At 72.2% G+C, this 57,671-nt stretch carries 53 protein-coding genes (2 of these 53 running past the window's edge); 49 read left to right on the forward strand and 4 right to left on the reverse strand.

All coding sequences use genetic code 11. The annotated features are described in order from the left end of the window. Positions 1 to 1,723, forward strand: the 3' portion of a protein-coding gene (locus tag JUB10_RS11150) for a RelA/SpoT family protein (protein ID WP_207456726.1). It extends 575 nt beyond the left edge of the window; 1,723 of the gene's 2,298 nt are visible here — the last part of the coding sequence; its start codon lies beyond the left edge, outside the window; the stop codon is at positions 1,721 to 1,723. Between the two features lie 21 nt (positions 1,724 to 1,744). Here the strand turns inward: JUB10_RS11150 and JUB10_RS11155 are convergent, their stop codons facing one another. The 3 genes from JUB10_RS11155 to JUB10_RS11165 all read right to left on the reverse strand — a co-directional run bounded on the left by JUB10_RS11155 (position 1,745) and on the right by JUB10_RS11165 (position 4,519). Next, positions 1,745 to 2,323 carry a hypothetical protein gene (locus JUB10_RS11155; protein WP_207456728.1) on the reverse strand — a complete coding sequence of 193 codons (579 nt, stop codon included), beginning with the start codon at positions 2,321 to 2,323 and terminating at the stop codon, positions 1,745 to 1,747. A gap of 78 nt (positions 2,324 to 2,401) precedes the next feature. After that, complete coding sequence (locus tag JUB10_RS11160) at positions 2,402 to 3,631, reverse strand: DUF349 domain-containing protein (protein WP_207456729.1); 1,230 nt, start codon at positions 3,629 to 3,631, stop codon at positions 2,402 to 2,404. A gap of 87 nt (positions 3,632 to 3,718) precedes the next feature. Further along, positions 3,719 to 4,519 (reverse strand): peptidylprolyl isomerase, encoded by an 801-nt coding sequence (locus JUB10_RS11165; RefSeq protein ID WP_207456731.1) that lies wholly within the window; start codon positions 4,517 to 4,519, stop codon positions 3,719 to 3,721. A gap of 77 nt (positions 4,520 to 4,596) precedes the next feature. Here JUB10_RS11165 and JUB10_RS11170 point away from each other — a divergent pair, with 77 nt between their 5' ends. The 21 genes from JUB10_RS11170 to pyrR all read left to right on the forward strand — a co-directional run bounded on the left by JUB10_RS11170 (position 4,597) and on the right by pyrR (position 26,276). Further along, positions 4,597 to 5,934, forward strand: coding sequence for a replication-associated recombination protein A (locus JUB10_RS11170; protein ID WP_207456733.1), 1,338 nt, complete (start codon positions 4,597 to 4,599; stop codon positions 5,932 to 5,934). Positions 5,935 to 6,148: 214 nt separating this feature from the next. Continuing rightward, positions 6,149 to 6,778, forward strand: coding sequence for a 30S ribosomal protein S4 (gene rpsD / locus JUB10_RS11175; RefSeq protein WP_207456734.1), 630 nt, complete (start codon positions 6,149 to 6,151; stop codon positions 6,776 to 6,778). Between the two features lie 155 nt (positions 6,779 to 6,933). Continuing rightward, positions 6,934 to 7,329 (forward strand): DUF948 domain-containing protein, encoded by a 396-nt coding sequence (locus JUB10_RS11180; RefSeq protein WP_207456736.1) that lies wholly within the window; start codon positions 6,934 to 6,936, stop codon positions 7,327 to 7,329. Between the two features lie 43 nt (positions 7,330 to 7,372). After that, entirely contained in the window at positions 7,373 to 7,573 is a 201-nt protein-coding gene (locus JUB10_RS11185; protein ID WP_207456738.1) for a hypothetical protein, read from the forward strand. Between the two features lie 75 nt (positions 7,574 to 7,648). Further along, positions 7,649 to 10,306 (forward strand): alanine--tRNA ligase, encoded by a 2,658-nt coding sequence (gene alaS / locus JUB10_RS11190; protein ID WP_207456739.1) that lies wholly within the window; start codon positions 7,649 to 7,651, stop codon positions 10,304 to 10,306. Further along, on the forward strand, positions 10,306 to 10,752 hold the full coding sequence (gene ruvX / locus JUB10_RS11195; protein ID WP_207456740.1) for a Holliday junction resolvase RuvX: 447 nt from the start codon (positions 10,306 to 10,308) through the stop codon (positions 10,750 to 10,752). The genes alaS and ruvX overlap by 1 nt, the downstream gene beginning before the upstream one ends. 30 nt (positions 10,753 to 10,782) lie before the next feature. After that, on the forward strand, positions 10,783 to 12,012 hold the full coding sequence (gene mltG / locus JUB10_RS11200; protein WP_207456741.1) for an endolytic transglycosylase MltG: 1,230 nt from the start codon (positions 10,783 to 10,785) through the stop codon (positions 12,010 to 12,012). After that, positions 12,002 to 12,844, forward strand: a complete 843-nt coding sequence (locus tag JUB10_RS11205) for a shikimate dehydrogenase (protein ID WP_207456742.1) — start codon at positions 12,002 to 12,004, stop codon at positions 12,842 to 12,844. The genes mltG and JUB10_RS11205 overlap by 11 nt, the downstream gene beginning before the upstream one ends. A 22-nt stretch (positions 12,845 to 12,866) precedes the next feature. Continuing rightward, positions 12,867 to 14,081: a chorismate synthase gene (aroC, locus tag JUB10_RS11210; RefSeq protein WP_207456743.1), complete on the forward strand. Its 1,215-nt coding sequence runs from the start codon at positions 12,867 to 12,869 to the stop codon at positions 14,079 to 14,081. Between the two features lies 1 nt (position 14,082). Next, positions 14,083 to 14,580, forward strand: a complete 498-nt coding sequence (locus tag JUB10_RS11215) for a shikimate kinase (RefSeq protein WP_207456744.1) — start codon at positions 14,083 to 14,085, stop codon at positions 14,578 to 14,580. Further along, a complete protein-coding gene (gene aroB, locus JUB10_RS11220) occupies positions 14,562 to 15,650 on the forward strand; it encodes a 3-dehydroquinate synthase (RefSeq protein ID WP_307859200.1) in 1,089 nt (362 codons plus the stop codon). Before JUB10_RS11215 ends, aroB begins: the two co-directional genes overlap by 19 nt. Before the next feature lie 268 nt (positions 15,651 to 15,918). Further along, positions 15,919 to 16,890 carry a PDDEXK family nuclease gene (locus JUB10_RS11225; RefSeq protein ID WP_207456745.1) on the forward strand — a complete coding sequence of 324 codons (972 nt, stop codon included), beginning with the start codon at positions 15,919 to 15,921 and terminating at the stop codon, positions 16,888 to 16,890. A gap of 120 nt (positions 16,891 to 17,010) precedes the next feature. Beyond that, positions 17,011 to 17,448, forward strand: coding sequence for a type II 3-dehydroquinate dehydratase (locus tag JUB10_RS11230; RefSeq protein WP_207456747.1), 438 nt, complete (start codon positions 17,011 to 17,013; stop codon positions 17,446 to 17,448). Positions 17,449 to 17,512: 64 nt separating this feature from the next. Next, positions 17,513 to 18,073, forward strand: a complete 561-nt coding sequence (gene efp, locus JUB10_RS11235; protein WP_207456748.1) for an elongation factor P — start codon at positions 17,513 to 17,515, stop codon at positions 18,071 to 18,073. Continuing rightward, entirely contained in the window at positions 18,073 to 18,495 is a 423-nt protein-coding gene (gene nusB / locus JUB10_RS11240; protein ID WP_207456750.1) for a transcription antitermination factor NusB, read from the forward strand. The genes efp and nusB overlap by 1 nt, the downstream gene beginning before the upstream one ends. A 100-nt stretch (positions 18,496 to 18,595) precedes the next feature. Beyond that, positions 18,596 to 19,405 (forward strand): ABC transporter ATP-binding protein, encoded by an 810-nt coding sequence (locus tag JUB10_RS11245; protein WP_307859201.1) that lies wholly within the window; start codon positions 18,596 to 18,598, stop codon positions 19,403 to 19,405. Then, entirely contained in the window at positions 19,402 to 20,424 is a 1,023-nt protein-coding gene (locus JUB10_RS11250; protein ID WP_207456752.1) for an aliphatic sulfonate ABC transporter substrate-binding protein, read from the forward strand. The genes JUB10_RS11245 and JUB10_RS11250 overlap by 4 nt, the downstream gene beginning before the upstream one ends. Further along, a complete protein-coding gene (locus JUB10_RS11255; protein WP_207456754.1) occupies positions 20,421 to 21,281 on the forward strand; it encodes an ABC transporter permease in 861 nt (286 codons plus the stop codon). The genes JUB10_RS11250 and JUB10_RS11255 overlap by 4 nt, the downstream gene beginning before the upstream one ends. After that, positions 21,278 to 23,293: an acetate--CoA ligase gene (gene acs / locus JUB10_RS11260; protein ID WP_207456756.1), complete on the forward strand. Its 2,016-nt coding sequence runs from the start codon at positions 21,278 to 21,280 to the stop codon at positions 23,291 to 23,293. The genes JUB10_RS11255 and acs overlap by 4 nt, the downstream gene beginning before the upstream one ends. A 170-nt stretch (positions 23,294 to 23,463) precedes the next feature. Next, positions 23,464 to 25,605 (forward strand): PKD domain-containing protein, encoded by a 2,142-nt coding sequence (locus tag JUB10_RS11265; protein ID WP_207456758.1) that lies wholly within the window; start codon positions 23,464 to 23,466, stop codon positions 25,603 to 25,605. A 125-nt stretch (positions 25,606 to 25,730) separates the two neighbouring features. Beyond that, a complete protein-coding gene (gene pyrR / locus JUB10_RS11270) occupies positions 25,731 to 26,276 on the forward strand; it encodes a bifunctional pyr operon transcriptional regulator/uracil phosphoribosyltransferase PyrR (protein ID WP_207456759.1) in 546 nt (181 codons plus the stop codon). A gap of 54 nt (positions 26,277 to 26,330) precedes the next feature. Here the strand turns inward: pyrR and JUB10_RS11275 are convergent, their stop codons facing one another. Further along, positions 26,331 to 26,882 carry a DoxX family membrane protein gene (locus JUB10_RS11275; protein ID WP_207456760.1) on the reverse strand — a complete coding sequence of 184 codons (552 nt, stop codon included), beginning with the start codon at positions 26,880 to 26,882 and terminating at the stop codon, positions 26,331 to 26,333. Positions 26,883 to 27,158: 276 nt separating this feature from the next. Here JUB10_RS11275 and JUB10_RS11280 point away from each other — a divergent pair, with 276 nt between their 5' ends. The 27 genes from JUB10_RS11280 to gltB form a co-directional block, all read left to right on the forward strand. Next, positions 27,159 to 28,109, forward strand: a complete 951-nt coding sequence (locus tag JUB10_RS11280; protein WP_207456762.1) for an aspartate carbamoyltransferase catalytic subunit — start codon at positions 27,159 to 27,161, stop codon at positions 28,107 to 28,109. Then, positions 28,106 to 29,398 carry a dihydroorotase gene (locus tag JUB10_RS11285; RefSeq protein WP_207456763.1) on the forward strand — a complete coding sequence of 431 codons (1,293 nt, stop codon included), beginning with the start codon at positions 28,106 to 28,108 and terminating at the stop codon, positions 29,396 to 29,398. Before JUB10_RS11280 ends, JUB10_RS11285 begins: the two co-directional genes overlap by 4 nt. Continuing rightward, on the forward strand, positions 29,391 to 29,894 hold the full coding sequence (locus JUB10_RS11290; protein ID WP_207456764.1) for a PH-like domain-containing protein: 504 nt from the start codon (positions 29,391 to 29,393) through the stop codon (positions 29,892 to 29,894). Before JUB10_RS11285 ends, JUB10_RS11290 begins: the two co-directional genes overlap by 8 nt. Further along, positions 29,891 to 31,072: a glutamine-hydrolyzing carbamoyl-phosphate synthase small subunit gene (gene carA / locus JUB10_RS11295; RefSeq protein WP_207456766.1), complete on the forward strand. Its 1,182-nt coding sequence runs from the start codon at positions 29,891 to 29,893 to the stop codon at positions 31,070 to 31,072. Before JUB10_RS11290 ends, carA begins: the two co-directional genes overlap by 4 nt. Further along, complete coding sequence (gene carB / locus JUB10_RS11300; protein ID WP_207456768.1) at positions 31,073 to 34,351, forward strand: carbamoyl-phosphate synthase large subunit; 3,279 nt, start codon at positions 31,073 to 31,075, stop codon at positions 34,349 to 34,351. Continuing rightward, positions 34,348 to 35,196 carry an orotidine-5'-phosphate decarboxylase gene (pyrF, locus tag JUB10_RS11305; RefSeq protein ID WP_207456770.1) on the forward strand — a complete coding sequence of 283 codons (849 nt, stop codon included), beginning with the start codon at positions 34,348 to 34,350 and terminating at the stop codon, positions 35,194 to 35,196. The genes carB and pyrF overlap by 4 nt, the downstream gene beginning before the upstream one ends. Next, positions 35,184 to 36,101 (forward strand): guanylate kinase, encoded by a 918-nt coding sequence (gene gmk / locus JUB10_RS11310; protein WP_307859202.1) that lies wholly within the window; start codon positions 35,184 to 35,186, stop codon positions 36,099 to 36,101. The genes pyrF and gmk overlap by 13 nt, the downstream gene beginning before the upstream one ends. Positions 36,102 to 36,151: 50 nt before the next feature. After that, positions 36,152 to 36,409 (forward strand): DNA-directed RNA polymerase subunit omega, encoded by a 258-nt coding sequence (gene rpoZ / locus JUB10_RS11315; RefSeq protein ID WP_207456771.1) that lies wholly within the window; start codon positions 36,152 to 36,154, stop codon positions 36,407 to 36,409. Between the two features lie 17 nt (positions 36,410 to 36,426). Beyond that, on the forward strand, positions 36,427 to 37,605 hold the full coding sequence (coaBC, locus tag JUB10_RS11320) for a bifunctional phosphopantothenoylcysteine decarboxylase/phosphopantothenate--cysteine ligase CoaBC (protein ID WP_207456773.1): 1,179 nt from the start codon (positions 36,427 to 36,429) through the stop codon (positions 37,603 to 37,605). An 88-nt stretch (positions 37,606 to 37,693) separates the two neighbouring features. Next, positions 37,694 to 38,893 (forward strand): methionine adenosyltransferase, encoded by a 1,200-nt coding sequence (gene metK, locus JUB10_RS11325; RefSeq protein WP_207456774.1) that lies wholly within the window; start codon positions 37,694 to 37,696, stop codon positions 38,891 to 38,893. 100 nt (positions 38,894 to 38,993) lie between these two features. Then, the gene (locus JUB10_RS11330; RefSeq protein ID WP_307859203.1) at positions 38,994 to 40,967 is read left to right on the forward strand and encodes a primosomal protein N' family DNA-binding protein; all 1,974 of its coding nucleotides are present in this window, start codon (positions 38,994 to 38,996) and stop codon (positions 40,965 to 40,967) included. Between the two features lie 13 nt (positions 40,968 to 40,980). Beyond that, entirely contained in the window at positions 40,981 to 41,898 is a 918-nt protein-coding gene (gene fmt / locus JUB10_RS11335) for a methionyl-tRNA formyltransferase (protein ID WP_207457078.1), read from the forward strand. Further along, entirely contained in the window at positions 41,895 to 43,298 is a 1,404-nt protein-coding gene (locus tag JUB10_RS11340) for an RsmB/NOP family class I SAM-dependent RNA methyltransferase (RefSeq protein ID WP_207456776.1), read from the forward strand. The genes fmt and JUB10_RS11340 overlap by 4 nt, the downstream gene beginning before the upstream one ends. A gap of 240 nt (positions 43,299 to 43,538) precedes the next feature. Next, a complete protein-coding gene (gene rpe / locus JUB10_RS11345; RefSeq protein ID WP_207456778.1) occupies positions 43,539 to 44,213 on the forward strand; it encodes a ribulose-phosphate 3-epimerase in 675 nt (224 codons plus the stop codon). A gap of 92 nt (positions 44,214 to 44,305) precedes the next feature. After that, a complete protein-coding gene (locus JUB10_RS11350; RefSeq protein ID WP_207456780.1) occupies positions 44,306 to 44,677 on the forward strand; it encodes an FKBP-type peptidyl-prolyl cis-trans isomerase in 372 nt (123 codons plus the stop codon). Between the two features lie 116 nt (positions 44,678 to 44,793). After that, on the forward strand, positions 44,794 to 45,057 hold the full coding sequence (locus JUB10_RS11355; RefSeq protein ID WP_207456781.1) for a phosphoribosyl-ATP diphosphatase: 264 nt from the start codon (positions 44,794 to 44,796) through the stop codon (positions 45,055 to 45,057). 43 nt (positions 45,058 to 45,100) lie between these two features. Next, positions 45,101 to 45,955, forward strand: coding sequence for an ATP phosphoribosyltransferase (hisG, locus tag JUB10_RS11360; RefSeq protein WP_207456783.1), 855 nt, complete (start codon positions 45,101 to 45,103; stop codon positions 45,953 to 45,955). Beyond that, entirely contained in the window at positions 45,955 to 46,716 is a 762-nt protein-coding gene (gene hisF, locus JUB10_RS11365; RefSeq protein WP_207456784.1) for an imidazole glycerol phosphate synthase subunit HisF, read from the forward strand. The genes hisG and hisF overlap by 1 nt, the downstream gene beginning before the upstream one ends. Beyond that, positions 46,713 to 47,075, forward strand: coding sequence for a phosphoribosyl-AMP cyclohydrolase (gene hisI, locus JUB10_RS11370; protein WP_207456786.1), 363 nt, complete (start codon positions 46,713 to 46,715; stop codon positions 47,073 to 47,075). Before hisF ends, hisI begins: the two co-directional genes overlap by 4 nt. Continuing rightward, complete coding sequence (locus JUB10_RS11375; protein WP_207456788.1) at positions 47,072 to 48,592, forward strand: anthranilate synthase component I; 1,521 nt, start codon at positions 47,072 to 47,074, stop codon at positions 48,590 to 48,592. The genes hisI and JUB10_RS11375 overlap by 4 nt, the downstream gene beginning before the upstream one ends. 80 nt (positions 48,593 to 48,672) lie before the next feature. Next, positions 48,673 to 49,260 (forward strand): Trp biosynthesis-associated membrane protein, encoded by a 588-nt coding sequence (locus tag JUB10_RS11380; RefSeq protein WP_278250366.1) that lies wholly within the window; start codon positions 48,673 to 48,675, stop codon positions 49,258 to 49,260. A gap of 39 nt (positions 49,261 to 49,299) precedes the next feature. Next, positions 49,300 to 49,536, forward strand: coding sequence for a DUF6704 family protein (locus tag JUB10_RS11385; protein WP_207456789.1), 237 nt, complete (start codon positions 49,300 to 49,302; stop codon positions 49,534 to 49,536). After that, positions 49,536 to 50,318 (forward strand): indole-3-glycerol phosphate synthase TrpC, encoded by a 783-nt coding sequence (gene trpC / locus JUB10_RS11390; protein ID WP_207456791.1) that lies wholly within the window; start codon positions 49,536 to 49,538, stop codon positions 50,316 to 50,318. Before JUB10_RS11385 ends, trpC begins: the two co-directional genes overlap by 1 nt. Positions 50,319 to 50,323: 5 nt before the next feature. Then, entirely contained in the window at positions 50,324 to 51,538 is a 1,215-nt protein-coding gene (trpB, locus tag JUB10_RS11395) for a tryptophan synthase subunit beta (protein WP_207456793.1), read from the forward strand. A 17-nt stretch (positions 51,539 to 51,555) separates the two neighbouring features. Further along, a complete protein-coding gene (gene trpA, locus JUB10_RS11400; protein ID WP_207457081.1) occupies positions 51,556 to 52,338 on the forward strand; it encodes a tryptophan synthase subunit alpha in 783 nt (260 codons plus the stop codon). A gap of 86 nt (positions 52,339 to 52,424) precedes the next feature. After that, a complete protein-coding gene (lgt, locus tag JUB10_RS11405; protein ID WP_374191698.1) occupies positions 52,425 to 53,444 on the forward strand; it encodes a prolipoprotein diacylglyceryl transferase in 1,020 nt (339 codons plus the stop codon). Between the two features lie 145 nt (positions 53,445 to 53,589). Then, positions 53,590 to 57,671, forward strand: partial view of a glutamate synthase large subunit gene (gene gltB / locus JUB10_RS11410; protein ID WP_207456794.1) — the 5' portion only. It continues 496 nt past the right edge of the window; the window shows 4,082 of its 4,578 coding nt (coding positions 1-4,082); the start codon lies at positions 53,590 to 53,592; the stop codon falls past the right edge of the window.

The raw sequence follows: 57,671 nt of genomic DNA on the forward strand, positions 1-57,671 counted from the left end.
GGCGGCGAAGAAGGCGCAGGAGACGCTCGAGATCTACGCGCCCCTCGCGCACCGGCTGGGCATCCAGACGATCAAGTGGGAGCTCGAGGACCTCTCGTTCGCGGTGCTGCAGCCGAAGCTCTACGTCGAGATCGAATCGCTCGTGCGCACCCGCACCCCGCAGCGCGAGCAGTTCGTGCAGCAGGTCATCGAGTCGGTCGCGGACGACCTCAAGCAGGCGCGCATCCGCGGCAAGGTCGTCGGCCGGCCGAAGCAGTACTACTCGATTTACCAGAAGATGATCGTGCGCGGGCGCGAGTTCGACGAGATCTACGACCTCGTCGGCATCCGCGTGCTCGTCGGCACGGTGCGCGACTGCTACGCGGTGCTCGGCGCGATCCACGCGCGCTGGAAGCCGATCCCCGGTCGCTTCAAGGACTACATCGCGACGCCGAAGTTCAACCTGTACCAGTCGCTGCACACGACCGTCATCGGCCCCAAGGGACGCCCGGTCGAGATCCAGATCCGCACGCACGAGATGCATCAGCGCGCCGAGTTCGGTGTCGCCGCGCACTGGAAGTACAAGGAGCAGGCGGGACGTCAGGGCGCGGCGGAGGCCGCGACCGACACCGAGATGGCGTGGCTCGCCCACATCTCCGACTGGCAGGCGGAGACCGCCGACCCCGGCGAGTTCCTCGACTCGCTGCGCTTCGAGATCGGGGCGAAGGAGGTCTACGTCTTCACGCCGCACGGCAAGGTCATCGGCCTGCCCGCCGGCGCGACGCCCGTCGACTTCGCCTACGCCGTGCACACGGAGATCGGCCACCGCACGATGGGTGCGAAGGTCAACGGCCGCCTCGTGCCGCTCGAGAGCAGCCTGTCCTCCGGCGACGTCGTCGAGATCTTCACGTCGAAGAACCCCGACTCCGGCCCCAGCAAGGACTGGCTGAACTTCGTCAAGAGCCCGCGGGCGCGCAACAAGATCCGCCAGTGGTTCACGAAGGAGCGCCGCGAGGAGGCGATCGAGCAGGGCCGCGACGCGATCGCCCGCGCGATGCGCAAGCAGAACCTGCCGATCCAGAAGCTCGCGACGCAGGACGTGCTGCACGAGGTCGCCTCGCAGCTGCGCTACGACGACGTCTCCTCGCTCTACGCCGCGCTCGGCGAGGGCCACGTCTCGACCCAGTCGGTCATCGAGAAGGTGCTCGCCATGGTGCACACCGAGATCGAGACCGAGGAGGACGAGCTCCCCGTCTTCCCGGCGAAGGGCCGCTCGCGCCAGCTGCGCAACAACGACTCGGGCGTGCTCGTGCGCGGCGCGGACGACATCCTCGTCAAGCTCGCCAAGTGCTGCACCCCGGTGCCGGGCGACGAGATCGTCGGCTTCGTCACGCGCGGCCAGGGCGTTTCGGTGCACCAGGTCAGCTGCCACAACGTCGCGAGCCTGCTCAACGAGCCCGACCGCATGATCGACGTCGAGTGGGCGCCCTCCTCCAAGAGCGTCTTCCTCGTCCAGATCCAGGTCGAGGCTCTCGACCGCTCCGGTCTGCTGTCGGATGTCACGCGCGTGCTCTCCGAGCACCACGTCAACATCCTCTCGGCCACCGTGTCGACCTCGAGCGACCGTCTCGCGCTCAGCCGCTTCGTCTTCGAGATGGGCGACACGACCCACCTCGACCGCGTGCTGAACGCCGTGCGCCGTATCGACGCCGTCTACGACGTCTACCGCGTCTCCGCGGGCTGACCGGGGCCGGCTTCCCGCCGGTCACGGCGGCCTCGCGGGGTCGCCGGCTCGGTCGAGCTCCGACGCGCCCGCTGTCAGCCCGTCGAGCCGGGCGAGGGCGCGCCGGCGCTGAGGCAGGTTGCGCCGTCCGAGCACGCGACGGCACTCCGCCTCCTCGCCGTCGAGCAGCCGCCGCACGACGGCCGCCTCTCGCTCGCCGAACGCCTCGAGCGAGCGCAGCAGGTCGGCCGCGGTGCGCCCACGGGTCGTGACGCGGATGCCGCCCAGCTCGACCGTCTCCGCGACGTCGAGCACGACCTCACGCACGCTCCACCGGGTGACCCCGAGGGCCCGGGTGCGCGCGGTGGAGGCCGCGCACAGCTCGAGCGGCAAGGGCGGGAAGGGGAGCGCACCCCACACCCACGCCGCGGTGGAGAGCTCCGCGATCAGCCGCGGCGGCAGCTCGACCGCGAGGCTGCGGGCCCGCAGCTCGGCGGTGTCGGGCTCGTCGACCGGCACGAAGCCCGCCCCGACCGGCCACAGCTCACCGTCGAGACGCGCCGCGCACAGCTCGGGCAGCGGAAGCTCCCGGAGGCCGAGCGCGGGGGAGAGGCGTGGCATGACCCCAGCGTGCCGGGCGCCGAGGCATCCGTCGCCCTCACCGGCCTCATCTGTGGACGGCGAGGGGCTGTGGAGGGATCAGGAACCGAGCGCGTCGAGCCAGATGCGGCGGGCGTCGAGGGCCTCCTGGGCCTCGGCCTGCTTCTTGCGGTCGCCGGAGGCCTTCGCCTCCTCGAGGTCGCGCTCGAGCTTGTCGATCGCCGACTGCAGCTGGCTCGCGAGCCCCTCGGAGCGCGCCTTGCGCTCGGGGTTCGACCGCTCCCAGTGCTCGTCGTCGAGCTGCTTGACGTGCGACTCGATGCGGCGCAGGCGGTCCTCGACCGTGCGCACCTTGTCGCGGGGCACCCGGCCGATCTCGTCCCAGCGACGCTGGATCGCAGTGAGGGCGTCGCGGGCGCGGCCGCGGTCCTTCTCCTTGAGGATCGGCTCGGCCTCGTCGAGCAGGGCGAGCTTCGCCTTCAGGTTCTCGTCGTACTCCGCGTTGTCACGCGCGTCGACCTCCGCCTTGGCGGAGTAGATCGCGTCACCGGCGGCCTTGAACCGTGCCCAGAGCTGGTCGTCGACCTTCTTGCCGGCGCGGCCGGCGCGCTTCCAGTCGTCGAGGAGCGAGCGGTAGGCGGGCACCGCGTCGGCGCCGCGGCCGACGAGGTCCTCGGCACGCTGCACGAGCTCCTGCTTGCGGGTGCGTGCTTCACGGTGCTGCGAGTCGAGCTCGGCGAAGAAGGCCTTGCGGTGCGCCTCGATCGTCGAGCGTGCGGCCCGGAAGCGCTTCCAGAGCTCGTTGGCCTCGCCCTTGGGGATCCGCGGACCCTCCTGCTGGTGGCGCTGCCAGCGCGCGAAGATGTCGTCGAGCTGCGCGGTCACCTGCTTCCACTGCACCTTCGACGGGTCCTGCGCGGCGAGCGCCTCGGCCTCGGCGACGAGGGCGGCGCGCTCGGTCACGGCGGCCTCGACGGCGGCACGCGTCTCGGCGCTCTGCTTCTCGGTCAGCTCGCCCACGGTCGACGACAGCGCGTCGAGCCGGCGCAGCAGCGACGCGAGGTCGCCCACGGCGTTCGCACCGGTCACCGCGTCCTTAAGATGCGCGACCGCCTTCGCGACGTCATTCGCGGGCGCACCGGCGCGGGCGCGCTGCTCGAGCAGCGACACCTGCCCCGCGAGGTCCGCGTACTTGCGCTCGTAGTAGGCGAGCGCCTCCTCGGGCGTGGCGTCGGGGAACTGCCCGACCTCACGCTCCGAATCGCCCTCGCGCACGAAGACGGTTCCCGTCTCATCGACGCGGCCCCATGCCTGGTCGGAAGTCGCCAATGAAATCACCCTGCCGAATCGGTCGACCCTAGGTGGCCGAAACTCGCGGTCCAGCCTATTGCACGCCGGGGCACCCCCGAGGGCGCGCTATTCGACCGTGACCTGGCTGAGGGTCGTCGCGGTCACCGGGGCGCCGTCGGTGCCCCCGCCCTGCACGCCGCCGGCGACGATCTGCGACTGCAGCTGGTCGAGGCCCGAGGTCACGGTGCCGAGCACGGTGTAGCCGCCCGCGGCATCCTCCGGCAGCGTCGTGTCCTGGTAGACGACGAAGAACTGGCTGCCCTGGCTGTACGCGTCCCCGCCCTGACGAGCCATCGCGATCGTGCCCGCGGGGTACACGCCGTCCTCGGGCGCGTTCTCCACGGGGCCATAGCTGTACCCCGGGCCGCCCGTGCCGTCGCCGTTCGGGTCGCCGCACTGCAGCACGAAGAGACCCTCGGTCGTGAGCCGGTGACAGCCGACGCCCTCGTAGAAGCCGCTCTGGCTGAGGCTGACGAACGACGACACCGCCTGCGGCGCGGCGGCGCCGTCGAGCGTGAACTGCAGCTGCACGTCGTTCAGGTTCATCGACCCGGTCCACTCGCGGTTCTCGGCGAGGGCGGGGTCCGGCACGTCGCCGGTGTTCGAGCCGGCCTCGGGAGACGCGGATGCCGAGGGCGACGCCGACGCGGACGGGTCGGCCGCCGGGGTGCCGGGCCCGGCCGTGAAGTAGACGACCTGCGTGATCGTCGCGAGCGTCGCGACGGCGACCACGCCGACCGCGATCACGATGTTGTCGCGCCGCCGGCGGCGCACCTGCGCCTCGTGGACCCCCTGCCGGGCACGGTACGTGCGGAGGCGGCGACGCGCCTCGCGGGCTTCCCGGTCCTGGTTCCTGTTCGCGGGCATCGACGTCCTTCCGGTGGGGCCGGGGTGCGGCCGACGCATACCCTAACGTGTCGCCCCCTGCGCCTACAGTTGACGCCATGTCGGCGCAGCAGGGACTCCGCGCGGGGGCGACCCCGCTCGCCGTGCGCATGCGCCCGCGCAGCCTCGACGAGGTCGCCGGGCAGAAGCACCTGCTCGGACCGGGCTCGCCGCTGGTCGCGCTCGCAAGCGACACGACGGGGGAGCGGGGCGCCGTCTCCGTCATCCTGTGGGGCCCGCCGGGCACGGGCAAGACGACGCTCGCGCAGGCGATCGCGCACAGCTCCGGCCGCCGCTTCGTCGAACTCTCCGCCGTGACCGCCGGAGTGAAGGACGTCCGTCAGGTGATGGACGAGGCGCGCTCGTCCCGCGACCTGTACGGCCTCTCCACCGTGCTCTTCCTCGACGAGATCCACCGCTTCTCCAAGGCGCAGCAGGACGCCCTCCTGCCCGGCGTCGAGAACGGCTGGGTCATCCTCGTCGCGGCGACGACCGAGAACCCGTCGTTCTCCGTCATCGCTCCTCTTCTGTCCCGCTCGCTGCTCCTCACGCTGCACCAGCTCGAGGACGACGACGTCGGGATGCTGCTCGACCGCGCCGTCGCCGACGAGCGCGGGCTCGCGGGCGCGGTCGAGCTCGACCCGGAGGCGCGCGCCGCGATCGTGCGACTCGCCTCGGGCGATGCACGCCGGGCGCTCACCTCGCTCGAGGCATCCGCTGCCTCCGCCGTCGCCGCTCACGAGGGCGACGAAGAGGAGACGCCGGTCATCACGAAGGAGATCGTCGCGGCGGCCGTCGACCGCGCCCTGCTGCGCTACGACCGGCAGGGTGACGAGCACTACGACGTCATCAGCGCGTTCATCAAGTCGATCCGCGGCAGCGACGTCGACGCCGCGATCCACTACCTGGCCCGCATGATCGAGGCGGGGGAAGACCCCCGCTTCATCGCCCGCCGGATCATCGTCAGCGCGTCGGAGGACATCGGCATGGCCGACCCCAACGCGCTGACCGTCGCCGTCGCCGCGGCGGACGCCGTGCAGTTCATCGGTATGCCCGAGGGCCGCATCCCCCTCGCCGAAGCCGTCGTGTACCTCGCGACCGCGCCCAAGTCGAACGCTTCGTACACGGCGATCGACCGGGCGCTCGCGGATGTCAGGTCCGGGCGCTTCTCGCCGGTGCCGCCGCACCTGCGCGACGCGCACTACCCGGGCGCGAAGCGGCTCGGCCACGGCAAGGGTTACAAGTACTCGCACGACCACGAGCACGGCGTCGCGGAGCAGCAGTACCCGCCGGACGTGCTCGTCGGCGTCAATTACTACGAGCCCGGCTCGAACGGCAACGAGCGCGACGTCGCGGCGCGTCTCGAGCGGCTGCGGAAGATCGTCCGGGGTCGCTGACGCACCGGCGTCCGTCTGCTAGTCTGGTCGCTGCTGAAAACCGGGACGGATGCGTGCGGCTGCGCCGAAGTCCCCGGGATGGGTGGGGACCTGTAGCCGGTCCGCTCCCGCCAGCGAATCCCTCTGACTTCACCGGGTCTTCCTCCGCGCGTCCACGCGTGGGCGCGGGACGCCCCGGTCACCAATCGTCGGATCATTTCAGTAAGGACCCTCAGTGGCACAGAACTCCCGCACCCGCAGCAAGACGCGTCTCTCGCGCGCGCTCGGCATCGCCCTCACCCCGAAGGCGGCCCGCTACCTCGAGAAGCGCCCCTACGCGCCGGGTGAGCACGGCCGCACCAAGCGCAAGGCCGACAGCGACTACGCCGTCCGTCTGCGCGAGAAGCAGCGTCTGCGCGCTCAGTACGGCATCCGCGAGGCCCAGCTCCGCACCGTCTTCAACGAGGCCCGCCGCACCGCCGGCCTGACCGGTGAGAACCTGGTCGAGCTGCTCGAGATGCGTCTCGACGCGCTCGTGCTCCGCGCCGGCTTCGCCCGCACCACCTCGCAGGCCCGCCAGCTGGTCGTGCACCGTCACATCCTCGTCGACGGCCAGCTCGTCGACCGCCCGTCGTTCCGCGTGAAGCCGGGTCAGCTCATCCACGTCAAGCCGAAGAGCGAGTCGCTCGAGCCCTTCCAGGTCGCGGCCGCCGGCGGTCACGCCGAGGTGCTGCCCAAGGTTCCGGGCTACCTCGAGGTCGAGCTCGACAAGCTGCAGGCCCGCCTCGTGCGTCGCCCGAAGCGTGCCGAGGTCCCGGTCTCGGCCGAGGTCCAGCTCGTGGTCGAGTACTACGCCGCCCGCTAAGCGGAAGGCGTAGTACAGCGCGCCGCAGCAGCGGCGGCGCGCGGACGACATCGTCTACGCCGCCCGCTAAGCGGAAGGCTCAGCGGTCTCACGCCGCTATCGTGGAGCGGGTCGCCTTCGGGCGGCCCGCTTCCGCCGTTAACCAGGGGGTCTCCATGTCGATCGGGGAGCTCGCCGGCCTCATCGCCGCCTGCGCCTTCGCGCTGCTCGTGATCGTGCTCGCCGTGCCGCTGCTGAAGCTCGGCCGGCTGCTCGATGAGACCCGCGAGGCGGTCGAGGAGCTGAGCGACGGCATCGGCCCGATTGTCGACGAGGCCGCGACGGCCATGACCGAGGCGAACCGCCAGCTGCAGCGCGTCGACACCATCACGACGGATGTCGCGGAGGTCACGACCAACGTCTCGAGTCTCGTCGCGGTGACCGCCGCGGCCGTCGGCCGCCCGCTCATCTGGGTCGCCGGCGCCACGAGCGCCGTCTCCGGCGCGCTCGCGGGCCTCGGGCTCGGCTCCCGCGCGGGCGGCCGACGGACCTCCCCGCGTACCGATCGCTAAGCTTGCTGCGCCGGATCAACCCGCCGCGGAACGGAGACTCGAGATGAGAAGTGCGCTGCTCGTCGCGCTCGGGGTCGGGATCGGCTTCGCCGCCGCCCACCAGTTCAACAAGACCCCGCAGGGCGCACAGTTCTTCGAGGACGTCCGCACGCGCGCGCAGGAATTCGGCGACGCCGTCGTCGACGGCTACAAGGCCCGCGAGGCCGAGCTGAAGGCCTCCGCCACCGAGGCCGCCAGGGCCTGATCCTCCCAGTCGTCCCGCCGCGTCCTCCGCGGCATCGCTCTCCCGTGCCCCGGCACGGTCGTCCTACAGGAACCCATGCAAACCGCTGAAATCCGTCGCCGCTGGCTCGACTACTTCGGTGAGCGCGGCCACACCGTGGTCCCCTCCGCGTCGCTCGTGAGCGACGACCCCTCGCTGCTCTTCACGGTCGCGGGCATGGTGCCCTTCGTGCCGTACCTCACCGGACTCGTGCCCGCGCCGTTCCCGCGCGCGACGAGCGTGCAGAAGTGCATCCGCACCAACGACATCGAGGAGGTCGGCAAGACCCCTCGCCACGGCACGTTCTTCCAGATGAACGGCAACTTCTCCTTCGGCGACTACTTCAAGGAGGGGGCCATCGGCTACGCCTGGGACCTCCTCACCCGGAGCGAGTCCGACGGTGGCCTCGGTTTCGACGAGCGCGACCTCTGGGTCACCGTCTACGAGGACGACGACGAGGCGATGAACCTCTGGAAGAACATCGCGGGCCTGCCGGAGGAGCGCATCCAGCGCCTCGGCCGCGACACGAACTACTGGTCCACGGGCCAGCCCGGCCCCGCCGGCCCCTGCTCCGAGATCTTCTTCGACCGCGGCCCGGCCTACGGGCGCGACGGCGGCCCGGCGACCGACGACGACCGGTACGTCGAGATCTGGAACCTCGTGTTCATGCAGTACGCGATCGACGAGGTGCGCTCGAAGACCGAGTTCCGCATCGTCGGCGACCTGCCGAACAAGAACATCGACACCGGCATGGGCCTCGAGCGGGTCGCGTTCCTCAAGCAGGGCGTCGACAACATCTACGAGACCGACCAGCTGCGCGCCGTCATCGACGTCGCCCAGGAGCTGAGCGGCCACCGCTACGGCGCGAACCACGACGACGACGTGCGCATGCGCATCCTCGCCGACCACGTGCGTTCGTCGCTCATGCTGCTCTCCGACGGCGTCACCCCGTCGAACGAGGGCCGCGGCTACATCCTGCGCCGCCTCATGCGTCGCTCGATCCGCTCGATCCGGCTGCTCGGCGTCGACACCGCGACGTTCCCGGAGCTCTTCGCCGCGTCGCGCGACGCGATGAAGGCCTCGTACCCCGAGGTGGAGCACGACTACGACCGGCTCTCGCGCATCGCGTTCGCCGAGGAGGACGCGTTCCTCCGCACGCTCGCGAGCGGCTCCACGGTGCTCGACGTCGCCGTGGGCAAGGCGAAGGATGCCGGCGGGCAGACGCTCCCCGGCGACACCGCGTTCCTGCTGCACGACACCTACGGCTTCCCGATCGATCTCACCCTCGAGATCGCCGAGGAGGCGGGGCTCGCGGTCGACCGCGGCGCGTTCGACAAGCTCATGACCGAGCAGCGCGCGCGGGCCAAGGCCGACGCGAAGGCGAAGAAGACCGCCCTCGCCGACCTCTCCGTCTACAGCGACCTCCGCGCCCAGGGCGAGACCGTCTTCACGGGCTACGACTACCTCGAGACCGAGAGCACGATCCTCGGCATCATCGTCGGCGGCGAGAGCGTGCAGAAGGCCTCGGCGGGCGACATCGCCGAGGTCATCCTCGCCGAGACCGCGCTGTACCCCGAGTCCGGCGGCCAGGAGGCCGACCAGGGGTCGATCGTGGGACGCGGCTTCGACCTCGAGGTGCTCGACGTGCAGCGCCCGGTCAAGGGCCTCATCAGCCACCGCGTGCAGGTGCGCTCCGGCGAGGTCGCCGTCGGCGACGAGGCGACCACCCTCGTCGACCGCGACTACCGCCGCGGCGCGACCCAAGCGCACACCGCGACCCACCTCATCCACGCGGCCCTGCGTCAGGTGCTCGGTCCCGACGCGCACCAGGCGGGGTCGTACAACCGCGCCGGCTACATGCGCCTCGACTTCAACTGGAGCCAGCCGCTCAGCGCCGAGACCCGCAGCGAGATCGAGGAGATCTCGAACGACGCGATCCGGCAGAACCACGAGGTGCAGACGCGGATCATGCCGCTCGACGAGGCCAGAGCGCTCGGCGCCATGGCGCTGTTCGGCGAGAAGTACGGCGAGACCGTGCGCGTCGTCGACATCGGCGGCCCCTGGTCACTCGAGCTCTGCGCCGGCACCCACGTGTCCCGCTCGAGCGAGGTCGGCCTCATCGACCTCGTGAGCGAGTCGTCGATCGGCTCGACCGCCCGCCGCGTCGAGTCGCTCGTCGGCGCCGACGCCTTCCGCGAGTTCGCGACCGAGCGCGCGCTCGTCGCGCAGCTCACCTCGTCGCTCAAGACGCCGAAGGACCAGCTGCCCGACCGCATCTCCGAGCTCGTCGCCAGCCTCAAGGCGGCCGAGCGGCGCATCGCCGAGTTCGAGGCGCAGCAGCTCACCCAGCGCGTCCCGGCCCTCGTGCAGACGGCCCGCGCCGTCGGCTCGGTGCGCGCCGTCGTGGAGAACGTCGGCGCCCTGAAGAGCGCGGACGAGCTCCGCACGCTCGCGACGACCGTGCGCCAGCAGCTCGGCGCCGAGGCATCCGTCGTGGCCCTCGCCGGCATCGTCAACGAGAAGCCGGCCGTCGTCGTCGCGACGAACGACGCCGCCCGCAAGGCCGGCGCGAAGGCCGGAGCCCTCGCGAAGGTCGCGGCCGGCGTGCTCGGCGGCGGCGGCGGCGGTAAGGACGACCTGGCGCAGGGCGGCGGCGCGGATGTCACGCGCATCGGCGACGCGCTCGTCGCCGTGTCGCAGGCGCTGCCCGCCTGATGCGCAGCGGGGTGCGGCTCGGGGTCGACGTCGGCAAGGTGCGCGTCGGCCTCGCCGCCTCCGACCCGCACGGCATGATCGCGACGCCCATCGCGACGCTGCAGCGGGGCGAGAGCCCGATCGCGGCGATCGTGCGCGAGGCGGAGGAGCGCGACGCGCTCGAGATCCTCGTGGGGCTCCCGCTCTCGCTGAGCGGCGGGAGCACCCCCTCGACCGACGACGCCGTCGGGTTCGCCCGCGAGCTCGCGGCCGCCACCGAGCGCCCGGTGCGGTTGATCGACGAGCGTCTCACGACCGTCTCGGCCCAGTCGCAACTGCGTCAGGCCGGCCGGTCGGCCAAGCGCCAGCGGTCCGTCGTGGACCAGGTGGCCGCCGTTATATTGGTGCAGCACGCTCTCGACTCGGAGCGCTCGAGCGGACGCCCGCCGGGCCGGCCGGTCGACTGACCCCTCGACGCAAGGACGCAAGGAACCGACGTGGCCGACGAGCCGAGCTGGGAATCCATCTTCACCGAGCAGGCCGACGAGCCTCGCCGCCCGGTCCCCACGACCACGAGCCCCATCCCCACCGGGGAGACGCTCAGCCGCCGCGAGCGGAAGGCGCGGGAGAAGGCCGAACGCCGTCGCCGCGACGAGGACACCTACCGTCCGAAGCGCCGCCGCCGCTGGGTCTTCCCCGTCATCGCGCTCGTGCTCGTGCTCGCAGTCTTCGGCGGGGCCGCGTTCGCCGGCTGGACCCTCTTCGAGGACCGCATCCGCGAGGCGCTCGGCTGGGAGGAGCCCAACGACTACGCGGGCGAGGGCTCCGGCGAGGTCACGATCGCGATCGTGCCCGGTGACGTCGGCTCCGACGTCGCGCGCACCCTCGCCGAGAACGATGTCGTCATGACATCCGAGGCCTTTTACGACCTGCTGCTCGAGGAGGGCGACGTCTCGTTCGAGGCCGGCTACTACCTGATGCGGCAGAAGATGAGCGCCCGTGCGGCGCTCGAGCTGCTGACCTCGGGCGAGAACCGGGTCTCCGCGGCGGTCACGATCCCCGAGGGCATCACCGTCGCGTCGATCCTCAACCGCCTCTCGGAAGGCACTGACACGCCGCTCGCCGACCTCGAGGCCGCCGCCGCCGACTACGGCTCGTACGGCCTCCCGGCCGAGGCACCAAACCTCGAGGGCTATCTGTTCCCGGCGACCTACGAGTTCGACCCGGGCACGGCGCCCCGCGACATGCTGCAGATCATGGTCAACCGCATGTTCCAGTCGCTCGACGCGGCGGGCGTGCCGGCGGAGCAGCGGCACCAGATCGTCACGAAGGCCTCGCTCATCCAGCGCGAGGCGCGGCTGACCGACGACTTCTACCGCGTCTCCCGCGTCATCGACAACCGCATCGCGCAGGGCATGCCGCTGCAGTTCGACTCGACCGCGCACTACGGCGCCGGCTCCGACCTCAGCAGCGTCTTCACGACCGACGCCGAGCGCGCCGATGAGAACCCGTACAACACGTACGTGATCCAGGGGCTGCCGGTCGGCCCGATCTCGGCGCCGGGCGACCTTGCGGTCGACGCCGCGATGCATCCGGCCGACGGCTCGTGGCTCTACTTCGTCACGATCAACCTCGACTCCGGCGAGACCGTGTTCTCCGACACGCTGTCGCAGCACAACGCCGCCGTCGAGCAGTTGCAGGAGTGGTGCGCCGCCAATGAGTGCTGAGCCGCGCCGGCTCGCGGTGCTCGGTTCGCCGATCGGGCACTCGAAGTCGCCGGCGCTGCACGCGGCCGCGTACCGGGTGCTCGGGCTCGACTGGGAGTACTCAGCGGTCGAGGTGACCGAGCACACGCTCCGCGGCTTCCTCGAGGGCACGGATGACTCGTGGCGCGGGCTCTCGCTCACGATGCCGCTCAAGCGCACCGTGCTTCCCCTGCTCGACCGGCGCGACGACGTCGTCGACCTCACCGGCGCGGCCAACACCGTGCTGTTCGAGGACGACGGCAGCCGCTCCGGCTTCAACACCGACGTCGCCGGGCTCGAACGCGCCTTCGCCACCGCCGGCGTGCACGTCGTGCCGCACGCGGTCGTGCTGGGCGGCGGGGCGACTGCGGGCTCCGCCATCGCGGCCCTCGCCCGGCTCGGCGCGCAGAGCGTCGTGCTGCGGCTGCGGCGACCGGATGCCGCGGGCGAGCTCGTCCACCTCGCCGAGGCCGTCGGCGTCCGGCTCACGGTCCTCCCGTTCGGCGAGCCCGACCCGGAGGGCCGCACGGCCGACGCGGTCGTCGGCACGCTGCCGGCGGGCGCGGAGGTCGAGCTCGCGGCGGGGGAGCGGCCCGGGGAGGCATCCGTCTACTTCGAGGTCGCCTACGACCCGTGGCCGACGCCGCGCGCGACGGCGTGGCAGCAGGCGGGCGGCATCGTGATCCCCGGCATCGAGATGCTCGTCGAGCAGGCGCTGCTGCAGGTGCGGATCTTCGTCGCGGGCGATCCCGCGACGCCGCTGCGCGACGAGCTCGAGGTGCTCGCGGCGATGCGCGCGTCTCTCGGCCTCTGAGCGCTGTGGGAGGATTGCAGCCATGCTTCGCTGGCTGACCGCAGGGGAATCCCATGGCCCCGAGCTGATCGCCGTGGTCGAGGGGCTCCCCGCCGGAGTCCCCGTCTCGCTCGACTCGGTTCGGGCGGACCTCGCCCGTCGGCGCCTCGGCTACGGCCGTGGCGCGCGCATGAAGTTCGAGGCCGACGAGCTGCACGTCTCCGGCGGCGTCCGGCACGGGCTCACCCTCGGCGGGCCCGTCGCGCTGCGCATCGGCAACACCGAGTGGCCCAAGTGGGTCGACGTGATGAACCCTGAGCCCGTTCCCGCCGAGAAGCTCTCCGGCGGCCGTGGAGCGCCGCTCACCCGCCCCCGCCCCGGCCACGCCGACCTCGTCGGCATGCAGAAGTACGGCTTCGACGAGGCGCGCCCCGTGCTCGAGCGCGCGAGCGCCCGCGAGACCGCGGCCCGCGTCGCGCTGGGCGCCGTCGCCCGGTCGTTCCTCGGCGAGCTCGGCATCGAGCTCGTCTCGCACACCCTCTCGATCGGGCCCGTGCGGGTGCCGGAGGATGCCCCGCTGCCGCGCCCGGCGGATGTCGCCGCGCTCGACGCCGACCCGCTGCGCTGCTTCGATGCCGCGACCTCCGCGGCGATGGTCGCCGAGGTCGACGACGCGCACAAGACCGGCGACACCCTCGGCGGCGTCGTCGAGGTGCTCGCGTACGGCCTTCCGCCCGGGCTCGGCTCGTACGTGCACTGGGACCGCCGGCTCGACTCGCAGCTCGCGGCCGCGCTCATGGGCATCCAGGCGATCAAGGGCGTCGAGGTCGGCGACGGCTTCCTCACCACGACCCGCCGCGGCTCGCAGGCCCACGACGAGCTCGTCACCGACGGCAGCGCGATCTCGCGGCTCAGCGACCGCGCCGGCGGCATCGAGGGCGGCATGACGACGGGCACCGTGCTGCGCGTCCGCGCCGGCATGAAGCCCATCGCGACCGTGCCGCACGCGCTCCGCACGGTCGACGTGTCGACCGGCGACGCGGCCCCCGCGCACCACCAGCGCTCCGACGTCTGCGCCGTGCCCGCAGCCGGCGTCGTCGCCGAGGCGATGGTCGCGCTCGTGCTCGCGAACTCGGTGCTCGAGAAGTTCGGCGGCGACTCGGTCGCCGAGACCCGCCGCAACCTCGACGCGTACCTCGCCGCGATCCCCGCCAACCTGACCACGACGGCCGCGGCGGCGCACGAGATCCTCGGCTGACGTGGGCGCGAGCCTCGTCCTGATCGGGCCTCCCGCCGCCGGCAAGACCCGGATCGGCAAGCGCGTCGCGAAAGAGCTCGGCGTCCCCTTCGTCGACACCGACGCCCGCATCGTCGCCGCACACGGCGAGATCCGGCGCATCTTCGAGGAGCACGGCGAGGAGCACTTCCGCGCCCTCGAGCGCGCCGAGGTCGAGCGGGCACTCGCCGAGGACGCCGTCGTCGCGTTCGGCGGGGGAGCCGTGCTCGACGAGCGCACGCAGCGCGATCTCGCGGACGTGCCCGTCGTGCTGCTCACCGTGTCATCCGACGCCGTCGCCGCCCGCATCGGCGGCGACTCGCGCCCTCTGCTCGCGCAGGGCGGCATCGACGCCTGGCGGGAGCTCTACGAGCGCCGCCGTCCCATCTACGAGCGCCTCGCCGACCTCACGGTCGACACGTCGGCGCGCCCCATGCAGACTCTCGCGAAGGAGATCGCCCAGTGGTTGAGAACCAGGTGACCACCGTGCCCGTCACCGTCGGAAACGGCGGCTACGACATCACGGTCGGCCGCGACATCCTGACCCAGGGCATCCGCGACGGCCTCGGCCAGAAGGTCGCGAAGGTGCTGATCATCCACGCGCCGACCCTCGGCGCGCGGGCCGAGAAGCTCCGCGAGGAGCTGAGCGACCGCTACGAGGTGCTGCTCGCCGAGATCCCGGATGCCGAGGGCGCGAAGCGCATCGAGGTCGCCGCCTTCTGCTGGCAGATCATGGGCCAGACCGACTTCACCCGCACCGACGCCGTCGTCGGGCTCGGCGGGGGAGCGACCACCGACCTCGCGGGCTTCGTCGCGGCCACCTGGCTGCGCGGCGTGCGCCTCGTGCAGGCGCCGACCACCGTGCTCGGCCTCGTCGACGCGGCGATCGGCGGCAAGACGGGCATCAACACGGCCGAGGGCAAGAACCTCGTCGGGGCGTTCTACGCGCCCGCCGCGGTCGTCGCCGACCTCGCCCTGCTCGACACGCTGCCGCGCAACGAGATCCTCGCCGGCTACGCCGAGGTCGTGAAGGCCGGCTTCATCGGCGAGACCGAGATCCTGGACATCGTCGAGGCTGACGTCGAGGCCGCGACCGATCCGACGACCCCGCAGTTCCGGCGCGCGATCGAGCTCGCCATCCGGCTCAAGGCGCGCGTCGTCAGCGAGGACTTCACCGAGGCGGGGCTCCGCGAGATCCTCAACTACGGACACACGCTCGGTCACGCGATCGAGCACACCGAGCGCTACCAGTGGCGGCACGGCGCGGCGATCTCGATCGGCATGGTCTTCGCGGCCGAGCTCTCGCGACTCACCGGCTCGCTGAGCGACGCAGAGGTCGACCGGCACCGCAGCATCCTGACCTCGCTGTCGCTGCCGACGACGTACCCGCTCGCCCGGTGGAAGACCCTGCTCGCCGCGATGCAGCGCGACAAGAAGGCGCGCGCGGGCATGCTCCGTTTCATCGTGCTCGACGCGATCGGCCGGCCCTCCACCCTGCAGGGCCCCGAGGAGTCGCTCCTCTACGCGGCCTACTCCGAGCTCGCGGACTGACCCGCGCGTCCGTTCAGCAGGGAGTCCCCGCCGCGCTCATCGCCGGGCCCCGGATCCGCCGACGCGCGGTCGTCGCAATGGCGCGTGCTTCCGATGCGGATGCGTCGCCGACCGCTGTCGCGGGTGCCGCGCGACATCGCTCGGCATGCGCGACAGGGGTCGGCGTGGGGTGGAATCACTCCTCCTGCACAGCCGACCACCCGAACGACCGGCTCACCATCGCGGGCGGCCGGACCCGGCGGCTCGGCCGGCGGCGGATGCTGCCGGCGTGGCAGACATCGCGCTCGACCAGATCGTGTTCACCCGCACGCTGCTCACCGCGGGTGACCGAGCGGCGTTCTACCGGCGTGCCGCCGATGGCGACTACGTGTCGCTCGCCCGAGGGGCCTACGCCGGTACCGCCGATCTGGCAAGGTGCCTTCCCGAGGAACGTCACCGCGCAGCGGTGCTCGCCCTGTCGGCGCTGCGCCGCGACCTCGTGTTCTCCTCCGTGTCGGCGGCCCTCGTCTGGCGGCGTCCCTGGGTCGGGGCGCCGCCGAAGAAGCCGCACGCGCTCGCACTCGGCGCGACCTCGGGCCGCTCGACTGCCGGCATCACCCGCCACGTCGCCGCGGCCGACGAGGCACGGATCGACGTGCACGGGATCCTGGTGACGCCGCTCGCGCGCACGCTGGTCGATGCCGCCCGTCACACCACCCTGCCGTCGGCCGTGGCGATGCTCGACCACGCGCTGTCGCCCGCGAACCCGGCGGAGACGTGGCCCGCGTCCGCGCGTTGCACCCGCGAGGACCTGGCAATGGAGCACGAGCGGGGCAGCACCCGCGGTGGGGCGCGGGCACGGCTCGCAATCGGAGCCGCCTCCGGCGCCTCCGGGTCGCTCGGCGAGTCGGTGTGCCGGGTACTGATCGCGCAGCTGGGCTTCCCGGCCCCGGTACTTCAGCAGGAGTTCCGCGACGCCGACGGGCTGATCGGCTACACCGACTTCTTCTGGCCGGAGCTCGGGCTCGTCGTCGAGTTCGACGGGCGCGCGAAATACCTGCGCGACGAGTACACCTCGGGGCGGAGCCCGGGCGAGATCGTGCTCGCCGAGAAGCGCCGCGAGGACCGGTTGCGCGCGCGCGGGCTCCGCGTGATCCGCCTCGACTGGGAGGAGCTCCGGCATCCTGAGCGCGTCGCCGCCCGCCTCGAACGCGCCGGCCTCGTGCGTGCTCACGTCAGTGCGCCGCAGTGGTTGCGCTGACCGTCGTCGCACGCGCCGAGCAATGTCACGCGGCGCGTGCGACAGGGCGCGACTTCCCGCCGGACGTTATGGCGCGGCCGCGCGACCGGCGGATGACGCGGGGTCAGTAGGGTGGGAGCCATGCAGAAGGTGCTCGTGCTCAACGGCCCGAACCTCGGCCGGCTCGGGAGCCGCGAGCCCGACGTCTACGGCGGCGGCACGCTCGCCGACCTCAAGGAGCAGCTCGAGGCCGACCACCCCTCCGTCGAGGTCGACCTGCGGCAGACCGACGACGAGGGGCAGCTCATCGGCTGGCTGCACGAGGCCGCCGACGCGCGCACGCCCGTCATCCTGAACCCCGCCGCGTTCACCCACTACTCCTACGCGCTGCGCGACGCCGTCGCGATCGTGACCAAGGCAGGCGTGCCGCTCGTCGAGGTGCACATCTCCAATCCGCACGCGCGCGAGGAGTTCCGGCACACGAGCGTCATCTCCGGCGTCGCCACGGGCGTCATCGCCGGGTTCGGCTTCGACTCCTACTCGTCGGCGCTCTGGCTCATTCGCCGCCGCTCGAACTGACCGGGTACGATTCTGTGTCGCCTTACGGCGACCTTACCGACTACCGAATGGACTTCCTCCCCGCATGGCTTCCACCAATGACATCCGCAACGGCGTCGTCCTGAACCTCGACGGCCAGCTGTGGTCGGTCGTCGAGTTCCAGCACGTCAAGCCGGGCAAGGGCGGCGCCTTCGTGCGCACCAAGATCAAGAACGTCACGAGCGGCAAGGTCGTCGACAAGACGTTCAACGCGGGCGCGAAGGTCGACTTCGCGAACGTCGACCGCCGCGAGATGCAGTACCTCTACACCGACGGCGACGGCTACGTGTTCATGGACACGAGCGACTACGACCAGGTCACCGTCTCGAGCGAGGTCGTGGGCGACGCCGCCAACTACATGCTCGAGAACCAGAACGTCACGATCGCGCTGCACGACGGCACCCCGCTCTACGTCGAGCTCCCCGCCTCCGTCGTGCTCGAGGTCACCTACACCGAGCCCGGCCTGCAGGGCGACCGCTCGACCGGTGGCACCAAGCCCGCGACCGTCGAGACCGGCTACCAGATCCAGGTCCCGCTGTTCCTCGAGACCGGCACCAAGGTCAAGGTCGACACCCGCACCGGCGACTACCTCGGCCGCGTCAACTAGTGAGCGCCCGATCCAAGGCGCGTAAGCGCGCGATCGACATGCTCTACGGCGCCGACCTGCGGGGCCAGTCGCTCGCCGACGTGCTCGTCGTCGAGGCGAAGCGCGCCGAGGAGAACCCGCAGCGCGAGTCGTCGTGGCTGTACGCCCGGGAGATCGTCGCGGGCGTCGACGAGCACCGCGACGAGATCGACGAGCTCATCGAGACGTACGCGCAGGGCTGGACCCTGAAGCGGATGCCTGCGGTAGACCGCGCGATCCTGCGCATGGGTCTCTGGGAGCTGCTGTTCAACCCCGACGTGCCCGACGCCGTCGCGATCTCCGAGGCCGTCGAGTCGGCGACGGTGTTGAGCACGGATGACTCGGCGGGCTTCGTCAACGGCCTGCTCGGACGCATCGCGCAGACCAAGCCCGCCGCGCAGTAGCGAGCACACCGCGACGCCCCATTGCGTCGCGTTACAGCGGGTTGCGCTGCGTTACGCCTCACGTTGAGCGCGGTGTTCGCGGCTCTCTAGGTTCGACCGCGTGACCTCGACCACCGCTCTCCCCGTCTCGTTCCGGGGCGTGGGCCGGGCCTTCGGCACCGCCCGCGTGCTGCGCGACGTCGACCTCGACGTGGCGGCGGGGGAGATCGTCGCCATCCTCGGCCCCTCCGGCTGCGGCAAGTCCACGCTCCTGCGAAGCGTGAGCGGACTCGACGCCCCGAGCGAGGGCGCCGTCTCGATCGCCGGCACGGCGGTCGGGCCCGTCGATCAGCGCTGCGCCGTCGCGTTCCAGGAGCCGCGCCTGTTGCCGTGGCGCTCCGTCGAGGCGAACGTCGCCCTCGGTCTGCCGCACGGCACCGCCAAGGAGCCCGGTCGCCGCCGCGTCGCCGAACTCCTCGAGCTCACGGGACTCGCGGATGCCGCGCGCCGCCGCCCCCGCGAGATCTCCGGCGGCATGGCACAGCGCGCCTCCCTCGCCCGTGCGCTCGCCCGCGAGCCCGGCGTGCTCGTGCTCGACGAGCCGTTCGGCGCGCTCGACGCCCTCACCCGGCTCCGCATGCAGGATCTCCTGCTCGACGTGCACGCCGCGGTGCCCACGACCGTGATCCTCGTGACCCACGACGTCGACGAGGCCCTCGTGCTCGCCGATCACGTCGTGCTGCTCGGCACCGACGGCGACCTTCCCGGCGCGACCGTGCGCCGCGTCGTGCGGGTGCCGGGCGCACGCCCCCGCGACCGCGGGGCCCCCGAGCTCGTCGACCTCCGCGCCGAACTGCTCGCCGGCCTCGGCGTGCCCGCGCACCACACCGCACCGTCCACCGCCCAGCTCAGTCATCAGGAGACAGCATGACCACCACAGCCTCCCGCCTCCTCGCCGCCGCGGTCGCGGCCCTGTCGACCGTGGCCCTCGCCGGCTGCTCCGCAGGCGAGAACGCCCCGGCCGAACCCGCCGCGGCGGCCGGCTCGGAGTGGAGCACGACGAGCCTCGACATCGACTTCGCGACCTACAACCCGCTGAGCCTCGTCATCAAGGATCAGGGCTGGCTCGAGGAGGAGCTCGGCGACGACGTGACGGTCACCTGGACGCAGTCGGCCGGCTCCAACAAGGCGAACGAGGCGCTCCGCGCCGGCGCCATCGACGTGGGCTCGACGGCCGGCTCCGCCGCGCTGCTCGCCCGCTCGAACGGGTCGCCGATCAAGGCGATCGAAATCTACTCGCAGCCGGAGTGGGCCGCGATCGTCGTGCCCACCGGCAGCGAGATCACCTCCGTCGAGCAGCTCGCCGGCAAGCGCGTCGCCGCGACGAAGGGCACCGACCCCTACTTCTTCCTGCTGCAGTCCCTCGAGGAGGCGGGTGTGCCGCTCGACCAGGTCACGATCGAGAACCTGCAGCACGCCGACGGCAAGGCCGCGCTCGAGAACGGCAGCGTCGACGCGTGGGCCGGACTCGACCCGTTGATGGCGACGAGCGAGGCCGACGCCGGCTCGACGCTCCTCTACCGCAACATCGACTTCAACACCTACGGCTTCCTCAACGCGACCGAGGACTTCCTCGAGCAGTCGCCGGATGTCGCGCAGGTCGTCGTCGACACGTATGAGCGCGCCCGGGAGTGGGCCGCCGACAACCCCGAGGAGACCGCGGCGATCCTCGCCGAGGTCGCGGGGATCGACGAGTCGATCGCGACGGCCGTGCTCGAGCGCACGAACCTCGCCGTCAATCCGGTGCCCGGGGAGGCGCAGCGCTCGGTGCTCGAGGTCGTCGGCCCGATCTTCGTCGACTCCGGCGACGTCGCCGACCAGGCCGCGATCGACGCCGCGCTCGAGTCGCTCTTCGAGCCCGTGTACGCCGAGGAGGCGTCGGCCGGATGACGGTCGTCGCCACCGACGAGACGGGCCGCGCCACCCCGGTCGTGAGCGGCTACGGCCCGTCCTTCGCCGAGCAGCAGCCGCCGCGGAACGAGCGCCGCTCACCGCGGCGGCTGCCGCGCGGGCTGCGCATCGCGCTCGGCGCGATCCTGCCGCTGCTGCTCCTCGCGGCCTGGCAGGTCGCGACGGCGTTCGTGCCGGCCTACCGGCTCCCGTCGCCGGCGTCGGTCGTTCTCGCCGGGGTCGACCTCGCGCAGCGCGGCCTCCTCGGCGTGCACGTCGGCATCTCGGTGCAGCGGGTGCTCCTCGGCTTCGCGATCGGGGCCGCGGTCGGGCTCGTGCTCGGCGCGCTCATCGGCCTCAGCCGTTGGGCTGACGTGCTGCTCTCGCCGACGATCAGCGCGTTCCGCGCGGTGCCCTCGCTCGCCTGGGTGCCGCTCATCGTGCTCTACATCGGCCTGCAGGAGAACGGCAAGGTCGCGATCATCGCGATCGGCGCACTGTTCCCCGTCTTCACGACCGTCGCCGGCGCCCTCCGTCACGTCGACCGGCACCTCGTGGAGGCGGGCCGGGCGTTCGGGCTCCGCGGCGTGTCGCTACTCGCCCAGGTGCAACTCCCCGCGGTCGTGCCCGCCGTAGTGTCGGGTCTGCGGCTCGCGCTCGCGCAGTCGTGGCTGTTCCTCGTCGCCGCCGAACTGCTCGGCTCGTCGATGGGCCTCGGCTTCCTGCTGACGGACTCCCAGTACAACGGCCGGCTCGACCGGCTCTTCCTCACGATCATCCTGCTCGCTGTGTTCGGCAAGGCGACCGACGCCGTGCTCGGCGTCGGCGAGCGGGCGCTGCTGAAACGGTGGACATGACGACGATCTCGAACCTGCTCGACGAGCGGCGGCGCTTCCCCGCCCCCGCCGATTTCGCGGCCGACGCGAACCTCGGCCCGGAGGCGTGGGCCGAGGCGGAGCTCGACCCCATCGCCCACTGGGAGCGCGCCGCCCGGCGCCTGCAGTGGGACGAGGAGTGGCACACGGCGCTCGAGTGGGAGCCGGCGACCGAGCAGGCCGACGGCACCCTGAGCGTGCCGCGCGCGGCCTGGTTCGTGGGCGGCCGGCTGAACGTCGCCGTGAACTGCGTCGACCGGCACGTCGAGGCGGGCAACGGCGCCAAGATCGCGCTGCACTTCGAGGGGGAGCGCGGCGACCGCCGCACGATCACCTACGCCGACCTGCAGCGCGAGGTCGCCAGAGCCGCGAACGCGCTCACCGCGCTCGGCGTCGGCAAGGGGGACCGCGTCGTCGTCTACCTGCCCGTGATTCCCGAGACGGTCGTCATCACCCTCGCCATCGCCCGGATCGGTGCCGTGCACTCGCTCGTGTTCGGCGGCTTCTCGGGCGAGGCGGTCCGCTTCCGTGTCGAGGACACCGGGGCCAAGCTGCTCGTGACGAGCGACGGGCAGTTCCGGCGCGGCACCGCCGTCGCCACCAAGCCGAACGCCGACCACGCCGTCTCCGGCGACAACGCGATCGAGCACGTGCTCGTCGTCCGGCGCACCGGGCAGGACGTGCCGTGGACCGAGGGCCGCGACGTCTGGTGGCACGACGTCGTCGACACCGCCCCCGACGAGCACACCCCGGAGTCGTTCGACGCCGAGACGCCGCTGTTCATCATGTACACCTCGGGCACCACCGGGAAGCCCAAGGGGCTCGTGCACACCTCCGGCGGCTATCTCACGCAGGCGTCGTGGGCGCACTGGGCCCACTTCGACGCGAAGCCCGACGACGTGCACTGGTGCACCGCCGACCTCGCCTGGGTCACGGCGCACACGTACGAGCTCTACGGGCCGCTCTCCAACGGACTGACCCAGGTCATCTACGAGGGCACCCCCGACACCCCGCACCGCGCCCGGCACTTCGAGATCATCGAGCGCTACGGCGTCACCACCTACTACACGGCGCCGACCCTCATCCGTACGTTCATGAGCTGGTTCCCCGCCGGCATCCCGGGCCCGGATGCCGGGGGGTTCGACCTCTCGAGCATCCGCCTGCTCGGCACCGTCGGCGAGGCGATCAACCCGGAGGCGTGGGTCTGGTTCCACGAGAACGTCGGAGCCGGGCGGGCGCCCATCGTCGACACGTGGTGGCAGTCGGAGACCGGCGCCGCGATCGTCGCGCCACTGCCGGGCGTGACGACCCTCAAGCCCGGCTCGGCCACCCGGCCGCTGCCCGGGCTCAGCGCGCTCGTCGTCGACGACGCGGGGGAGGAGGTGCCCCGCGGTGCCGGTGGCTACCTCGTGATCGACCGCCCGTGGCCGGCGATGGCGCGCACGATCTGGGGCAATCCCGAGCGCTACCGCGACAGCTACTGGGCCCGCTTCGCCGACCGCGGCTACTACTTCGCCGGCGACGGTGCGAAGTACGACGAGGACGGCGACATCTGGGTGCTCGGCCGAGTCGACGAGGTCATCAACGTCTCCGGCCACCGGCTGTCGACGATCGAGATCGAGTCGGCGCTCGTCTCCTCGCCCGTCGTCGCCGAAGCCGGGGTGACCGGCGTCGCCCACGACGTGACCGGGCAGACCATCGTCGCGTTCGTGATCCCGCGCTCGACGGCGAGGCCCGAGCCCGACGACGTCGCAGGCTGGCGGGCGCTCGGCACGGAGCTGACCGAGTCGCTGCGCTCGCACGTGGCGGCGGAGATCGGGCCCGTCGCGAAGCCGTCGCGGATCGTGCCCGTGCCCGACCTGCCGAAGACCCGCTCCGGGAAGATCCTCCGGCGAATCCTCGCCGACCTCGTCGAAGGGCGTGCCCTCGGCGACACCACGTCGCTGCAGGACCCCGCCTCGATCGACCGGATCGCCGCGATCCTCACGCCCTGATTCCAGGGGCCGGCCGCATCCCAGCCGGCCCGCCCGCTCTGCTCCCTTGCACCGACCGCGACGGATCCTCAAGGTTTCCGCATGGTCCTCCAGAGACTCTCGCTCCACCGAAGTCGGCGACGCCCGAACGGCGCCGGCGGTGACCGAGACATCCGCAAGGGGAGAGAGATATGACCATCGAAGACGCGCGGTCCATCCGGGCCGCGCTGCCCGGGCGGCGCCGCCGCCTGCAAGGGGGACTCACGATCGCGACGGCGCTCGGCCTCGTCGCCGTGGGCGCCACCAGCGCCATCGGCGCCGTGACGACCCCGAACACCGACACCCTGAAGTCCGTCGGCCCGACGGGGCCCTACGGCTTCCCGGTGTACTACGAGGACGCCGAGGGCCTGAAGCTCGAGCAGTGCCTCGACGCCAACGAACCGATGTGCGACCCGGCGTTCCTGATCGAGGAGGGGCTCGACCCGAACCTGCCCCTCGCCGTCGACAACGACCACACCAAGAGCAACTTCCCCGTCGAGTCGTTCTACTTCCAGGGCGGTGCGATCGCCGACATGCCCGGTGGCGGAGACGCGTCGCTCACCCTGGCGCTCGAGGCGACGTTCGCCAACGAGGACCCGAGGAACGGCGACCAGGTCGTCTTCGGTCGCCTGCGCATCCGCGTCGACACCCCGACGACCGGCACGTACACCGTGACGCACCCGTACGGCGTCGACACGTTCGAGGTCACGGATGCCGAGGACGGCATCAACATGACCGAGGACATCACGCCGGCGCCCGGCAACTTCGGTCTCGCGATGCGCTCGCGCATCGCCCCGTTCCTGACACCCGCCGGGACGGCGCCCGTGAAGACCGACACCGGCACGTACATCGCCGATCCGGCGGTCGCCACCAAGGTCAAGGGATCGCCCTACGACACCAACTTCTTCGAGGTGAAGGGTCCCGACGGCCAGGTCGTCGCGACGACCGACGAGTTCAACCTGCTCGGGAAGATCTCGACCAACAACGGCATCTCGCCGATCTCGGCGACAGTCAGCGAGGACGAGGGCGGCACGTTCCTCAACGTGCACGCGACGGCCGGCGTCGACGACGCCGTGACCGTCTCCGGCGGGGGCATCCCTGAGACGACGCTCGCCGCGGGCGGCGACGGCACGGCGTATTTCGCCCGGATCCCCGTCGAAACCGTGCCGAGCGAGGTGACGATCCGCAACGAGTCCGACGCGCCGGTGGCCGAGAAGAAGCTCAAAGTCACGGATCTCGTCGCCATCAGCGGAGCGACCTACGACGTCGAGAGCCAGGAACTCAAGATCGCCGCGACCAGCTCCGACCAGATCGACGCTCCCGAACTCAAGTACGGCGACACCCCGCTCGTCGGCGGTTCGCTCACGCTCACCGAGGTCCCGGTGCCGCCCGCGAGCGTCACCGTGACCTCCACGGGCGGCGGCTCCGACACCGCGCCCGTCAGGATCACGGGCGGTGAGCTCGGCCAGCAGGAGGCCACGACCGCGGTTGTCGTCGCTCCGAAGAACGTCTTCCCGGGCGACGAGGTCGTGCTCGACGGCAGCTCGTCCGTCAACGCGACGAGCTTCCAGTGGACGCAGACGGGTGGCGACACGGTCCAGCTCACCGGGGCGGACACCGCTCGGGCGACCTTCACCGCACCGGCATCCGGCGAACTGAAGTTCACCCTGACGACGAAGGGCACGAGCGAGGCCACCTCGGAGATCACCATCGCGGTCACCGCGGCCGACACGGCGCCGACCGCGGCGGCCTCGGCGACGCCGACGAATGCGCTCGTCGGTCAGACCGTCACGCTCGACGGCTCGGGCAGCACGAACGCCAAGGACTACGTCTGGACGCAGAAGAGCGGACCGGCGGTCCAGCTGACCGGCGCGACCACGGCGAAGCCCACGTTCGTGATGCCCGCCGCTCGCGAGCCGATCACCTTCGAGCTCGTCGTCAAGTCGCCCACCGCTACCGCCTCCGCGCCGGCGACGGTGAGCGTCTCCGCGAACCTCGACACGATCACCGTGACGTCGGCGGAGCTCCGCACCGGCAAGAACGAGTGGCGGATCAGCGGCACCTCGGCGATGACCAACCTCAACACGGTCACCGTCTGGACCAAGACCTCGACCGGTCAGAAGGGCGTCCAGCTCGGCACCGCGACGGTCGAGCCTCCGGCCGCCGGTGAGACCGCCGGGTCGTGGACCATCCGCAACCGCGGCACCGCCGCGCCGGCCGGTACGACCGGACTGATCGTCGAGTCGAGCAAGGGCGGCCTGCTCACCGACGTGACGTACACCACGCGCCGCTAGCCGACGCACCGACCACGGAGGCGTCCACCCGAGAAGGGTGGGCGCCTCCGTGCTGCGTCCGGCGCCTCTGCTAGCGTCGGTGCCATCGTCGAGATCCGCCGTGCAGGCGGGGGAGTGGGGTCGGTTTGGCTGCGCGGACCGTGCTGCAGCACGCCGACATCGCGCGGGCGCTGACCCGCATCGCCCACGAGATCGTCGAGTCGAACCGGGGGACCGACGGACTCGTACTGCTCGGCATCCCGACGCGGGGCGTGCACCTGGCGGAGCGCATCGGCCGCGTGCTCGACGACTTCGCGGGCCCGAGCGTCCCCATTCCCGTCGGCGCCCTCGACGTCACGATGTACCGCGACGACCTCGCCCACACCCGCACCCGTACGCCCTCGCCCACCCGAATCCCCGGCGCCGGCATCGACGGACGCACAGTGGTGCTCGTCGACGACGTGCTGTACTCCGGCCGCACCATCCGCGCCGCGCTCGACGCGCTGAGCGACCTCGGACGGCCGTCGGTCGTGCGGCTCGCGGCACTCGTCGACCGCGGGCACCGGGAGTTCCCCATCCGGGCGGACTTCGTGGGCAAGAATCTGCCGAGCGCGCAGAGCGAGCGCATCTCGGTGCGCCTCACCGAGACCGACGGCGTCGACGAGGTCGTCATCGCCGACCGCGAGGACTGACGCCGCGCACGACGACGCCGGCGACCATGGGGCCGCCGGCGTCGGATCGAGCGCTCAGTGCTTCTTGCGCGGAGTGGAGAACGCCGCGACGACGAGCAGTCCCGCGATGAGCACGACGTTCTTCGCGATGAACTCACCCTCCAGGGTCAGCGCGAGGGGGTTGCCGCCCGTGAAGGCGACGTCGGGGTGCACGAGGAACACGAGGAACGTGCCGAGCAGGTGCGCGACCGCGCCGGCCGCGATCCAGGGCACGAGCACGCCGGCGATCAGGGCGGCGCCGACGGCGACCTCGACGACGCCCATCCCCACGACGGCCACGTCGGCCGGCACGAACGGCACCATCGACGACACGAGGTCGCCGACCGGGGTCAGGCCGACGACCTTGAGGCCGCCGAAGACGAGGTAGACGAGGCCCAGCGCGACGCGCAGGGCCGGCAGCGCGACGACCCGCAGCACGGCGAGCACCTGCGCCTCGAGGCGCAGCAGGGCCGTGACGGGCGCGAATCGCGCGGGGGCGGCCGGGGAAGCGGGGGCGGCCGGAGAAACGGGGGCGCCCGGGGAAGCGGGGGACGTGGCGACTGTCGGTCGGTCGAGAAGGGTGGTCATGGTGATCTGCTCCTGTTGGTCGATTCGGGTTGATCGGGGTGACACCCACGTTCGCGGGCACGGGGTCCCGCCGAGCAGGGAGGAGCGTCCCGGGCCGGGCCCGATTCGACGGGACGTCGGCCCCGGGTCCGCTGCTAGGATCGGCGGAGTTTGACCACCTTTAATGCCGTCCCGAGAGGCGGGGAAGGAGGTCGGCATGGCTGTGCGCTCAGAACCGCAGCTGGCTGACATCGCCAGGGCAACGGATGCCCGTTCCGACGAGCCGGGAGCCCTTTCGTGAGGCACCTGCTCTCGACCGCCACGCTCTCCCGCGACGAGGCGACCCGCATCCTCGACGTCGCCGAGGACATGGCGGATGTCTCGACGCGCGAGATCAAGAAGCTCCCGACGCTCCGCGGGCGCACCGTCGTCAACCTCTTCTTCGAGGACTCGACCCGCACCCGCATCTCCTTCGAAGCGGCCGCGAAGCGCCTCTCCGCCGACGTCATCAACTTCAGCGCGAAGGGTTCGAGCGTCTCGAAGGGCGAGAGCCTGAAGGACACCGCTCAGACGCTCGCCGCGATGGGCGCCGACGGCGTCGTCATCCGTCACTCCGCCTCGGGCGCCGCCGCGGTGCTCGCCGCGAGCGACTGGACGGATGCCGCGGTCGTCAACGCCGGCGACGGCACCCACGAGCACCCGACGCAGGCCCTGCTCGACGCCTTCACCATCCGCAAGCGTCTGCACGGCGCCGCGAGCCGTGGCAAGGACCTCGACGGGGTCAAGGTCGCGATCGTCGGCGACATCCTGCACTCCCGCGTCGCCCGGTCGAACGTGTGGCTGCTCGACGCGCTCGGCGCCGAGGTCACGCTCGTCGCGCCGCCGACCCTCGTGCCGGTGCGCATGGAGTCGTGGCCCGCGCGGGTCTCGTTCGATCTCGACGAGGTCATCGCCGACGGTCCGGACGCGCTCATGATGCTCCGCATCCAGCAGGAACGGATGCGAGCGGCCTACTTCCCGACGGAGCGGGAGTACTCGCGGGTCTGGGGACTCGACGACCGCCGACTCGCGTCGCTCCCCGCGACTACGATGGTCATGCACCCCGGCCCCATGAACCGCGGGCTCGAGATCTCCGCCGCGGCTGCGGACTCACCCCGGTCGACCGTGCGCGAGCAGGTGGCCAACGGCGTCTCGGTCCGGATGGCAGTCCTCTATCTTCTTCTCGCAGGCGTATCGGAGGCCGCGTGACCGCGCTCACTGTTCTCGGCGCGAGCCTGCCCGACGGCTCGACCACCGATCTCTTCATCGACGGCGGGCGCTTCGTCGACGCCGCCGTGCCCGGCGCGACGACGATCGACGCCGCAGGCCTCGTCGCCCTGCCCGGGCTCGTCGACCTGCACACGCACCTGCGCGAGCCGGGCTACGAGCAGTCGGAGACCGTGCTCACCGGCTCCCGGGCGGCCGCCGCGGGCGGCTTCACGGCCGTCTTCGCGATGGCGAACACGAGTCCCGTCGCCGACACCGCGGGCGTCGTCGAGCAGGTGCAGTCCCTCGGCGAGGCCGCGGGCTACGTCACCGTGCGCCCCATCGGCGCCGTGACCGTCGGTCTCAAGGGCGAGCGTCTCGCCGAGATCAACGCGATGGCGCACAGCCGCGCAGGCGTGCGCGTCTTCAGCGACGACGGCATGTGCGTCTGGGACCCGCTGCTCATGCGCCGCGCCCTCGAGTACGTGAAGTCGTTCGACGGCGTCATCGCCCAGCACGCGCAGGACCCGCGCCTGACCGAGGGCGCGCAGATGAACGAGGGCGAGGTCTCCGCCCGCCTTGGGCTCACCGGCTGGCCCGCCGTCGCGGAGGAGTCGATCATCGCCCGCGACGTGCTGCTCGCCGAGCACGTCGGCTCGCGCCTGCACATCTGCCACCTCTCGACCGCCGGCAGCGTCGAGGTCGTGCGCTGGGCGAAGGCCCGCGGCATCCGGGTCACCGCCGAGGTGACCCCGCACCACCTGCTGCTCACCGAGGACCTCGCCGAGACGTACGACGCCCGCTACAAGGTGAACCCGCCGCTCCGCCGCGCCGAGGACGTCGAGGCCCTCCGCCTCGCGGTCGCCGACGGCACGATCGACATCGTCGCGACCGACCACGCCCCGCACCCCGCGGAGGCGAAGGAGGGCGAGTGGGACGCGGCAGCCAACGGCATGGTGGGCCTCGAGAGCGCGCTCAGCGTCGTGCAGACGGCGCTCGTCGACCCCGGTCACCTCGGCTGGTCCGACGTCGCCCGGGTGCTCTCGACCGCCCCCGCCGCGATCGGGAGCCTCGCCGGGTACGACGCCCCGCTCGCCGTCGGCTCGCCCGCGAACGTCACGCTCTACGACCCGACGGCTCGCCGGCCGTTCGGGCTCGAGCACCTCGCCGGGCGAAGCATCAACACCCCCTACCTCAGCCGCGAGCTGCCCGGCCGCGTCGTCGCTACCGTGCACGAGGGCACGCCCACCGTGCTCGACGGCGAACTGCAGGAGGCGGGCGCGCGTGGATAGCCGCTTCGTCACGGGCGCGATCGTCGTCGTGCTCCTGCTCGCGCTGCTGGGGCTCATGGCCCTCGGCTGGCGCGCCCGACGACGACGACAGTCGCACCTCGCCACGCCGGCCCCCGTGCCGCGCGAACTCGGCGAGGTGCTCGCTCGCGACCGGGTGTTCTACGTCGCGACGACGACGGCGGACGCCCCGCTCGACCGCATCGCGGTCGCCGGCCTCGGCTACCGCGCTCATGCCGACGTCATGGTCGCCCTCACGGGCGTCGTGCTCGACATCCCGGGGGAGACGCCCGTCTTCATCCCGCGACAGGACGTCACCGGCACCGGCGCGGCGACCTGGACCATCGACAAGGCCGTGGGAGAGAACGGCCTCACCCTCCTCCGCTGGCGCCTCGGCGACACGAAACTCGACAGCTACTTCCGCGACGGAGCAGGCGACGTGAGCGACGCGCTCACCCGGATCGCCCCCGTCGCGACCGACGAAGGGAACAACTCATGACGGATGCCACGGCGACGGCCCTCCCGGCCGAGCCCGCCGTCCTCGTCCTCGAGGACGGCACCAGATTCACGGGCCTCGCGTACGGCGCCCGCGGCCGCACCCTCGGCGAGGCCGTCTTCTCGACCGGTATGACCGGCTACCAGGAGACGCTCACCGACCCCAGCTACGCGGGACAGATCGTCGTCATGACGGCGCCGCACATCGGCAACACGGGCGTCAACAGCGAAGACCCGGAGTCCGCCCGCATCTGGGTCTCCGGCTACGTCGTGCGTGACGCCTCGCGCGTCGTCTCGAACTACCGCGCGGAGGGAAGCCTCGACGCGCAGCTCGCCGAGCAGGGCGTCGTCGGCATCCGCGGCGTCGACACCCGCGCGATCACCCGCCGCCTCCGCGACGCGGGCGTCATGCGCGCCGGCGTCTTCAGCGGCCCCGACGCGGCGCTGCCGGAGGACGAGCAGCTCGAGCTCGTGCGCGCCGGTCGCGACATGCGGGGCCTCAACCTCTCCGGCGAGGTCTCGACCGCCGAGGAGTACGTCATCCCCGCCGAGGGCGACCGGGTCGGCGCCGTCGCGGTGCTCGACCTGGGCGTCAAGACCTCGACGCTGCGCTACCTCTCGGTGCGCGGCTTCGACGTGCACGTGCTGCCCCAGACGGCGACGATCGACGACATCAAGGCGCTGCACCCCGACGCGGTCTTCTACTCGAACGGCCCGGGCGACCCCGGCGCGAGCGACCAGCACGTCGAGCTGCTGCAGGGGGTGCTGCGCGAGGGTCTGCCCTTCTTCGGCATCTGCTTCGGCAACCAGCTGCTCGGCCGCGCCCTCGGCTTCGGCACCTACAAGCTGCCCTTCGGCCACCGCGGCATCAACCAGCCCGTCGTCGACAAGAAGACCGGCAAGGTCGAGATCACGGCCCACAACCACGGCTTCGCGGTCGACGCCCCGATCGACGGCCCCGTGCAGTCGCCCGCGGGCTTCGGCCTCGTCGAGGTCAGCCACGTCGACCTCAACGACAACGTGGTCGAGGGGCTCAACGCCCTCGAGATCCCCGCCTTCAGCGTGCAATACCACCCCGAGGCCGCCGCGGGACCCCACGACAGCAACTACCTCTTCGACCGCTTCCGCGACATGGTGCTCGAGAAGCAGGCCGGCAAGAACCCCACCGGAGACCGCAGCTAAATGCCCAAGCGCACCGACATCAACTCCGTCCTCGTCATCGGCTCCGGGCCGATCGTCATCGGTCAGGCCGCCGAGTTCGACTACTCCGGCACCCAGGCCTGCCGCGTGCTCCGCGCCGACGGCGTCCGCGTCATCCTCGTCAACCCCAACCCGGCGACGATCATGACCGACCCCGACTTCGCCGACGCGACCTACATCGAGCCGATCACCCCCGAGGTGCTCGAGTCGATCATCGCCAAGGAGAAGCCGGATGCCGTGCTGCCGACCCTCGGCGGCCAGACGGCGCTGAACGCGGCGATCGAGCTCTCCGAGCGCGGCATCCTCGACAAGTACGGCGTCGAGCTCATCGGCGCCAAGGTCGAGGCGATCCGCAAGGGCGAGGACCGCCAGCTGTTCAAGCAGCTCGTGCTCGACGCGGGCGCCGACGTCGCCCGCAGCCATATCGCGCACACCGTCGAGGAGGCCGTCGAGTTCGCCGAGGACCTCGGCTACCCGCTCGTCATCCGCCCCTCCTTCACCATGGGCGGGCTCGGCTCCGGCTTCGCATACACCCGCGAGGAGCTCGTGCGCATGGTCACCGACGGCCTGCACTCCTCCCCGGTCACCGAGGTGCTCCTCGAGGAGTCGATCCTCGGCTGGAAGGAGTACGAGCTCGAGCTCATGCGCGACACGGCCGACAACACGGTCGTCGTCTGCTCGATCGAGAACGTCGACCCCGTCGGCGTGCACACGGGCGACTCCATCACCGTCGCTCCGGCGCTCACGCTCACCGACCGCGAGTTCCAGAACCTGCGCAACATCGGCATCCGGATCATCCGCGACGTCGGCGTCGACACCGGCGGCTGCAACATCCAGTTCGCCGTCGATCCCGCCACCGGCCGCGTCATCGTCATCGAGATGAACCCGCGCGTCTCCCGCTCGAGCGCCCTCGCCTCGAAGGCGACCGGGTTCCCGATCGCGAAGATCGCCGCGAAGCTCGCGATCGGCTACCGCCTCGACGAGATCCCGAACGACATCACCCGGGTGACCCCGGCGTCGTTCGAGCCGACCCTCGACTACATCGTCGTCAAGGTGCCGCGCTTCGCCTTCGAGAAGTTCCCCGCCGCCGACCCGACCCTCACGACGACCATGAAGAGCGTCGGCGAGGCCATGGCGATCGGCCGCAACTTCACGACCGCCCTGCAGAAGGCGCTCCGCTCGCTGGAGAAGCGCGGCTCGAGCTTCACCTGGGCGGGCGAGCCCGGCGACAAGGCGCACTGGCTCGAGGTCGCGAAGACCCCGACCGACGGCCGCATCGTCGCGCTCCAGCAGGCCATGCGCGCCGGCGCGAGCATCGATGAGGCCTTCGAGGCCACCAAGGTCGACCCGTGGTTCCTCGACCAGATCGCGCTCATCAACGAGATCGCCGAGACGGTGCGCAGCGCGCCCGAGCTCGACGAGGCCCTGATCGCCGAGGCGAAGGACCACGGCTTCAGCGACGCCCAGCTCGCGGAGCTCCGCGGCCTCCCCGAGGCGGAGGTGCGCGAGCTGCGCACCGGCCTCGGCATCCGGCCCGTCTTCAAGACCGTCGACACGTGCGCGGGGGAGTTCCCCGCCCTCACGCCGTACCACTACTCCAGCTACGACCTCGAGACCGAGGTCGCCCCGAGCGACCGCCGCAAGGTCGTCATTTTGGGCTCCGGCCCGAACCGCATCGGTCAGGGCGTCGAGTTCGACTACTCGTGCGTCCACGCGTCGTTCGCCCTCTCCGAGGCCGGCTTCGAGACCGTGATGATCAACTGCAACCCCGAGACGGTCTCGACCGACTACGACACGAGCGACCGGCTGTACTTCGAGCCGCTGACGCTCGAGGACGTGCTCGAGGTCATCCACGCCGAGCAGGCGACCGGCGAGGTCGTCGGCGTCGTCGTGCAGCTCGGCGGGCAGACCGCGCTCGGGCTCGCGAAGGGCCTCGAGGCGGCCGGCGTGCCGATCCTCGGCACGACCCCGTCCGCGATCGACCTCGCCGAGGAGCGCGGCCAGTTCGCCGGCATCCTGCAGGCCGCGGGCCTCGTCGCGCCGCGCAACGGCACGGCGACGGATGTCACGAGCGCCGTCGCGATCGCGGAGGAGATCGGCTACCCCGTGCTCGTCCGCCCGAGCTTCGTGCTCGGCGGTCGCGGTATGGAGATCGTCTACGACACCCCGAGCCTGCACGACTACTTCGAGCGGGTGAAGGACCAGGCGATCATCGGCCCCGACCAGCCGCTGCTCGTCGACCGCTTCCTCGACGACGCGATCGAGATCGACGTCGACGCGCTGTACGACGGCACGGAGCTCTACGTCGGCGGTGTCATGGAGCACATCGAGGAGGCCGGCATCCACTCCGGCGACTCGAGCTGCACCCTGCCGCCCGTGAGCCTCGGCCGCGAGCAGATCGACCGGGTGCGCGAGGCCACGCTCGCGATCGCCGAGGGCGTCGGCGTGCGCGGGCTGCTCAACGTGCAGTTCGCGATCGGCGCGGGCGTGCTCTACGTGCTCGAGGCGAACCCCCGCGCGAGCCGCACCGTCCCGTTCGTCTCGAAGGCGCTCGGCATCCCGCTCGCGAAGGCCGCGTCGCTCGTCATGACCGGAACGTCCATCCGCGAGCTCGTCGAGTCCGGGCTGCTGCCCGAGCGCGACGGCTCCGACGTGCCGATCGACTCGCCCGTCTCCGTCAAGGAGGCCGTGCTGCCCTTCAAGCGCTTCCGCACGAAGGAGGGCGCGATCGTCGACAGCGTCCTCGGGCCCGAGATGCGCTCGACCGGTGAGGTCATGGGCATCGACGTCGACTTCCCCAAGGCGTTCGCGAAGAGCCAGGACGCCGCCTACGGCGGACTGCCCGAGAGCGGCGTCGTCTTCGTCTCGGTCGCCGACCGCGACAAGCGGTCGATCATCCTGCCCGCCGCCCGGCTGCAGCAGCTCGGCTTCGAGCTCATCGCGACCGTCGGCACGGCCGAGGTGCTCAAGCGCAACGGCATCGAGACCGGCGTCGTCGCGAAGTACAGCGAGGGCGGTGCGGAGAGCGTCGTCGACCTCATCAACCAGGGCCGCGTCGACATCGTGATCAACACCCCGTCGGGCCGCAGCGCGCGGGCCGACGGCTACGAGATCCGCGCCGCCGCCGTGGCCGCCGACAAGCCGCTGTTCACCACGATCGCGCAGCTCGCCGCCGCCGTGGGCTCCCTCGAGGCCGACCAGGCCACGTGGGGCGTCACAAGCCTGCAGGAGTACGCGCTCGCGAGGACCGCGCGCGGATGAGCGACCCCGCGGCGTCCGTGCCCTCGATGGCCGACCGGCTCGCCTCCGTGGCGGGCCGGTTCGGCACGGTCTCGATCGGGATCGACCCTCACCCGTACCTCCTCGCCGACTGGGGCCTCGACGACTCGGCGGACGGCGTCCGCGAGTTCGGGCTGCGCGTCGTCGAGGCGGCCACGGACGAGGTCGGGGTGCTGAAGCCGCAGGTGTCCTTCTACGAGCGCTTCGGCTCGGCCGGCTTCGCCTCGCTCGAGCGGGTGCTCGCCGAGGCGCGAGGCCGGGGGCTGTTCGTCATCGGCGATGCGAAGCGCGGCGACATCGGGTCGACCGTCGCCGGCTACGCCGACGCGTGGCTCACGCCGGGCTCGCCCCTCGAGGTCGACGCGCTCACGATGCATCCGTACGGCGGCTTCGGCTCCCTCGCGCCCGCGCTCGGGCGTGCCGACGCGACCGGCAAGGGTCTCTTCGTGCTCGCCGCGATGAGCAATCCCGAGGCCGTGGCTCTGCAGACGGCCGTGGACGGCGCGGGAACGAGCGTCGCCGCCGGTATCGTCTCTGAGGTGGTGTCACGTAACGCAACAGGTCCCTCATCAGCGGGTCTCGTGCTCGGGGCGACCGTCGACTTCGCCCGCTACGGCATCGACATCGCGCGACTCGACGGCTCCTGGGTGCTCGCGCCCGGCTTCGGCGAGCAGGGTGCCCGCGTGAGCGACCTCCGCGGGATCTTCGGCGCCGCCGCCGACCGGGTGCTCGTGTCGACCTCCCGCGCCGTGCTCTCGGCTGGCCCCGCTGGTCTGCGCGACGCGATCCGCCGCGTCACGGGGGAGGTGCGCGAGTGCCTCGCCTAGCCCCGCCCGACGTCGACCGCGTTGCCGCGGCCCGCGCCGCCGTCGCCGCCCGCCGCGCCCGCGCGGCCATCAAGCGCGACGTCGCCACCCGCGCCCGCACCGCGCTCGAGGTCGCTCAGCACGGCTGGTCGCAGCCCGACTCCGCCGAGGGCGGGATGCGCGTGCGCGACCTGCTGCTCGCGGTGCCGACCCTCGGGCCGACGCGCGTCGCGAAGGTGATGGAGGCGCTCAAGATCGCCGACTCCAAGCGCATCGCGGGACTCGGCGTGCGCCAGCGCGCGAAGCTGCTCGACTACCTCGCCCGACGGGAGAACGCCGTGCCCGCCGAGACCCGGCTCGTCGTGCTGGCCGGCCCTACCGCGGTCGGCAAGGGCACCGTGTCGACCTACATCCGCGAGCACTATCCCAACGTGCTGCTGAGCGTCTCGGCGACGACCCGCCCACCGCGGCCCGGCGAGATCGACGGCGTGCACTACTACTTCGTCGCCGACGAGGAGTTCGATCGCATGATCGAGCACCACGAGTTCCTCGAGTGGGCGACCGTGCACAACGCCTACCGCTACGGCACGCCGCGCCCGCCGATCGAGCGCGCGCTGCAGAAGGGCCGCAGCGTCCTCCTCGAGATCGACATCCAGGGCGCCCGCCAGGTGCGCGAGGCCATGCCGGAGGCCGTGCTCGTCTTCCTGCTGCCGCCGACCTGGGAGGAACTCGTGCGCCGGCTCACCGGCCGCGGCACCGAGAGCCCCGAGGAACAGGAGCGCCGCCTCGCGACCGCGAAGGTCGAGCTGGCGGCCCAGGACGAGTTCGACTTCCGGGTGGTCAACCACGATGTGGCCACCGCGGCGGCCGAGGTCGTAGAATTGACGCTTGCGCCCGCGCCGGTCCCGCTGCCGGCAGGCGACTAGCTTCCGCGTCCGGGCATCCGCCCGTTCCGCCTCGATCGTTAGGAGACCCCATGGCCGACCGCCAGCAGGGCATCATCGACCCGCCCATCGACGAGCTGCTCGAGAAGGTCGAGTCGAAGTACGCGCTCGTCATCTTCGCCTCGAAGCGCGCCCGTCAGATCAACGACTACTACGCCGACCTGCACGAGGGCAGCCTCTTCGACAACGTCGGACCCCTCGTCGACTCGACGATCGATGACAAGCCGCTCTCCGTCGCGCTGCACGAGATCAACGAGAACAAGCTCGTCCAGAAGCCCCTCGCCGAGTAGGACTCGGTAGCGGGCGCATGAGGATCGTCGTCGGGATCACCGGCGGCATCGCGGCCTACAAGGCCGTGAATGTCGTGCGCTCGCTCGTGCTCGCGGGGCACGACGTCCACGTCGTGCCGACCGCGGGCGCGCTCCGCTTCGTCGGCAAACCGACCCTCGAGGCGATCAGCCGTAACCCGGTGACCGCCGACCTCTACGACGGCGTCGCCGAGGTGCGGCACGTCGCCCTCGGTCAGAGCGCCGACCTCGTGATCGTCGCGCCGGCCACCGCGAACTTCCTCGCCCGGCTCGCCGCGGGCATCGCCGACGACCTGCTCGGCACCACGATCCTCGCCAGCGAGGCTCCGGTCGTCGTCGCACCCGCGATGCACACCGAGATGTGGCGCAACCCCGCCACGGTCGCGAACCTCGCGACCCTCCGCTCCCGCGGGATCCTCGTCGTCGGCCCCGAGAAGGGCCGCCTGACCGGCCAGGACCTCGGCGAGGGCCGGATGTCCGAGCCCGACGACATCGTGGAGGCCGCCCTCGGCGCCGTCGCTACGCGGGACCTCGCGGGCAAGCGCATCGTCGTCACCGCCGGCGGCACCCGTGAGCCGCTCGACCCCGTGCGCTTCCTCGGCAACCGCTCGAGCGGCAAACAGGGCGTCGCCCTCGCCGAGGCCGCCGCCCTCCGCGGCGCCGACGTCGTGCTCGTCGCAGCCCACCTCGAAGTGCCGCCGCCCGCCGGCGTCCGCGTCGAGAAGGTCTCGACGGCCCTCGAGCTCGACGAGGCGGCCCGCCGCCACGCGGCATCCGCCGACGTCGTCGTCATGGCCGCGGCCGTGGCCGACTACCGCCCGGCATCCGTGTCGGAGTCGAAGATCAAGAAGGATGCGACGGGGGAGGGCCTCGCCCTCGAGCTCGTGCGCAATCCCGACATCCTCACCGCGCTGGCCGCCGAGCGGCGGCCGGGCCAGGTGATCATCGGCTTCGCGGCCGAGACTAGCGACGGCCCCGACGACCTGCTGCGCCTCGGCCGGGAGAAGATCGCCCGCAAGGGCGCCGACTATCTCGTCCTCAACAGGGTCGGCTGGAGCGAGGGCTTCGCAACGGACGGTAACGCCGTCGTCATCGTGGATGCGGCCGGAGATATAGTGGCCGAGGCCGCCGGCACGAAGCTCGAGGTGGCCCACCGCATCCTCGATCTGCTCCGCTGACGCCCGCGCTCGCGTGGCCGCCCCGGGCGGACGCCGCGGTTCCGGACGCAGCCGCGTCCTCCCCGCCCAACCCCGGAGACGGAGTCCCATGAGCAGCACGAACCTGCGCCTGTTCACCTCGGAATCGGTGACGGAAGGTCACCCCGACAAGATCTGCGACCAGATCTCCGACAGCATCCTCGACGCCCTCCTCGCCGCCGACCCGAACGCCCGGTCGGCCGTCGAGACCATGGTGACGACCGGCCTCGTGCACGTCGCGGGCGAGGTCACGACCTCCGGCTACGTCGACATCCCGACCATCGTGCGCAACACGATCACGAACATCGGCTACGACTCCTCCAAGGTGGGCTTCGACGGCGCGAGCTGCGGCGTCGAGGTCTCGATCGGCGCGCAGTCGCCCGACATCGCCCAGGGCGTCGACTCCGCCTACGAGGTGCGCGAGGGGCACGCCAAGGACCCGCTCGACGCGCAGGGCGCCGGCGACCAGGGCATCATGTTCGGCTTCGCGACGACCGAGACGCCGCAGTACATGCCGCTGCCGATCTGGCTCGCCCACCGTCTCGCCGAGCGCCTCGCCGCCGTGCGCAAGTCCGGCGAGCTGCCCTACCTCCGTCCCGACGGCAAGACCCAGGTCACCATCGGCTACGAGGGCAGCGTGCCCCGCACCGTCGAGACCATCGTGCTCTCCACGCAGCACTCGCCGAACGTGCGCAACGAGCAGCTCTTCGCCGAGATCGAGGCGCACGTCATCCGCCCCGTGCTCGCGACCGTCGAGCTCGACTCGCGTGCCACGCGCATCCTGATCAACCCCACCGGGCGGTTCGAGATCGGCGGCCCGCAGGGCGATGCCGGCCTCACCGGCCGCAAGATCATCGTCGACACCTACGGCGGCGCCGCCCGCCACGGCGGCGGCGCGTTCAGCGGCAAGGACCCGTCGAAGGTCGACCGCTCCGCCGCCTACGCCATGCGCTGGGTCGCGAAGAACGCGGTCGCCGCGGGGCTCGCCGACCGGCTCGAGCTGCAGGTCGCCTACGCCATCGGCAAGGCCGCCCCCGTCGGGCTGTACGTCGAGACGTTCGGCACCGCGCGGGTGCCGGAGGAGCGCATCATCTCGGCGATCAACGAGGTCTTCGACCTGCGGCCCGCCGCGATCATCCGCGACCTCGACCTGCTGCGCCCGATCTACGCCCGCACCGCCGCGTACGGGCACTTCGGCCGCGACCTGCCGGAGCTCTCGTGGGAGCGGCTCGACCGCGTCGACGCCCTCGCGAGCGCCGCCGGGCTCTGACCGGCGGCCGCCGCCCGCGCCGCTACGCTTCCGGCGTGTCAGGGACGCGGAGGAGCGCGGGAACGCCGTCGTTGTCGGCGGCGCAGGGCAGGGTGACGCCGTGATCGCTCGCGTGCTCGTCGACTCCCCGCTGCCGCAGCTCGACCGGCTGTTCGATTACGCCGTGCCCGAGGCCCTGCGGGCGGACATCGCCGTCGGCATCCGGGTGCGCGTGCCGCTGCGGAGCGCCGGCAGGATCGCCGACGCGTTCGTCGTCGAACTCGCCGAGACCGGATCGTTCGGCGGCAACCTGAGCGACGTCGACGCGATCGTCTCGACCGCCCCCGTGCTGACGCCAGAGGTGTACACGCTCGCCCGCGCCGTCGCCGACCGGGCCGCCGGCAGCGCGATCGACGTCGTGCGGCTCGCCGTGCCCAAGCGCCAGGTGCGCGTCGAGAAGGCCTGGCTCGCGGCCCTCGCGGCCGGCGGCATCCCGGCCCGGGCCGAGGTCACCGCCGCTTCCGTAACGGGCTACCCGTCCGGACTCGTCGAGACCGCGATCCACGAGCGCCGCCGCCTCGCGCTCGACGCGATCCCGCACCCCGTGCTGCTCCCGCCCCGCCCCGGGCACGACGCCTCGTGGGTCGGCGCCTGGGCGCTCACGCTCGCCCAGGCCGCGACGCAGGCGATCGACTCCGGCGGCTCGGCGATCCTCGCCGTGCCGGACTACCGCGACCAGGAGCAGCTGCTCGCGGCGCTGGCGACCCTGCTGCCGCCCGACCGGGTGGTGCGCCTCGACGCCCGCCAGTCCGGGCCCGACCGCTACCGCGCGTTCCTCGCCTGCCTCGGCGACGACCCGCTCGTCATCGTCGGCACCCGCTCCGCCGTCTACGCCCCGGCGAAGAAGCTGGCACTCATCGCCGTGTGGGACGACGGCGACCCGCTCCACTCCGAGCCGCTCGCCCCCTACGTGCACGCCCGCGACGCCGCACTCGTGCGCCAGGGTCAGCAGGGCTGCGCGCTCCTGCTCGCCGGGCACGCCCGCAGCACCGAGGTGGAGCGGCTCGTCGAGCTCGGCTACGCGGCATCCGTCGGCCCGGCGCCCGCCGTCACCCCGCACGTCGTGCCGACCGCGCACCAGACCGGGGGAGACCGCCTCGCCCAGCTCGCCCGCATCCCGTCGGCGGCCTGGCGCGCGGCCAGGGAGGCGCTCAGCGACGGGCCGGTGCTCGTGCAGGTCGCGCGACCGGGGTACACGCCCGCGCTCGCCTGCCGCGACTGCGGCTCCGCCGCCCGCTGCCGCCGCTGCGAGGGGCCGCTGACCGTCACCCACAGCGGCGCCGTGCCCTCCTGCGCCTGGTGCGGCGCGCTCGCCACCGGCTGGGAGTGCTCGGTCTGCGGCGGCACCCACCTGCGCCCCGCCGGGGTCGGCGCGAGCCGCACCGCCGACGAGCTCGGCCGCGCGTTCCCCGGGGTCCGCGTGATCGTCTCCGACGGCGAGCGGCCGCTCCTCGCGGTCGACGACCGTCCCGCCCTCGTCATCGCGACCCGCGGCGCCGAGCCCCTCGCCCAGGGCGGCTACCGGGCCGTGCTGCTCCTCGACGGGGAGCGGATGCTCGCGCGCGAGAGCCTCCGCGTCGCCGAGGACTGCCTGCGCTGGTGGGCCAACGCCGCAGCCCTCGCCTCCCCGCGCGCGCCCGTCGTGCTCGTCGGGGTCGGCGGCGCGCTCGCCTCCGCCCTCGCCACCTGGCGCCTGCCCGAGTTCGCGCGGCAGGAGCTCGCGGACCGGCGGCGCCTGCGCTTCCCGCCCGCGGTTCGCGTCGCCTCCGTCACCGGCACGCTCGACAGCGTGCAGCGCGCCCTCGATGCGCTCGACGACCCCGACGTGCTCGGTCCCGTCGACGTGCCGAGCGGGGGAGTGCGCGCCATCGTCCGCTTCGACTACGCCCGCGGGCACGCCGTCGCCGAGGCGCTCCGCGGCGCCGTCATCACGGGAGCAGTGAGCCGGCGGAAGTCCCTCAAGGGAGGCGACCGGCGGCCCGCGCCTACACTCAGAGTGCGGTTCGACGACAGCGAGCCCTTCGACGACCAGTGACTCTGGAGTACCCCTGAAGCTCGTCTTCGCCGGCAGCCCGGCCGCCGCCGTCCCGACCCTGCGCGCCCTTGCCGCCTCCTCTCACGACGTGGCCCTCGTGATCACCCGCGAGGACTCGCCGCAGGGGCGCAAGCGCGTGCTGACGCCGACGCCCGTGGCCGCCGCCGCCGAGGAGCTCGGCATCCCCGTGCTCCGCACCAATCGGCTGCGCGCCGAGGCGGAGGACGCCGTCGTCGGTCGCGGCTTCGACCTCGGCGTCATCGTCGCCTACGGCGGGCTCGTGCGCGAGCCGCTGCTCTCCGCGCCCCGGCTCGGCTGGATCAACCTGCACTTCTCGCTGCTGCCCCGGTGGCGCGGCGCCGCCCCCGTGCAGCGCGCGCTCATCGCGGGCGACGACGTCACGGGCGCGAGCGTCTTCCAGCTCGTGCCCGAGCTCGACGCCGGCGACGTCTACGGCATGCTCACGCAGCAGATCGGTGCCCGCGAGACCGCGGGGCACCTGCTCGACACGCTCGCGGATGCCGGAGCGCCGCTCGTCACGCGGGTCGTCGACGCCCTGGCATCCGGCACCGCCCGCGCCGAACCGCAGGTCGGCGACGTCACGCTCGCGCCGAAGCTCACGCTCGACGACGCCCGCCTCGACTGGTCGGAGCCCGCCGTCATGCTCGACGCGAGGATCCGCGGCGTCACGCCGGAGCCCGGCGCGTTCACGTTGCTCGGCGGCGAACGGTTCAAGATCCACGAGGCACACCTCGCCCGCGACGCCGCCGCGCTCGCGCCCGGCGCGTTCGCCCTGCGCGAGGGCCGCGTGCTCGTCGGCACCGGCACGCATCCGCTCGAGCTCGTCACCGTGCAGCCCGCCGGCAAGAAGGCGATGGCCGCGACCGACTGGTGGCGCGGCTCCGGCGCCGAGGGGCTGGTCGCCGAATGACCGGTCCCGCCCGCCGGCAGCCCCGCCCGCCGCGCCGACCCCCGCAGTCGCGGGTGCAGCCCGCGCGCCGGCTCGCCTACGACGTCGTGCACGCCGTCGACGAGTCCGACGCCTACGCGAACCTCCTGCTGCCCGCACGCCTGCGCCGCGCGAAGCTCAGCGCGCAGGACGCCGCACTCGCGACCGAGCTCACCTACGGCACGCTCCGCCGCCGCGGCTACTACGACCGCGTCATCGCGCTCGCGTCGGGCCGGCAGATCGACCGCATCGACTCGCCCGTGCTCGACGTGCTCCGCCTCGCCGCCCACCAGCTGCTCTCCATGCGCACCGCCCCGCACGCCGTCGTCGACGAGGCCGTGTCGCTCGCGCGGCAGGTCGCGCCGCAGGCATCCGGCTTCGTCAACGCCGTGCTGCGCGGCATCACCCGCGCGGAGCCCGAGGAGTGGCGGGAGCGCGCGCTCGAGGGGGCGCGGTCCGACGACGAACGGCTCGCGATCGCCGAGGCTCACCCCGTCTGGGTCGTCCGCGCGCTGCGCACCGCCCTCGAGGCCGAGGACCGCGGGCACGAACTCGGCGACCTGCTCGCCGCCGACAACGGCTCGCCCCGCGTCTCGCTCGTCGCCCTGCCGGGGCTCGCCGACGTCGCCGAGGTCGGGCCGCCCGCGCGGTTCAGCCCCGTCGGCGCCGCGGCGAGGGCCGGCGACCCGTCGGATCACCCGCTCGTGGCATCCGGCCGCGCCCGCGTGCAGGACGAGGGCTCGCAGCTCGCGGCGCTCGCCCTGAGCCGCGCCCGCCCGATCGAGGCGGGGGAGCGCTGGCTCGACCTCTGCGCCGGCCCCGGCGGCAAGGCCGCCCTGCTCGCCGCCGAGGCCGCGGGCGGCGGCGCGACCCTCGTCGCCAACGAGCTCGTGCCCGCCCGCGTCGACCTCGTGCGCAACGCCCTCGCCGCGCTGCCCGAGCCGCCCGAGGTGCGGCAGGGCGACGGCACGCTGTACGGCCGAGACGAGCCCGCGACCTACGACCGCATCATGCTGGATGCGCCGTGCACCGGGCTCGGCGCGCTCCGCCGCCGTCCCGAGGCGCGCTGGCGCAAGCAGCCGTCGGATGTCGCGGAGCTCGCCACCCTGCAGCAGTCCCTGCTCCGCAGCGCCCTCGACGCCGTCAAGCCGGGCGGCCTCGTGGCGTACGTGACGTGCTCCCCGCACCTCGCCGAGACGCGCGCGATCGTCGAGAGCGTGCTGCGGGACCGGCCCGACGTGGAGCGCCTCGACACGGCATCCGTGCTGCAGAGCGTCGCCCGCGACGAGCTCGACCTCGCCGGCGACCCCCACCGCGTGCAGCTGTGGCCGCACCGCCACAACACCGACGCGATGTCGATCCAGCTGCTGCAGCGGCACTGACGGCTCGCCGCCAATCGCCGCCCACCCACAGCACCGGCGCAAATCATGAGCCGCGCGGCGACACGCCGACCACCCTCGGCGCGCCGCTCCCACCACTCATGAGTCGCACCGGCCCGCTCACGGCGCAGGTCTCCTGCCGTGCCGTGCCCGGCTCCTGATCCAGAACGTGGGCTCCGGAACCGGCGACACGACAGCCCGTCCCGGCGAACCCGCCCAGCCACCCCTCAGTAGGCTTGCCGGGTGCACGCCCGAATCCATCCGTCGATCCTCGCCGCCGACTTCGCCAACTTCGAGCGGGAGCTCTCGCGGATCACGACCGCCGACATGGTCCACGTCGACGTGATGGACAACCACTTCGTGCCGAACCTCACGTTCGGGCTGCCGATGGTGCAGCGCCTGGTGCAGGTCAGCCCCGTTCCGCTCGATGTGCACCTCATGATCGAGAATCCCGACCGCTGGGCCGTCGGCTACGCCGAGGCGGGCGCGGCGTCGGTCACGATCTCCGTCGAGGCGGCGGGTGATCCGGTCGAGATCGCCCGCGGCATCCGCCGGGCCGGCGCGAAGGCCGCGATCGCGGTCAAGCCCGGCACCGACGTCGAGCCCTACCTCGCGACGCTCGAGGAGTGGGACATGATCCTCGTGATGACCGTCGAGCCCGGCTTCGGCGGCCAGTCGTTCCAGACCGAGATGATGCCGAAGGTGCGCCGCACCGCCGAGGCCATCGCGGCGTCAGGCCTCGACGTCCGGCTGCAGGTCGACGGCGGCATCGCGTCGGGAACGATCGCCGAGGCGGCCCGCCACGGCGCCGACACGTTCGTCGCGGGCAGCGCCGTCTACGGCAGCGACGACCCCGAGCGGGCGATCGCCGAGCTGCGCGCCGAGGCGGATGCCGCACTCAGCACCCCCGCGCACTGAGCACGCTGGCGCGCCAAGCACGCTGGCGCGCTGAGCACCCTGCGCTCTGAGCTCGGAGCCGGCACCCCGGCGGCACCTGGTTGACTTGTCGCATGGCTGACACCGGAAAGACCAAGCCCGAGGTCGAGTTCGCGGGCGACACCGCTCCGAGCGAGCTGACCATCACCGACATCGAGGTGGGCGACGGCCCCGAGGCCCCTCCCGGCTCGACCGTCACCGTCCACTACCTCGGCGTCGACTTCGAGACCGGCGAGGAGTTCGACTCCTCCTGGAACCGCGGTCAGTCGATCACGTTCCCGCTCGGCCAGCTCATCGCGGGTTGGCAGCAGGGCATCCCGGGCATGAAGGTCGGCGGACGCCGCCAGCTCGTCGTGCCCCCGCACCTGGCCTACGGCCCGGCTGGCGGTCACCGCCTCGGCGGCCGCACCCTCATCTTCGTGATCGACCTGCTCGGCGTGAACTGACGCACGACGACCGGACGGATGCCGGGCGGGGCGGGTCCCCGTCCGGCATCCGTCGTTTCCGGGCCCCGACGGTCACCGGACGGGGCGGGCCTCCCGGCGGCGATACGCTTGTCGGCGTGAAATCCTTCGACGACCTCTTCGCCGAGCTGCGCGAGAAGGCCGAGACGCGCCCAGAGGGCTCGGGCACGGTCGCCGAGCTCGACGCCGGTGTGCACGCGATCGGCAAGAAGATCGTCGAGGAGGCCGCCGAGGTCTGGATGGCCGCCGAGTACGAGTCGGACGAGCGCACCGCCGAGGAGATCTCGCAGCTGCTCTACCACCTGCAGGTGCTGCTGCTCGCGAAGGGGCTCACGACGGAGGACGTCTACCGACATCTGTGATGTCGCCCGTCCCGTCGTTCACGCACTCACCAGAAGGAACCCCATGGCCAGCCAGCCGCCGCTGAGGATCGCGGTGCCCAACAAGGGCTCGCTCAGCGAGACCGCCGCCCAGATGCTCCACGAGGCCGGATACGCCGGCCGCCGCGACACCCGCGAGCTCCACGTCGCCGACCCGCGCAACAACGTCGAGTTCTTCTACCTCCGTCCCCGCGACATCGCGACGTACGTCGGGTCGGGCGCTCTCGACGTCGGCATCACCGGCCGCGACCTGCTGCTCGACTCCGAGAGCGAGGCCGCCGAGATCGCGAGCCTCGACTTCGGCGGCTCGACGTTCCGCTTCGCCGGCCCGCCCTCCCGCTTCGCGGAGGTGCGCGACCTCGACGGCGCGCGGGTCGCGACGAGCTATCCCGGACTCGTCGGAGCGTTCCTCGCCGAGCACGGCGTCACCGCGAAGCTCGTGCGTCTCGACGGCGCCGTGGAATCGGCGGTACGCCTCGGCGTCGCCGACGCGGTGGCCGACGTCGTCTCGACCGGCGCCACGCTGCGCGCCGCGGGCCTCGAGATCTTCGGACCGGTCATCCTCGAGTCGACCGCCGTGCTGATCAGCGCGGATGCCTCGCGCCCCGGCATCGACGTGCTGCACCGCCGCCTCCAGGGCGTGCTCGTCGCCCGGCAGTACGTGCTCATGGACTACGACGTGCCCCGCGCGCTCCTCGACGAGGCCGCTGCGCTCGCGCCCGGCATCGAGTCGCCGACGGTCAGCCCGCTGCACGACCCCGAGTGGGCCGCCGTGCGCGTCATGGTCAAGCGCCGCGACATGAACCTCATCATGGACGGGCTGTACGACCTGGGCGCGAAGGCGATCCTCGTCAGCCCCATCCACGCCGCGAGGCTCTGATGTCGGTCGCCACCCGCGTCATCCCGTGCCTCGACGTCGCGGCGGGCCGCGTCGTGAAGGGCGTCAACTTCCAGGGCCTGCGCGACCAGGGCGACCCGGTCGAGCTCGCCCGCCGGTACTACGAGCAGGGCGCCGACGAGGTCACGTTCCTCGACGTCACGGCGACGGTCGACGACCGCGCGACGATGTACGACGTCGTCACCGCGACGGCCGAGCAGGTCTTCATTCCGCTCACCGTCGGCGGGGGAGTGCGCTCGACGGAGGACGTCGCCCGTCTGCTCGGCTCCGGCGCCGACAAGATCGGCGTCAACAGCGCCGCCATCGCCCGCCCCGCGCTCATCGACGAGATCGCCGACCGGTTCGGGGCCCAGGTGTGCGTGCTGAGCCTCGACGTCAAGCGCGCGAGCGGCACGGCATCCGGCTTCGTCGTGACGACCCACGGCGGCCGCACCGCGACCGGCATCGACGCGCTCGACTGGGCCCGCGAGGCGATCGAGCGCGGCGCGGGCGAGCTGCTCGTCAACTCGATCGACGCGGACGGCACCCGGCAGGGCTTCGACCTCGAGCTCGTCGGTCTCATGCGCGAGCTGTCGACCGTTCCCGTCATCGCGAGCGGGGGAGCCGGCGCGATCGAGCACTTCGCCCCCGCGATCCACGCGGGCGCCGACGCCGTGCTCGCCGCGAGCGTCTTCCACTCCGGCGAGATCACCGTCGGCGACATCAAGCACGCCCTGCAGGCGGAAGGGGTGACGACCCGATGACCGATGCCTCGCTCGACTCGGTGCTCGAGACCGCGCGCTTCGACCAGGCGGGCCTGCTGCCCGCGATCATCCAGGAGGAGGGCTCGAAGGACGTCCTCATGCTCGGCTGGATGGACCGCGAGGCGCTCCGCCGCACGCTCACCGACGGCCGGGTCACCTTCTGGTCCCGCTCCCGCCAGGAGTACTGGCGCAAGGGCGACACGTCCGGGCACGCGCAGTACGTGCGCGCCGCCGCGTTCGACTGCGACAGCGACGCGCTGCTCGTGACCGTGCACCAGATCGGCGCCGCGTGCCACACGGGCGCGCACTCGTGCTTCGAGGTCGGGCCGCTCGAGCCCGTGATCGGGGAGCCCGCATGAGCCTCACGACGACCCGGGAGCGCTTCGACGCGCTGCTGCCCGACCACCGCGTGCTGCCCGTCGTGCGCGAGCTATTCGCCGACACCGAGACCCCCGTCGGCATCTACCGCAAGCTCTCCCAGGGCGCCCCCGGCACGTTCCTCCTCGAGTCCGCCGAGCAGGGCGGCATCTGGTCGCGCTACTCCTTCATCGGCGTCTCCGCGTTCGGCGTTCTGACGCAGAGCGGGGCGGATGCCACGTGGCAGCCGGTCACGCTCGACGCCGAGCGCGCCCTCGGCGCCGACGCGCCGACCGCGCCCCTCGCGGCCGTCGAGCACCTCTACGAGCGCTGGGCCACGCCCGCCCTCCCCGAACTGCCCCCGCTCACCGGCGGCCTCGTGGGCTTCATCGGCTGGGAGGCGGTGCGCCAGCTCGAGCGGCTGCCCGACGCGCCGCCCGCCGAGTTCGACGTCCCCGGTCAGGCCCTGAGCTTCGTCGCCGACCTCGCCGTCGTCGACCACCGCACGGGCGCCGTGCTGCTCATCGCGAACGTGCTCGCCGACGGCGAGCAGACCCCGGAGGCGCTCTGGGCGGAGGCGCAGCGGCGCCTCGACGACCTGCAGACACGGCTCGCCGCACCGAGCGAGGCCCACCTCGCCGAGGTCGACCTCACCGCCGCCCCGGAGCCGACGCTCCGCCTCGAGCCGGGCGCCTTCCAGCAGACGGTCGTCGCCGCCAAGGAGTTCATCCGCGACGGCGACGTGTTCCAGGTCGTGCTGTCGCAGCGCTTCGATCACGAGGCATCCGCCCCCGCGATCGACGTCTACCGGGTGCTGCGCACGCTCAACCCGAGCCCGTACATGTACCTGCTCTCCCTCGAGTCTCCCGCGGGCGAGCCGTACCACGTCGTGGGCAGCTCGCCGGAGGCGCTCGTCAAGGTGCAGGAGGGCCGCGTCTACTCGCACCCCATCGCCGGCTCGCGTCCGCGCGGGGCGACCCCCGACGAGGACCAGGGCTTCGCCGAGGACCTCGCCGCCGACGAGAAGGAGCGCGCCGAGCACCTCATGCTCGTCGACCTCGCCCGCAACGACCTCGCGAAGGTCTGCCGCCCCGGCACGGTCGAGGTCACCGAGTTCATGCGCATCGAGCGCTACAGCCACATCATGCACCTCGTCTCGAGCGTCGAGGGCGACCTCGCCCCCGGCCGCAACGCCGTCGACGTGTTCCGAGCGACGTTCCCCGCCGGCACGCTCTCGGGCGCACCGAAGCCTCGGGCGCTCGAGATCATCGACGAGCTCGAGGTCGCCCAGCGCGGCGTCTACGGGGGAGTGGTCGGGTACTTCGGCTTCGGCGGCGACGCCGACGTCGCGATCGCGATCCGCACGGCCCTCCTGCAGGGCGGGATCGCCCGCGTGCAGGCCGGCGCCGGACTCGTCGCCGACAGCGACCCCGACACCGAGGAGCTCGAGACGCGCAACAAGGCCGCCGCGCCGCTCCGTGCCGTGGCGATCGCGAACGCCATGCGGAGGCTCGGCTGAGCGGCGCGCTGCCGGAGCCCCCGGCCGAGGATCCGAGCCGGAAGGCCGCGCCCGCGCGGGCGACCGGTCGCCGGGCCCGCCTGCTCGCCGTCCTCGGCGTCGTCGCGAGCGCCGCGCTCGCCCTGCTCGCTTGGACGCAGCCCTGGTTCCGCTTCACGACGGATGCCGGGATCGTCGAGGCACCCGGAGAGGCGGCGGCACCGGCCCTCGCGGCCCTCGCTGTCGCCTCGCTCGCGCTCGGCGCCGCCCTCACCCTCGCGGGACCCGTGTTCCGGGTGGTCTTCGCCCTGCTCGAGCTCGCGATCGGCCTCGGCCTCGGTGCGACCGCCATCGGCGCCCTCGTCGCGCCCTACGAGAGCGCCGGCACTGTCGTCACCGAGCTCACCGGCGTCGCCGGCACCGACTCGATCGAGTCGCTCGTGAGCGCGGTCGCCGTCACCCCGTGGCCGTTCGTCGCGATCGCCAGCGCGCTCGGCGCTCTGGCATCCGGTGCCTGGATCCTGCTCACCGCGCGGCGCTGGCCGGGCTCGACCCGCCGCTACCAGGCGGTGCGGCTCGCGCCGGCGGATGCGCCCCGGACCGCCGCGGCGGACTGGGACGCCCTGAGCGAGGGCGACGACCCCACCGACGGCCCCCGCGACGACGGGGGCCCGGGCAACTCCCGGTAGACTTTCCGCCGATCCACCACGACCACGAGGAGCGACCCCATGGCCCACGAAGACCAGGACCACCACGGCAACTCGCCGGCAGCCTGGACCGGCGTGACGATCATCCTGATCGCCTTCGCCATCGGCACCGTCGCCTTCTTCCTCGAGGTCGAGTGGCTCGTCTGGATCTGCGGCATCCTCGTCCTCGTCGGACTCCTCGTCGGCTTCCTCATGGGCAAGCTGGGCTACGGGGTCAACGGGCCGCGCTACGTCGCGCGCCGCAGCGACGCCGACTAGTGGCGACCGATCTTCTCGCGGAACTGACGGCAGGAGCCGTCGCCGACGCGCGCGAGCGCCAGGAGTCCACGCCCCTCGCGGCCGTCGAGGCGGCCGCCCTCGAGGCGGCGCCCGCGCTCGACGCCCGCGCGGCCCTGGCCGTGCCCACGGTCAGCGTCATCGCCGAGGTGAAGCGCGCGAGCCCGTCGCGCGGCTCCCTCGCCGCGATCCCGGACCCGGCCGAGCTCGCCGCGCTCTACGAGCAGGGCGGCGCCGCCGTCGTCAGCGTGCTCACCGAGCAGCGCCGGTTCAAGGGGTCGCTCGACGACCTGCGCGCCGTCAAGCAGCGCGTGTCGATCCCGGTGCTCCGCAAGGACTTCCTCGTCGAGCCCTACCAGCTGTTCGAGGCCCGCGCCGCGGGCGCCGACGTCGTGCTGCTCATCGTCGCGTCGCTCGAGCAGCGCGCCCTCGTCGAGCTGCACGAGCTCGCGACCCAGCTCGGCATGACCGCGCTCGTCGAGGCGCACAGCGCCGACGAGGTCTCCCGCGCCGTCGACGCCGGCGCGACCGTCGTCGGCGTCAACGCCCGCGACCTCACCACGTTCGAGCTCGACGCCGGTCTCTTCGGCCGGCTCGCGCCGGGCATCCCCGACGGCGTCGTCAAGGTCGCCGAGTCCGCCGTCAGTACCGAGGCCGACGTCGCGGCCTACCGCGCCGCCGGCGCCGACGCCGTGCTCGTCGGCGAGGCCCTCGTCACCGACGGCGACCCCGTCTCCACCCTTCAGCGCTTCCTGGCGGTTTGAACACCATGACCCTTCTCCGCGACGCCGTCGGCCCCTACTTCGGCGACTACGGCGGGCGCTTCGTGCCCGAGTCCCTCATCGCCGCCCTCGACGAGCTCGACGCGGCCTACCGCGTCGCCCGCGAGGACCCCGAGTTCCAGGCGGAGCTCGACGAGCTGCACCGCACCTACACCGGGCGGCCCTCGATCATCACCGAGGCGCCCCGCTTCGCTCAGCACGCGGGCGGCGCCCGCATCCTGCTGAAGCGCGAGGACCTCAACCACACCGGGTCGCACAAGATCAACAACGTGCTCGGCCAGGCCCTGCTCGCCAAGCGCCTCGGCAAGACCCGCCTCATCGCCGAGACCGGCGCCGGGCAGCACGGTGTCGCGACCGCGACCGCCGCGGCGCTCTTCGGCATGGAGTGCGTCGTGTACATGGGCGAGGTCGACACCGAGCGCCAGGCGCTCAACGTCGCCCGCATGCGTCTGCTCGGAGCGACCGTGATCCCGGTGAAGACGGGCTCGCGCACGCTCAAGGATGCGATCAACGAGGCGCTCCGCGACTGGGTGGCCAACGTCTCGACGACGCACTACCTGCTCGGCACCGTCGCCGGTCCGCACCCGTTCCCCGTCATGGTGCGCGACTTCCACAAGATCATCGGCGAGGAGGCCCGCGAGCAGGTCCTCGCCCTCACCGGGCGCCTGCCGCACGCGATCGCCGCGTGCGTCGGCGGCGGCAGCAACGCGATGGGCATCTTCCACGCGTTCCTCGACGACCCCGACGTCAAGCTCTACGGCTTCGAGGCCGCGGGCGACGGCGCCGACACGCCGCACCACGCCGCGACCATCACCAAGGGCCGCCCCGGCGTGCTGCACGGCGCGAAGAGCTACATGTTGCAGGACGAGGACGGCCAGACGATGGAGTCGCACTCCATCTCCGCCGGCCTCGACTACCCCGGCGTCGGCCCGGAGCACGCCTGGCTCGCCGACATCGGCCGCGCCAGCTACCTGCCCGTGACGGATGCCGAGGCGATGGAGGCCTTCCGCCTGCTGACCCAGACCGAGGGCATCATCCCCGCGATCGAGTCGTCGCACGCCCTCGCCGGCGCGCTCGCGCTCGGCCGCGAACTCGGCCCCGAGGGCATCGTGCTCGTGAACCTCTCCGGGCGCGGCGACAAGGACGTGACGACCGCCGCCCGGTGGTTCAAGGTGCTCGACGAGAACGCGGAGCAGATGTGACGAGCGAAGCCCCCCGCATCACGAGCCCCGTCGGCACGCTGCTCTCCGAGCGCCGCGCCGCCGGACGGGGCGCCCTCGTCGGCTACCTGCCGGCCGGCTTCCCCGACCTCGCCACGAGCGTCGAGTCCGCCGTCGCGATCGCCGAGAACGGCGTCGACGTCATCGAGCTCGGCGTGCCGTACTCCGACCCGGTCATGGACGGCGCCGTCATCCAGGCCGCGACGCAGACCGCGCTCGCGAACGGCTTCCGGCTCGCCCACGTCTTCGACGCCGTCGCGCAGATCACGAGCCGCGTCGACGTGCCCGTGCTCCTGATGACCTACTTCAACCCCGTCATGCAGTACGGCGTCGACCGCTTCGCACGCGACCTCGCCGCGGCCGGGGGAGCGGGCCTCATCACGCCCGACCTGGTGCCCGACGAGGCCGGGCCCTGGCTCGCAGCCTCCGACGAGACCGGGCTCGACCGCGTCTTCCTCGCCGCGCCCTCGTCGTCGCACGAGCGGCTCGTGCAGTCGGTGACGATGAGCCGCGGCTTTGTCTACGCCGTCTCGACGATGGGCATCACCGGCGCGCGCAGCGACGTCGACGTGGCCGCCCGCTCGCTCGTCTCCCGCCTCCGCGACGCCGGAGCGGAGCACGCGTGCGTCGGCGTCGGCATCTCCACCGCCGACCAGGTGCGCGAGGTGCTCGAGTACGCCGACGGCGCGATCGTCGGCTCGATGCTCGTGAAGGCCCTCGCCGACGGCGGGGTGCCCGGCGTCGGCCGCGCCGCCGCCGAACTCGCGCGCGGCCTCTCCTGACGCGACGGCCGCGCGGCGTCCGCCGTCTTCCGCACCGTCGCTAGACTCTGCCTTCGACCCCACCGACCACCGAAAGGGACATCCCCGTGATCGCTCACTCGAGCCTCCCGAGCCCCGACACCGAGCTCCAGGTGCCGATCACCCTCTCGGGTCAGTGGCTGCGCGACCTCGGCCTGTCGTGGTTCCCCGACTTCAACATCCACGCCTACGCCCTCTGCATCCTCGCCGGGATCATCGCGGCGATCATCGTCACCGCGGCCCGGCTCCGCCGCCGCGGCGTGGACTCGGGCGTCGTGTTCGACGTCGGCATCTTCGCCGTGATCCTCGGCATCCTCGGCGGTCGGCTCTACCACGTCTTCACCCACCCGGGCGACTACTTCTTCGAGGGCGCCAACCTGCTCGAGATCTTCGCGATCTGGAACGGCGGGATGGCGATCTTCGGCGCCCTCATCGGCGGCGCGATCGGCACCTGGATCGGCTGCCGCATCGCCGGCGTCCGGTTCTGGACCTTCGCCGACGCGCTCGCCCCCGGGCTCCTGCTCGCGCAGGCCTTCGGCCGGCTCGGCAACTACTTCAACCACGAGCTCTTCGGCATCCCCACCGACCTGCCGTGGGGCCTCGAGATCGAGTCGACGAACCCCGCGTTCCCGATCGGCCTGCCGTCGGACACGCTGTTCCACCCGACCTTCCTCTACGAGATCCTGTGGAACCTGCTCGGCTTCGCCGTGATCCTGCTGCTCGACCGCGAGTTCCGCTTCCAGTGGGGCCGGGCACTCGGCCTGTACCTCATCTGGTACGGCATCGGGCGCAGCTGGTTCGAGGCGATCCGCATCGACCCGAGCGAGCTGTTCCTCGGCATCCGCGTCAACATCTGGGCCGCGTGGCTCGCGATCCTCCTGGGCGTCGTGATCTTCGTCGTGCAGAAGCGCCGCCACCCGGGACTCGAGCCCAGCGGCTACGTTCCGGGCCGCGAGCCGGAAGACGAGGTCTCGGACAAGGTAGACTCCGACGAGACCTACACCGACGAGGACGACGACTCCCTCGAGCCCGTCCCCGCCGGAGTATCCGGTGCGACCGCCACAAGCTCCTCCCGCGCCACCTCCTGACAGCACCGCCGCGGCCGCAGCCAGCCGCTCGCGCCCGTGACCATCCGACGACGGATGCCACCCGCCGCCACCCTCCTGCCAGCGTGCAGCCGCCCCGGGCCAACGTCGTCCCCCGTGTATTACCTTTCCTCGTGAGGACGGTCCCATGGCTCCCACACCCCTGAACTCCCGCTTCGGAGCGGCTCCTGCCGCCGCCGGTCTGTACGACCCGGCGAACGACCGAGACGCGTGCGGTCTCGCGATGGTCGCCACCATGCGCGGCACCGCCGGGCACGACATCATCGACGTCGCGCTGAGCGCGCTGCGGAACCTCGAGCACCGCGGTGCCGTCGGCTCGGACGCCGGCACCGGCGACGGCGCGGGCATCATCACGCAGATCCCCGACGCGTTCCTGCGCGAGGTCACCGCGTTCGACCTGCCGCCCGTCGGCTCCTACGCCGTCGGCCTCAGCTTCCTGCCGACCGACGCCGACGAGCGCAGCGAGATCAAGCTCGGCATCGAGACGATCGCCCTGGAAGAGGGCCTCGAGGTGCTCGGCTGGCGCGACGTGCCCGTCGACCCCTCGCACCTCGGCTCGCTCGCCCGCAACGCGGCGCCGAAGATCGAGCAGCTCTTCGTGGCATCCGGCCGGCACGACCGCGACGGCCGGCCGCTGCAGGGCATCGAGCTCGACCGCCAGACGTTCCGCCTCCGCAAGCGCGCCGAGCGCGAGCTCGAGGCGTACTTCCCCTCGCTGTCGAGCCGCACGCTCGTCTACAAGGGCATGGTCACGACGCTCCAGCTCGAGCCGTTCTACCCTGACCTCTCCGACGAGCGCTTCGCCTCGAAGCTCGCCCTCGTGCACTCGCGCTACTCGACGAACACCTTCCCGAGCTGGCCGCTCGCGCAGCCGTTCCGGATGATCGCGCACAACGGCGAGATCAACACCGTGCAGGGCAACCGCAACTGGATGCGCGCGCGGCAGTCGCAGCTCGCCTCCGACCTGCTCGGCGACCTGCAGCCCGTGCTGCCGATCGTCTCGCCCGGCGCGAGCGACTCGGCCTCGTTCGACGAGGTCGTGGAGCTGCTCAGCCTCTCCGGCCGCTCGCTCCCGCACGCGGTCATGATGATGGTGCCCGAGGCCTGGGAGAACCAGCCCGACCTCGACGCCCAGCGCCGCGCCTTCTACGAGTACCACTCGATGCTCATGGAGCCGTGGGACGGCCCCGCCGCGATCGTCTTCACCGACGGCTCGCTGGTCGGCGCGACCCTAGACCGCAACGGTCTGCGCCCCGGTCGCTGGCTCGTCACCGACGAGGGCCTCGTCGTGCTCGCGAGCGAGATCGGCGTGCTCGACGTCGAGCCCTCGAAGGTCGTCCGCAAGGGCCGCCTGAGCCCGGGCAAGATGTTCGTGGTCGACACCGAAGAGGGTCGCCTCATCGACGACGACGAGCTCAAGCAGGAGCTCGCCGCGTCGAAGCCGTGGGGGGAGTGGCTCGAGGAGGGCCGCATCAACCTCGCCGACCTGCCGGAGCGCGAGCACATCGTGCACACCCCCTCGTCGGTCACGCGCCGCCAGCGCACCTTCGGCTACACCGAGGAGGAGGTCCGGATCCTCGTCGGGCCGATGGCCAAGACCGGCGGCGAGCCGCTCGGCGCGATGGGTTCCGACACCCCCATCGCGGTGCTCTCGAAGCGCCCGCGCCTGCTCTTCGACTACTTCACGCAGCAGTTCGCCCAGGTGACGAACCCGCCGCTCGACTCGATCCGCGAAGAGGTCGTCACGAGCCTGAAGCTCGGTCTCGGACCGGAGCGCAACCTGCTCGACGCGACCCCCGAGCACGCGAAGCAGGTCATCCTCGACTTCCCGGTCATCGACAACGACCAGCTCGCGAAGATCCAGCACATCGACCCGCGCCCGGGCAGCGTGCTGACGACGACGATCCGCGGCCTCTACCGCGTCGACGACGGCCCGACCGCGCTCGAGAAGCGCCTCGCCGCGATGTGCGAGGAGGCCGACCGTGCCATCGAGGCCGGGGCGCAGTTCCTCGTGCTGAGCGACCGCGACTCGAACGCCGATCTCGCGCCCGTGCCGTCGCTGCTCATGCTCGCGGCCGTGCACCACCACCTCATCCGCCAGGAGACGCGGATGAAGGTCGGCCTGATCGTCGAGGCCGGCGACGTGCGCGAGGTGCACCATGTCGCGCTGCTCATCGGCTACGGGGCATCCGCGATCAACCCGTACCTCGCCATGGAGACCGCCGAGGACCTCGTCCGCGCCGGCGAGCTCGAGGGCGTCACGAGCGAGAAGGCCGTCGCCAACCTGCTCAAGGCGCTCGGCAAGGGCGTGCTCAAGATCATGTCCAAGATGGGCATCTCGACGGTGTCGTCCTACGCCGGCGCCCAGGCCTTCGAGGCCGTCGGCCTCAGCCAGGCGTTCGTCGACCAGTACTTCACCGGCACCTCGAGCCTGCTCGGCGGCGTCGGCATCGACGTCATCGCGGCGGAGTCCGCGGCGCGCCACCGCTCCGCCTACCCCGAGGACGGCGCGCCCGGCACGCACGAGCGCCTCGCCGTCGGCGGCGAGTACCAGTGGCGCCGCGGCGGCCCGCCCCACCTGTTCAACCCGGACACGGTGTTCCGCCTGCAGCACGCCACGCGCAACCGCCGGTACGACATCTACCGCGACTACACGCGACTCGTCGACGAGCAGTCGGAGAACCTCATGACGCTGCGCGGCATGTTCGCGCTGCGCGAGGGGGTGCGCCCGCCCGTGCCGCTCGACGAGGTCGAGCCGGTCGAGTCGATCGTCAAGCGCTTCTCCACCGGCGCGATGAGCTACGGCTCCATCAGCAAGGAGGCGCACGAGACCCTCGCGATCGCCATGAACCGGCTCGGCGGCAAGTCGAACACCGGTGAGGGCGGCGAGGACGTCGACCGTCTGCTCGACCCCGAGCGCCGCAGTGCAATCAAGCAGGTCGCCTCCGGCCGCTTCGGTGTGACGAGCATGTACCTCACGCACGCCGACGACATCCAGATCAAGATGGCGCAGGGCGCGAAGCCCGGCGAGGGCGGCCAGCTGCCGCCGAGCAAGGTGTACCCGTGGGTCGCCCGCACCCGGCACGCGACCGCCGGCGTCGGGCTCATCAGCCCGCCCCCGCACCACGACATCTACTCGATCGAGGACCTCAAGCAGCTGATCTTCGACCTCAAGCGGGCGAACCCCGCCGCGCGGGTGCACGTCAAGCTCGTGAGCGAGAAGGGCATCGGCGCGGTCGCCGCGGGCGTGACCAAGGCCAAGGCCGACGTCGTACTCGTCTCGGGCCACGACGGCGGCACCGGCGCGAGCCCCGTGAACTCGCTCAAGCACGCCGGCACCCCCTGGGAGCTCGGTCTGGCCGAGACGCAGCAGACGCTCATGGTCAACAACATGCGCGAGCGCGTCACGGTGCAGGTCGACGGCCAGATGAAGACCGGCCGTGACGTCATCGTCGCGGCGCTGCTCGGCGCCGAGGAGTACGGCTTCGCGACGGCACCGCTCGTCGTCGAGGGCTGCATCCTCATGCGCGTCTGCCACCTCGACACCTGCCCCGTCGGCGTCGCGACGCAGAACCCCGAGCTGCGCGCGCGCTTCAGCGGCAAGCCCGAGTTCGTCGTCAACTTCTTCGAGTTCCTGGCGCAGGAGGTGCGGGAGTACCTCGCCGCGCTCGGCTTCCGCTCGCTCGAGGAGGCCATCGGCCACACCGAGGTGCTCGACGTCGACCGCGCCGTGCAGCACTGGAAGGCCGACGGTCTCGACCTCACGCCGATCCTCGTCGGCCCGAAGTTCGACGACGAGGCACCGCGGACGCGCCGCGTCGCCCAGGACCACGAACTCGACGAGCACTTCGACCGCCGCCTCGTGCTGCTGTCGCGCGACGCGCTCGACAGCGGCCGCAAGGTCACGATGTCGCTGCCGATCCGCAACACCGAGCGGGCCGTCGGCACGATGCTCGGGCACGAGGTCACGAAGCGCTACGGCGAGAACGGCCTGCCCGCCGGCACGATCGACATCACCCTGTCGGGTTCGGCCGGTCAGTCGCTCGGCGCGTTCCTCCCGGCCGGCATCACGCTGCGCCTCGAGGGCGACAGCAACGACTACGTCGGCAAGGGCCTCTCGGGCGGCTCGATCGTGGTGCGTCCTTCCAAGGGCTCGACCTTCGCGGCCGAGGAGAACGTCATCGCGGGCAACGTGATCGGCTACGGCGC

Origin of the sequence: Desertivibrio insolitus (assembly GCF_017355965.1) — a bacterium.
Classification (GTDB): Bacteria; Actinomycetota; Actinomycetes; order Actinomycetales; family Microbacteriaceae; genus JAFIQW01.

Bases quoted from the DNA above. Each gene is read 5' to 3' on its own strand.
- trpB (WP_207456793.1), top strand. From the start codon at position 50,324: ATGACCCTTCTCCGCGACGCCGTCGGCCCCTACTTCGGCGACTACGGC.
- JUB10_RS11230 (WP_207456747.1), top strand. From the start codon at position 17,011: ATGCAGAAGGTGCTCGTGCTCAACGGCCCGAACCTCGGCCGGCTCGGG.
- JUB10_RS11205 (WP_207456742.1), top strand. From the start codon at position 12,002: ATGAGTGCTGAGCCGCGCCGGCTCGCGGTGCTCGGTTCGCCGATCGGG.
- pyrF (WP_207456770.1), top strand. From the start codon at position 34,348: ATGAGCGACCCCGCGGCGTCCGTGCCCTCGATGGCCGACCGGCTCGCC.
- JUB10_RS11340 (WP_207456776.1), top strand. From the start codon at position 41,895: ATGACCGGTCCCGCCCGCCGGCAGCCCCGCCCGCCGCGCCGACCCCCG.
- alaS (WP_207456739.1), top strand. From the start codon at position 7,649: ATGCAAACCGCTGAAATCCGTCGCCGCTGGCTCGACTACTTCGGTGAG.
- hisI (WP_207456786.1), top strand. From the start codon at position 46,713: ATGACCGATGCCTCGCTCGACTCGGTGCTCGAGACCGCGCGCTTCGAC.
- JUB10_RS11250 (WP_207456752.1), top strand. From the start codon at position 19,402: ATGACCACCACAGCCTCCCGCCTCCTCGCCGCCGCGGTCGCGGCCCTG.
- JUB10_RS11265 (WP_207456758.1), top strand. From the start codon at position 23,464: ATGACCATCGAAGACGCGCGGTCCATCCGGGCCGCGCTGCCCGGGCGG.
- efp (WP_207456748.1), top strand. From the start codon at position 17,513: ATGGCTTCCACCAATGACATCCGCAACGGCGTCGTCCTGAACCTCGAC.
- hisF (WP_207456784.1), top strand. From the start codon at position 45,955: ATGTCGGTCGCCACCCGCGTCATCCCGTGCCTCGACGTCGCGGCGGGC.
- JUB10_RS11180 (WP_207456736.1), top strand. From the start codon at position 6,934: ATGTCGATCGGGGAGCTCGCCGGCCTCATCGCCGCCTGCGCCTTCGCG.
- JUB10_RS11255 (WP_207456754.1), top strand. From the start codon at position 20,421: ATGACGGTCGTCGCCACCGACGAGACGGGCCGCGCCACCCCGGTCGTG.
- carA (WP_207456766.1), top strand. From the start codon at position 29,891: ATGACGGATGCCACGGCGACGGCCCTCCCGGCCGAGCCCGCCGTCCTC.
- JUB10_RS11165 (WP_207456731.1), bottom strand. From the start codon at position 4,519: ATGCCCGCGAACAGGAACCAGGACCGGGAAGCCCGCGAGGCGCGTCGC.
- JUB10_RS11155 (WP_207456728.1), bottom strand. From the start codon at position 2,323: ATGCCACGCCTCTCCCCCGCGCTCGGCCTCCGGGAGCTTCCGCTGCCC.
- rpoZ (WP_207456771.1), top strand. From the start codon at position 36,152: ATGGCCGACCGCCAGCAGGGCATCATCGACCCGCCCATCGACGAGCTG.
- hisG (WP_207456783.1), top strand. From the start codon at position 45,101: ATGGCCAGCCAGCCGCCGCTGAGGATCGCGGTGCCCAACAAGGGCTCG.
- JUB10_RS11385 (WP_207456789.1), top strand. From the start codon at position 49,300: ATGGCCCACGAAGACCAGGACCACCACGGCAACTCGCCGGCAGCCTGG.
- aroC (WP_207456743.1), top strand. From the start codon at position 12,867: ATGCTTCGCTGGCTGACCGCAGGGGAATCCCATGGCCCCGAGCTGATC.
- JUB10_RS11275 (WP_207456760.1), bottom strand. From the start codon at position 26,882: ATGACCACCCTTCTCGACCGACCGACAGTCGCCACGTCCCCCGCTTCC.
- metK (WP_207456774.1), top strand. From the start codon at position 37,694: ATGAGCAGCACGAACCTGCGCCTGTTCACCTCGGAATCGGTGACGGAA.
- JUB10_RS11375 (WP_207456788.1), top strand. From the start codon at position 47,072: ATGAGCCTCACGACGACCCGGGAGCGCTTCGACGCGCTGCTGCCCGAC.
- JUB10_RS11170 (WP_207456733.1), top strand. From the start codon at position 4,597: ATGTCGGCGCAGCAGGGACTCCGCGCGGGGGCGACCCCGCTCGCCGTG.
- JUB10_RS11185 (WP_207456738.1), top strand. From the start codon at position 7,373: ATGAGAAGTGCGCTGCTCGTCGCGCTCGGGGTCGGGATCGGCTTCGCC.
- JUB10_RS11350 (WP_207456780.1), top strand. From the start codon at position 44,306: ATGGCTGACACCGGAAAGACCAAGCCCGAGGTCGAGTTCGCGGGCGAC.
- acs (WP_207456756.1), top strand. From the start codon at position 21,278: ATGACGACGATCTCGAACCTGCTCGACGAGCGGCGGCGCTTCCCCGCC.
- coaBC (WP_207456773.1), top strand. From the start codon at position 36,427: ATGAGGATCGTCGTCGGGATCACCGGCGGCATCGCGGCCTACAAGGCC.
- carB (WP_207456768.1), top strand. From the start codon at position 31,073: ATGCCCAAGCGCACCGACATCAACTCCGTCCTCGTCATCGGCTCCGGG.
- ruvX (WP_207456740.1), top strand. From the start codon at position 10,306: ATGCGCAGCGGGGTGCGGCTCGGGGTCGACGTCGGCAAGGTGCGCGTC.